This window comes from Solwaraspora sp. WMMB762 (assembly GCF_049179115.1).
Taxonomy (GTDB): domain Bacteria; phylum Actinomycetota; class Actinomycetes; order Mycobacteriales; family Micromonosporaceae; genus Micromonospora_E.
Genome location: NZ_JBMHMD010000001.1, coordinates 3,570,454 through 3,625,168, shown reverse-complemented (window position 1 = coordinate 3,625,168; position 54,715 = coordinate 3,570,454). Strand labels below are relative to the sequence as shown.

Here is a 54,715-nt window from a genome sequence, read left to right as displayed (position 1 = left end):
TTGAGCCGGTGCGCCACGGACGCCGCGCCCTGGTTCGTGGTGCCGGCCGACCGCAAGTGGTACCGGGACTGGGCGCTGGCGCACCTGCTCCGGGAGCACTTCGCGGATCTGGACCTGAGCTACCCGCCGGCCCGGTTCGACCTGCGCAAGGAGCATGCCCGGCTGCTCGCCGGGGACGGGCCGAAAGTGAACGGCGGATGAACAGAGACTGACTCGTAGGTGTACAGGGGTGGGCCGCGAGCAGACGCGATTCACTGTTCCCTAGCATTCCCTGCAGAGCGCGCGGGCGTTTCCCGTGGCCAGCCCCTGTTCCCCACCGTCTCCGACGAGGTCTGCGCTGTGAAGTTCTCCTTCCGCCCGGTCGAGGGCGCCTTCTATGAACTGTTCACCAAAGCCGCGCAGAACCTCGTGCGGGGCACCGAGCTGCTCAACGAACTCGCCCTGCCCGGCGTCGACGTCCAGTCGGTCAGCGAGCGGCTCACCGAGGTCGAGCACGACAGCGACCAGATCACCCACGACCTCTACAAGAAGATCAACTCGGCGTTCATCACCCCGTTCGACCGGGAGGACATCTACCGGCTCGGCAGCCAGCTCGACGACGTGATGGACCACCTGGAAGCGGTCGGCAACCTGCTCTACCTCTACGGGCTGACCCAGTTGCCGTCGCTGCCCCGGGAGATGCACGAGCTGATCGCGGTGCTCGACCAGCAGGCCCGGGTGACCGCCGACGCGATGCCCCGGCTGCGGGCGATGAAGAACCTCGACGACTACTGGATCGAGTGCAACCGGCTGGAGAACGAGGGCGACCGGGCGTACCGGATGCTGCTGGTCCGGCTCTTCTCCGGCGAGTACGACGCGCTCACCGTGCTGAAGATGAAGGAGGTCGCCGACGAGCTGGAGGCCGCCTGCGACGCCTTCGAGCACGTGGCCAACACCGTCGAGACCATCGCGGTCAAGGAGTCCTGAGCCGGGTGAGCGCCGAACTCATCGCCGTCCTCGCGGTGATCACCGTTGCCATGGTCTTCGACTACACCAACGGGTTCCACGACGCGGCCAACGCCATCGCCACCAGCATCTCCACCCGGGCACTCACCCCACGGGTCGCCCTGATCATGGCCGCCATCGGCAACTTCATCGGCGCCCACTTCGGCGCCGAGGTGGCCAAGACCGTCGGCAGCGGCCTGGTCGAGCTGCCGGCCGGCGTCTCCAGCCTCGGCATTGTCTTCGCCGGCGTGGTCGGCGCGATCACCTGGAACCTGATCACCTGGTACTTCGGGCTGCCGTCGTCGTCGTCCCACGCGCTGATCGGCGGTCTGGTCGGCTCCACCATCGCCGCCTCCGGCACGGTGCTGTGGGGCGGTATCGCCGGCGACGTGGTGGCGCCGATGGTGCTCTCCCCGCTGGTCGGCTTCGCCCTCGGCTTCCTGGTCATGCTCGCCGTGCAGTGGATCTTCCGCAACGGCCAGCCGGGCAAGCTCAACCGGGGCTTCCGGATCGCCCAGTCGGTCTCGGCGGCGGCGATGTCGGTCGGGCACGGCATGCAGGACGCCGCGAAGACCATCGGCATCGTGGTGCTGGCCCTGTTCGTCGGCGGGTTCCAGTCGGACGCCGAGACCATCCCGGAGTGGGTCTTCTGGACCTCGGCGACAGTGCTGGCGCTGGGCACCTACGCCGGCGGCTGGCGGATCATCCGTACCCTCGGTCGCAAGATCATCGACCTGCGGCCGCCCGAGGGGTTCGCCGCCGAGACCGTCGCCAGCTCGGTGCTCTACTTCAACGCCCTGGTGCTCGGCGCGCCGATCTCCACCACGCACACCATCACCTCGGCGATCATGGGCGTCGGGGTGACCAAGCGGCTGTCGGCCGTACGGTGGAACGTCGCCGGCAACATCGTCGGCGCCTGGATCCTGACCTTCCCAGCCGCCGGCAGCATCGGCGCGGTGATGTACTTCGTCGTCCGCCCGCTGTTCAGCTGACCCGGCTCGCCGGTACCAGGTCGGCGAGCAGCGCCTCGACCCGGCGGCGGATCTCGTCGCGGATCGGCCGGACCGCCTCGACGCCCTTGCCGGCCGGGTCGGTCAACTGCCAGTCCTCGTACCGCTTGCCGGGAAAGACCGGGCAGGCGTCGCCGCAGCCCATCGTGACGATCACGTCGGAGGACTCGGCGGTGGACCACTCCAGCCGCTTCGGGGTCTGGTCGGTGATGTCGATGCCGACCTCGCGCATCACCTCGACCGCCGCCGGGTTGACCGTCTCGGCCGGCGCCGAGCCGGCCGAGCGGACCTCGACCGCGTCGCCGCCGAGGTGACGCAGCCAGCCGGCGGCCATCTGGGACCGGCCCGCGTTGTGTACGCAGACGAACAGCACACTGGGCTTGCTCACGGTGTCTCCTTCGAGGGGTGGGGGCGGCAGGTCAGCGTCGGACGGTCGCCAGGTCGTCGGCGTCGTCGGTCGCCGATCCGCCCGGCTGGGCGGGATCTGCCGGCTGGGCGGGATCTGCCGGCTGAGCCGGCTCGGCCGGCACCACGACCTGGTCGGCGGCGCGTCCCACCCCCGGGTAGAGCGCCAGCAGCAGGGCGACTCCGACGGCGAGCCCGACAACCTGGGCGACCAGGAACGCGGGGATCGAGGCGGGCTGGATGCCGGCGAAGGTGTCGGTGAAGCCCCGGCCGATCGTCACCGCCGGGTTGGCGAACGACGTCGACGAGGTGAACCAGTAGGCGGCACCGATGTAGGCACCGACCGCGGCCGGTGCCGCGCCGGCCCGGCCCGACCGGGCCAGCGCGAAGACCAGCAGGACCAGACCGGCGGTGGCAACCACCTCACCGAGCCACAGATTGCCCGCCGACCGCTCCTTGGCCGACCAGGTCACCGCCGGCAGGGCGAACATCAGGTTGGCCAGGATCGCCCCGGCGACGCCGCCGGCCACCTGCGCGGCGACGTAGCCGGTCAGATCCGGCAGGGTCAGACCGGTGCGGCTGCGTCGCCCGAGGAACCAGTCGGCGGTCGAGACGACCGGGTTGAAGTGCCCGCCGGAGACCGGGCCGAAGATCAGGATCAGCGCGCCGAGCGCGAAGGCGGTGGCGATCGAATTCTGCAGCAGTTGCAGCCCGACGTCGTCCGGCGACAACGACTGGGCCATCACCCCGGAACCGACCACCGAGGTGACCAGCAGGGCGGTGCCGGCGAACTCGGCCAGCAGCCGTCGCCAGAGTGCGATCGGGTTCACGCGTTCTCCACTTTCTGTAGGTCGTCCAGCAGCCGGCGGACCCGGCGCTCGATCTCGTCGCGAATCGGCCGTACGCCGTCGACGTCCTGCCCGGCCGGGTCGTCCAGCTCCCAGTTCTCGTACCGGGTGCCGGGGAAGACCGGGCAGGCGTCACCGCAGCCCATGGTGACCACCACGTCGGCGGCGCGGACCACCTCATCGGTCCACGGCTTCGGGTACTCACCGGAGATGTCGATGCCGCGTTCGGCCATCGCCGCGATCGCCGCCCGGTTGACCTCGTGGCCCGGCTCGCTGCCGCCGGACCAGGCGACCACCGTCTCCCCGGCGAGGTGGGTGAGGAACCCGAGCGCCATCTGGCTACGGCCGGCGTTGTGGGTGCAGAGGAAGAGCACCACCGGGCGGCCGTCGGAGTGCAGGCCCTCCACCCGGGCCAGGGCCTGCAGCCGCTGCCGGGCGAACCGCTCGGCGAGCAGCGGCAGATAGTTGGGGATGGTGCTGCCGGTGGCGAACTGGTCGTAGCTGGACGCCAGGAACCGTTCGATCGTCTCGGTGTTGTAGGTGCCGTCGAACTCCCGGGCCAGCCGGGTCGCTGCGGTACGCAGCGCCACCTGCTGGTCGATGGACAGGTCGGGGCGGACGGCGTCGGTGACGTCAGACATGGTCGGCTCCGGTGGACGTGGGGGCGGTGGCCCGGCTGGTGATGGCGGGGGCCAGCCGGTGGACCCGGCCGGCGAGGTCGGCGTACGCGGCTTCGAAAGCGGCGTCGGTGTCCACCCGGACCGGGTCCGGCACCGACCAGTGCAGGTCGGGCGCACCGGCCCCGGTTAGCTCCTCGTGGGCGTTGTCGCAGACGGCGACGACCAGGTCGCCGTCGCCGACGACGGCCGACACGTGTGCGGTGCGGGCCGGGTCGAGGTCGAGGTTGAGCCGGCGGGCCAGCGCCACCGCCCGGGGGTGTACCCGGGTCGCCGGTCGGGTGCCGGCTGAGGCGGCCGGGGTCGGTCCGGTGCGTTGCCAGAGCGCTGCGGCGAGCTGGGAACGGGCCGAGTTGTGGGTGCAGACGAAGACCACCCGGTCGACGCCGGCCAGCGGCGGTGGGGCCAGCCCGGCGAGGACGTCCGGCACCAGTTGCAGGTAGCTGCGGCGGCGGTCGCCCTCGGACCGGGCGCGGCGCAGCAGGCCTGCTTCCTGCAGGACCTTGACGTGGTGGGCGACCAGGTTGCTCGGCAACCCGAGCCGTCGACCCAGCTCGCCGGGGGCGGCGTCGCCGAGGTGCAGCAGGTCGACCATGGCCAGCCGGGCCGGGTCGCCGAGCGCGGCGTGCACCCGGGCGCGTCGCTCCAGTTGCCCGGCGGGCGTACCGGCGCGCCGCTCCAGCGGGCGGGCGGGTGTCGGCCGGTCGTCGGCACGGCGACTTACCTCAGCGTTCATTGACTCAATGATTACTGAGGTAGTTGGTGGAGTCAAGCCGACCGAGCGTCCGGACCCGGCCGGCAGACCGGGTCAGACGAACTCCCGACCGGGATCAGTCGTAGCTGACGCCGATCTGGCCGCGGATCGTGTCGAGCAGCTCCATGACCTCGAGGGACACCGCGTGCGGCACCAGCGGACTCTCCCGCAGGCCGGCAGCCAGGCAGCGGTGCACCTCGGCCGCCTCGTACTGGTAGCCGTTGCCGGCCGGCTCGACCACCCGCACCACCTCCGGGTCCCCGGTGCCCCGGCGGAGCGTGAACTCGCTCGGGCAGATGAACGGGTCCGGCAACGCGATCCGGCCGGTGCTGCCGGTGATCGTCGCCACCACCGGAGTGGCCCCGACGATGCCGCAGGTCAACGCGGCCACCGCGCCCGACTCGTAGCCCAGCAGCACGCCGGTGTTCTGGTCCACGCCCTCCGGGGTGAGTTTCGCCCAGGAGTGCACCGAGTCCGGCCGGCCGAGCACCAGATGCGCCAGGCTCACCGGGTAGATGCCCAGGTCGAGCAGAGCGCCGCCGCCGAGCGCGCGGTCGCGCATCCGGCTCTCCGGCGCGAACGGCCCGGCCAGGCCGAAGTCGGCGTGCACCGAGACGACCTCACCGATCGCGCCGTCGTCGACCAGCTCGCACACCCGGCGTACGGTCGGGTTGCACCGCATCCACATGGCCTCCATCAGGAACACGTCCCGGGCCCGGGCGGTCTCCACCAGCTCGGTGCTGCTGGCCAGGTCAAGGGTGAACGGCTTCTCGCACAGCACCGCCCGGCCGGCGGCCAGGCAGGTCATGGTCGCGGCGTGGTGCGCCGAGTGCGGCGTCGCCACGTAGACGACGTCGACGTCACCGTCCGCGGCGAGCTCGTCCCAGGATCCGTACGCCCGGGGGATGCCGTAGCGGTCGGCGAACGCCTGCGCGCTGGCCACCGAGCGGGAGCCGACCGCGAGTACCTCGGCGTCGGGCAGCAGTTGCAGGTCTTCGACGAAGCGGGCGGCGATGCCGCCGGTGGCGAGGATTCCCCAACGAGTCATGCCAGGCACGCTAGCCAGCGAGTCCGTGCGCGGCGACGGCGGGGCGTGCTGGCCGGTCTGCCGGGTGACGACCTACGCTCGGCGCGTGCCCACCGACGACGACGTCACGGCTTTCGCCGCGCCACCCGATCCAATGCTGTTCGCCGTGCCCGAGGCAATGGTCGAGCACGCCAGCCGGTTCTACGCGGCGGGCCGGGAACCGGTGCGACCACGGGTCGCCGCGACCGTGCTGCTGCTGCGCCCGACGACGGGTCCGGGGCCGACAACGGATCCGGGCCCGACGACGGATCCGGGGCCGAGGAGGGAGCCTGGCGGCACCGGGTTCGAGGTCTACCTGATCCGGCGGGTGGCGGCTGTCGCCTTCGGCGGGGTGTACGCGTTCCCCGGTGGCGGGGTGGACCCGTCCGACGCCGTCGGCGAGCTGGACTGGGCCGGGCCGGATCCGGAGCACTGGGCGGCGCGGCTGGGGTGCCCGCCGGACCAGGCACGGGCGGTGGTCTGCGCCGCCGCCCGGGAGGTGTTCGAAGAGTCCGGGGTGCTGCTGGCCGGGCCGGACGAGACCACTGTGGTCGACGCGGTGGACGGTCCGGAGTGGGAGGTCGAGCGGCAGGCGTTGCTCGCCCGGACGTTGAGCTTCGCGGAGCTGCTGCGCCGTCGGCGGCTGACCCTGCGGTCGGACCTGCTGGCCGCGTGGAGCCGGTGGATCACCCCGGACTTCGAGCCGCGCCGGTTCGACGCCCACTTCTTCGTTGCCCGGCTGCCGATCGGGCAGGCGACCCGGGACGTGTCCGGTGAGGCGGACCAGACGGTGTGGATCCGGCCGGGACTGGCCCTGGACCGGGCGGAGACCGGCGACTGGCAGCTGCTGCCACCCACCCGGGTGACGCTCGACGAGGTCGCCGGCTGCGCTGACCCGGATGCCGTCTTCGCCGCCGCAGCCGGCCGGGATCCGGCCGTACCGGTCACCCCTCAGCTGCACGTCGATCCGGACGGGACGGTCAGTTTTGCGGTTGTCAAGCCCTGATCCGGATAGATGATCTTGCGTTACCAAGCGGTGATACTTTGGCGCGCACAAACGCGACAGGGTGCCGGGCGCTCCTCGCCCGCTACCGCTACCGGACGGGACAGATGGCTCCACGACCAGGGACCTCAGCCGCGCGAGGTGCGCCGACGGACGCCGACGACCTCGTGCATCTTGCCGTGCCCGCCGAGTACGTCTCGCACATCGCCCGGCTGATCGAGGAGCTCGACCAACGGCCCAGGCCGATCCCGAAGCCGGCCCGCCGGGCCCGGTCCACGGCCCGCGCCGCCAAGGAGTGGCCGGTCGAGGAGTTGCGCCGGTTCGCCCAGGGCCGGTCCCGGACGCACCAGACCGTGTTCGCGATCCTCGACCTGCTCGCCGAGCACCCCGGTGAGACCATGTCGGTCGGCGACCTCGCGGCGCGGCTCGGCAGCCCGGTCGACAAGGTGATCGGCGCGCTCGGTGGACTGACCCGGATCGTCAAGGCGTACCACGACTATCCGAAGTGGGGGCTGCCGCTGCAGCGGATGGCCCGGACCGGTTCCGGCCGCTCCGGTGCGGTCGGCTACCAGCTTCCGGCCGAGCAGGCCCGCCGCTGGCGGCTGGTGCGGCGCGGTCGGCCCGAAAGCTGATCACCGACGTAGGCGGCGAAATGCGTCGGCCGAGGTGCGACGCCGGTCACAGTCGAGCGTGGGCTCAGCTCGGACGGCGACCATACAACCCCCGTTCACCTTCTGTTCACCATGCTCCGGTCGGCAGTTTAGCCACGGCTCGTACCGTCCTCGGCGTTCGAGACGGTGAACTCGCCCCCGCGACCCTTGGGCGGCGACTCGCCACCCGACCTCAGAGAGGCAACACACCGTGAATCGTAAGTCCCTCCGGCTGGCCGCCCTGCCGGCCGCCGTCATGCTTACCCTCGGCGTGGCCGCGTGCGGCGACGACGGCGACACCGGCTCGGGGTCTGACAACGGCTCCGACACCTCGGTCAGCGGCGACCTCGCTGGCGCTGGCGCCTCCTCCCAGGGCGCCGCGATGGAGGCGTGGATCGCCGGATTCACCTCCGTCGCCCCGGACGCGACCGTCACCTACGACCCGATCGGCTCCGGCGGCGGCCGCGAGCAGTTCACCAGCGGCGGATCCGACTTCGCCGGCTCCGACGCGTACCTCGACGAGGAAGAGGTCGCCGCCGCCCTGGAGACCTGCGGCGAGCAGGGCTTCATCGAGTTCCCCGGCTACATCAGCCCGATCGCCGTGGCGTACAACCTGCCGGGCGTCGAGACGCTGAACCTGTCGCCGTCGGCGATCGCGAAGATCTTCGACAACAAGATCACCAACTGGAACGACCCGGCGCTCGCCGAGCTCAACCCGGACGCCGCGCTGCCCGACCTGGCGATCACCGCCGTGCACCGCTCGGACGAGTCCGGCACCACCGAGAATTTCGTCGACTACCTGGCCAAGGCCGCCCCGGCCGACTGGCCGTACGAGGTCTCCGGCGACTGGCCGACCACCGGTGGCGAGGCCGCCGCGCAGACCCAGGGTGTGGCCGCCGCGCTGCGCGGGGGTGAGGGCACCATCGGCTACATCGACGCCTCCCAGGCCACCGACCTCGGCGTCGTCGCGGTCCAGGTGGGCGAGGAGTTCGTGGAGTACTCGGCCGAAGCCGCCGCCAAGGTGGTCGACGCCGCCGAGACCGTGGCCGGTCGCCCCGAGTTCAGCTTCGCCATCGACCTGCCCCGGGACACCACCGAGGCCGGCGTCTACCCGATCGTGCTGGTCTCCTACCAGCTGGCCTGCGTCAACTACGACAGCCAGGAGAAGGTCGACCTGGTCAAGGCGTTCTTCAACTACGTGATCAGCGAGGAGGGCCAGCAGGCCGCCGCCGAGAACGCCGGCTCCGCGCCGATCTCCGCGACGCTGCGCAGCCAGGCGCAGCAGGCCATCGACGCGATCACCGTCGCCGGCTGAGTCCAGCACCACGTCCAGCCCTTGCGACCCAGGTCCGGACGGTCACCCGGTGGCCGTCCGGACCTGCGGCGTATCCCCGTACCGCCCGTCACGACACGGCCTGAGGAGGCGTAATCCGTGACAAAGCCCGCCACCGCGCAGAGCGGTACCCCATCGAGTGATCCGCCGCCCGGCGGCGACTCGCCGCGCGGCACGTCGACGGGCGAGCCGCCGAACGCCGAGAGCCGTCGCCGGGGCCGGTCCGGCAAACGGATCGGTGACCAGATCTTCTCCGGCACCGCCGTCGGTGCCGGCGTGCTCATCCTGGTCACCCTCGCCGCGGTCGCGGCCTTCCTGCTCTACGAGGGCTTCCCCGCCCTGGTCGCCGACCCCGAGGAGCTGCCCGGCGGCGAAGGCTTCATCGCGTACGTCACCCCGCTGCTGTTCGGCACGGTCCTCGCCGCGGTGATCGCGTTGGTGGTCGCCACCCCGCTGGCGATCGGTATCGCGCTGTTCATCTCGCACTACGCGCCGCGCCGGGTCGCCGCCGGTCTGGGTTACCTGGTCGATCTGCTGGCCGCCGTACCCAGTGTCGTCTACGGACTGTGGGGCATCTTCTTCCTCGCCCCGAACATCGTCCCGGTCTACCAGTGGCTGGAGGAGTACCTGGGCTTCATCCCGTTCTTCGCCGGCCCCGCCTCGGCCACCGGCCGGACCATGCTGACCGCCGGTCTGGTGCTGGCCGTGATGATCCTGCCGATCATGACCGCGGTCAACCGGGAGGTCTTCCTGCAGACCCCCCGGCTGCAGGAGGAAGCCTCCCTGGCGCTCGGTGCCACCCGCTGGGAGATGATCCGGATGACCGTGCTGCCGTTCGGCCGGTCCGGGATCATCAGCGGCAGCATGCTCGGGCTGGGTCGGGCGCTCGGTGAGACCCTGGCCGTCGCGATGGTGCTCTCCGCCTCCGACGTGATCACCATCAACCTGATCGACTCGGTCAACAGCAGCACCATCGCCGCCAACATCGCGTTGGACTTCCCCGAGTCCAGCGGGCTGGCGGTGAACGCGCTGATCGCCACCGGCCTGGTGCTGTTCGCGCTGACCTTCGTCGTCAACTTCGCCGCCCGGGCCGTCGTCGCCCGTCGGCGCGACTTCTCGGGAGCGAACGCATGACCACCATCACCCCGCCCCGGGCACCCGTCACCAGCTCGCTGACCAGCGGCGTACTGCCGAAGTGGGCGCCGTGGGCGGTGGTCAGCGGCAGCCTGTCGGTCGGCCTGGTCGGCGGCCTCAGCCTCGGGCTCGCCATCCCGCTCTCGTTGGCCATCGGCGTACTGCTCGTCATGGTGGCCCTGCCGGCGGTCTCCTGGCAGGTCGAAGGCGGCCGCCGGGCCAAGGACCGGTTCGTCACCGTACTGGTCAGCCTCGCCTTCGCCCTCGCGATGCTGCCGCTGCTGTCGTTGATGATCACCGTCACGCAGAACGGCATCCACCGGTTCGACGGGACCTTCCTCAGCAGCGACATGCGGGGTGTGCTGGGCGAGGGCGGCGGGGCGCTGCACGCCATCGTCGGCACCCTGATGATCACCGGCGCGGCTGCGCTGATCTCGGTACCGGTCGGCGTGATGTGCGCCGTCTACCTGGTCGAGTACGGCAAGGGCCGGCTGGCCCGGTGGGTCACCCTGCTGGTCGACGTGATGACCGGTATCCCGTCCATCGTGGCAGGTCTGTTCGCGTTCGCCTTCTTCGCGATCTTCTTCGGCCCGAGCATCCGGTTCGGCCTCGGCGGTGCCGTCGCCCTGTCGGTGCTGATGGTGCCGGTGGTGGTCCGTTCGGTCGAGGAGATGCTCAAGCTGGTGCCGAACGAGCTGCGCGAAGCGTCGTACGCGCTCGGCGTGCCGAAGTGGCGCACCGTGCTGCGGGTGGTGCTGCGGACCGCCGCACCGGGCATCGCCACCGGCGTGACCATCGCCATCGCCCGGGTGATCGGCGAGACCGCCCCGCTGCTGATCATCACCGGCAGCACCACGGCAACCAACTGGAACCTGTTCGACGGCCGGATGTCCTCGCTGCCGATCTTCACCTACTACTCGTACAGCATCCCCGGCGCCCGGCCGGAGTTCGGCGTGGAACGCGCGTGGGCGGCGGCGCTCACCCTGTTCGTCATCGTCATGGGCCTCAACCTGGTGGCCCGGCTGATCTCCCGCTTCTTCTCCCTGCCGACCAGCCGCTGACCGCGGAAAGGACCCCTCAAGTGGCCAAGCGCATCGAAGTCTCCGACCTCGACATCTTCTACGGCAACTTCAAGGCCGTGGAGCAGGTCGACATGACCATCGAGCCGCGTTCCGTGACGGCGCTGATCGGCCCGTCCGGCTGCGGCAAGTCGACCTTCCTCCGCTCCTTGAACCGGATGCACGAGGTGGTGCCCGGCGGCCGGGTGACCGGCAAGGTCGTGATGGACGGCGACGACCTGTACGGCGTCGGCGTCGACCCGGTCGCGGTACGGCGGCAGGTCGGCATGGTGTTCCAGCGTCCCAACCCGTTCCCGACGATGTCGATCTACGACAACGTGGCGGCCGGGGTGAAGCTCAACGGCGGTCGGATGCGCAAGGCCGACCTCGACGAACTGGTCGAGCAGACGTTGCGCGGCGCCAACCTGTGGGAGGAGGTCAAGGACCGGCTGGGCCGGCCCGGCTCCAGCCTCTCCGGTGGCCAGCAGCAGCGGCTGTGCATCGCCCGGGCGATCGCCGTCAAGCCGGCGGTGCTGCTGATGGACGAGCCGTGCTCCGCGCTGGACCCGATCTCCACTCTCGCCATCGAGGACCTGATGCACCAGCTGAAGGCCGAGTTCACCATCGTCATCGTTACGCACAACATGCAGCAGGCGGCCCGGGTCAGCGACCGCACCGGCTTTTTCAACATCGCCGGCACCGGGCAGCCCGGCAAGCTGATCGAGATGGACGACACGCAGCGGATCTTCAGCAACCCGAAGGTCAAGGCGACCGAGGACTACATCACCGGCCGGTTCGGCTGACCGGCGCCCGCATCAACCGGTGCAACCGGTCGGCCGAGGCCGGTCGGTCAGTGCCGGCGGTAGGTCACGTCGGCCGACCAGCGCAGGAAGCCGAGCCGGGTGTAGAGCCGTACCGCGGCGGTGTTCGACTCGTCGACGTAGAGCATCGCCCGGTGCAGCCCGACGGTGGCCAGGTGCCGCAGCCCGGCCAAGGTCAACGCGCGGCCGAGACCGCCGCCGTGCGCGTCCGGGTCGACTCCGAGTACGTAGACCTCGCCGACCGCCGGCCCGGTGTGCACCTTGGTCCAGTGGAAGCCGAGCAGCCGGCCGGCCGGATCCTCGGCGAGCAGGAAACCGGCCGGGTCGAACCACGGCTGCGCGATCCGGGCATGCAGCTGCGGCAACCCCCAGCGGCCCTGCTCGGGGTGGTCGGCGAACGCCTTCGCGTTGAGCGCCACCCAGGCCGCGTCGTCCTGAACCGGCACAAACGATCGCATCCGTACCCCGGCCGGCAGGTCCGGCTCGGGCAGCGGGTCGGCCAGCTTTCGGCGCAGTTGCAACAGCACCCGGTCGCGGACCAGGTCGTGGTCGAGGGCGAGGGCTGCGGCCGACGGGTGGTCGCCGTGCGCCCAGACGCGCAGCGGGACGGCGGGGTCGACGGCGTCGAGCAGCCCGGCGAGCAGTCGACGACCGTACCCGCGTCGCCGGTGTGCCGGGTGGACCACCAGCTCGGCGACCGGGCCGGCCGGATCGGTCGGGTCGAGGTACGCGTACCCGGTCATCTCGCCGGCCGGGGCGGTCAGCGTGAGGTGCCGGGCGGAGGCCGCGTCCCGCAGGCCGATGACGACCTGCTCCGGCAGCGGGTCGGCGCCATCGGTGTCGGCGGCGGCCGCCGCCAGCTTCAGCACCTGGTCGACCTGGGTAGGGTCGAGCCGGTCGGACCGCTCGACGGTCGCGGTCGTCTGGGTCACCCGCTCAGCCACGTGCCCCACCGTATCTCCCGCCGGGTCCGCCCGTCGCGGTGCGGCGGGTTCGCGGGTCAGAGCTGGCCGGTGCGCAGGTGCAGCCGGCGGCTGCGCTGATCGGCGGGTTCGGCCATCGGCGGCAACGCGTCGACCAGGAGACGCTGCCGCAGGTTCGGCAGGATCGAGCGCAGCGCCAGCACCGTACCGGTCCGGTTGCCACCGGCGTCGTGCAGCAGCACGATCGACCCGGGTACGGCCTGCGCGGTCACCGTCGCGGTGATGCTGCCCGCACCGGGCTGGAAGTAGTCGGCCGGGTCGATGGTCCAGTGGATCGAGGTCATGCCCAGTTCCCGCGCCACCTCGACCACGGCGGGAGTCCAGAAGCCACCGGGTTGGCGATAGTAGGAGACGGGGTGGCCGGGGGCGGCGGCCCGGATCGCCTCGGAGGTGCGGATCAGATCCGTGCGGATCGCGGCGGTCGGGTAGCTGCCGAGGTCGAAGTCGTGGCTCCACGAGTGGTTGCACAGGGTGTGCCCATCGGCTGCGATGGCCCGGACCAGCTCGGGATAGGCGACCACGTTCCGGCCGACCAGGCAGAAGGTCGCCTTCACCCCGAACTGGCGGAGCACGTCGAGGGTCTGCTGGGTGTGCACTGGGTGCGGGCCGTCGTCGAAGGTGAGGGCGACTGCGGCGCTGCCGCTGGTCCGCCGGGTGCCGTGCGGTCCGCTGCGGTCGGGGGCCAGTGGGGCGTACGCCGGCAGCCGGGCCGCCGACCGGTCGGGGTCCGGCACCCCGGCGGGCGACGACGGTGCCGCCGTGGAACGGGCCGGTGGCGGCATCAGGTCGGGGTCGGGTCCGCTGCGGGTCGGGTCCGGTGCCGGCGCGGGCGTGGGGCCCGGGTCGGCCCGTTCGGCCGGCGCACTGCTGGAACCCAGCAGGTACGCGCAGGTCAGGACGGCCGTCACAGTCACTGCGGCGATGGTCAGCCCACGTAGACCCGCCAGCACCGTCACTGCAGCCCTCCCACCGTCGGTCGGTTGTGTCTGCCCGACGCTAGGAGGCTGCCGCTGGCTGATTACATGAAACGGTTGATAACCGATCTAAACGATCTATTCGGACGAAAAACTGAGGCGCCATCCGGACACATCCGGATGGCGCCTCAGTTGATGTTTCGGTGTTGCGCCACGGTAGGTGGCGGGATCCGCTAGACCGACAGCCGGTCCGGCTGGACCTGCCGGCTACACCGGCAGCGGTGCCGGCTCGGTGTCCGGCAGCGACGAGCGGCTCGGCGGCACCACGAACTTGTAGCCGACCTGGCGCACCGTGCCGATCATCGACTCGTACTCCGAGCCGAGCTTGGCCCGCAGCCGCCGCACGTGCACGTCGACCGTCCGCGTACCGCCGAAGTAGTCGTAGCCCCAGACCTCGCGCAGCAGCTGGTCGCGGGTGAAGACCCGCCCCGGATGCTGGGCGAGGAACTTGAGCAGCTCGAACTCCTTGTAGGTCAGGTCGAGCGGACGGCCCTTGAGCTTTGCCGCGTAGGTGTCCGGGTCGATGGTCAGCTCGCCGGCCCGGATCAGCCCGCCCGCGCCTGAGGTGGCGTTGGTCAGCCGACCTACCGCCAACCGCAGCCGCGCCTCCACCTCGGCCGGGCCGGCGCTGGCCAGGATGACGTCGTCGACGCCCCAGTCGGCGTTCAGCGCGATCAGGCCGGCCTCGGTGACCACCGCGACCAGCGGGACGCCCAGACCAGTGGCATGCAGCATCCGGCAGGTCGCCCGGGCCTCGGACAGCTCCGACCGGGCGTCGACCAGGACCGCGTCCGGGCTCGGCCCGGAAACCAGGGTGCGGACGTCGCGGGGCGCGGTCCGCACCGAGTGGGGGAGCAGGTCGAGTGCGGGCAGTACGGCCGACGGCTCGCCCGCACGGGCCGTTACCAGCAGCAGGATTTCCACACATCACCTCCGTCCTCGCGGCCTGTCCCGGCCGCGCGTGGTGACCGCGGACGCCGGCCACGTGGCCGTCACCGCAGACAGTGGCGTCGAACCCCGGCTTCGCTGACGGGTGGTTAAGCCATGAGCTTAACCGATTAGGTGCCGGAAACAGTGGGGCGGTGAGCTGTTCATCTGTGCGTTCGGCCATAACGGCCCCGCGCCGTCGCCAGCGGGCCACCCGCCCCGTCTGGCACCATCAGGGCGTGCATCCCTCCACGCCATCCGAGACCGGTCGCGGACAGTGGCCTGACGGTAGCCGGGAGTCGCCGGCCGGGCCACCGCCCGGCGGGCGGCCCGGCGGCATGCGGGGCGGCCCCGGTCGCGCCGTCGTTCCGGGACCGCCGGACCCCGGCCCACCGGTGCCGGGCCGGGCACCGGCCCCAGGCCGGGCGCCCGCTCCCGGTCGGGCACCCGGTCCCGGTCCCGGTCGGGCGGCCGCGCCGGTACCCGGTCGGGCACCTGCTCCCGGCCCGGCCCCTGGTCGGGCTCCGGCGCCTGCCCCGGGCCACGCGCCCGCTCCCGGTGGTGCGGCCGCTGGGGCCGGCGAGGCCGCCGGTCCGTCGGGTGCGGCGGACCGCCGGCCGGCTGACCGGCCGGACCGCACCGGGGAGCAGGAAACCGTCAGCAGCCGGTCCGCGTCGGCGCCGGTGCCGGTCAGCCGGACCATCTCGCTCACCGTGGCCGGGTTCTCCGTGCTGCTGGCCCTGGGGCTGATCTTCGGTGGGCAGACCGCCGGGCCAGGGCTGGCCCGGACCCCGTTCACCATCGTCGTCTTCGGCGTACAGCTGCTCTTCGTGATTTCCTGGACGTTGGCGATCCGGCCGCCGGCGATGCCGGTCATCGGCGGGGTGAGCCTGCTGGCTGCGGCCGCCGCCGACATCGGAGCGTTGCTGCCGACCGTCGCGTCGCTGGCCCCGGTCGGGTACGCCGCGGCAGGTGGCTTCGTCGTCGCGGTGCTCGCCCAGCTGATCCGGCCGGCCGACCGCACCAGGGTCACCGAGTCGCTCGGCGCCACGTTGCAGATCGTCGTCGGAGTGGTCGCCTTCGCCACCCTGATCGTGCTCAGCCGGCTGCAGCTCGGTGGTACCCAGACCATCGTGGTGGCGCTGGCGGGCACCGGCATCGCCCTGATGACCGCCCGGCTCACCGACGCGGTGGTGGCCCGGCCGCGGCTTGCCCCGCAGGTGCCCCGGGGCGCAACCGGCGTGGTGCTCGGTGCGATGGTCGGCACGCTGGCCAGCGCGGTGCTCGGCATCTACGTGGTCGGCTTCACCCCGGTCACCGCGGCCCTGGTCGGCCTGGTCGCGGCAAGCGCGGCGGTCCTGGTCGATCTGGCCACCGGCTACGCCGAGGCCAGCCGGCAGATGGCCGGGGAACCGCCGACCATGTGGGTGGCCCGGCACATGCAGGGACCGCTCGGCGGGTTCGCCCTCGCCGCGCCGCTGTCCTACGCCCTCGGTGTGCTGATCTTCAACTGAGGTGCCGGGTCGGTCAGGTGAGGCACCTGGTCGGGCCGGTGCCGGGTGAGCCGTATTCAGGTTGGGTAGATACGGTACGGCGCATCCGTCCGCAGCCGAGGAGGCACCGTGTCGACCTATCCGGCGTACCAGGAGGAACCGGTCCGCCGGTCGCGTCCTCGGCGGCAACCGGGCCGACGAGCGCGCCGGCTGCTGGCCGTCGTCGCGGTGCTACTGCTCGTTCTGGCGCTGGTCCTGGTCGTCGCCGACCGGGTCGCCGTCGCCTACGCCGAACGGGCGGTCGCTGACCAGATTCGCCAGCAGGTGGCCGGGCAGAACATCGAATCCTCCGAGCCGGAGGTCTCGATCGGCGGGTTCCCGTTCCTCAGCCAGGTCGCCACCGGCCGCTACCAGTCGGTCTCGATCGTGCTGCGCGACGTGTCGGCGGCGGTCAACGGCAACAGCGTGCGGTTGCCCACCCTCGACGTCGACGCGCGGGGCGTACAGGCGCCGTTGGAGACGCTGCGCACCGGGCAGGGTGAGGTCACCGCGGAGACCGTGCAGGGCACCGCCACGGTCTCCTACGACAGCATTGTGCAACTGATCGACCAGCCCGGCGTGGAGTTGTCCGAACAGGACGGACGGCTCGGCGTCACCGCCCCGGTGGACATCCTCGGCCAGCAGGTCACCCTGACCGGTACCGCAGACCTGGAGGTCGCCCAGGGCGAGGTGCTGCTGCGCTTCGACGAACTCGCCGCCGAAGGGCTGCCCGGTGACGAGGCGGCCCGCGGGTTCGTCGAGGCCTACGCCCAGCAGTTGTCCATCGCGGTGCCGCTGCCCGCCCTGCCGTTCCAGCTCGACCTGCAGGAGGTGGCGGTGACGCCGGCCGGCCTCGCCGTCACCGCCACCGCCACCGACGTGCCGCTGAGCGCACTCGGCTGACCAGTGCACTCGGCTGACCAGCCTGCTCGGCTGACCGTCTCCGGTGGGGGTGGCGCAGGTCTCAACCCGCGGATGTCCCATTGCGTGGTCGGATCGGTGACCGTCCGGAAACAGGCTGGTAAGCTTCGGCCCCATGGGGAAGTTCCTCACCAAGCGGCGCGCGGTCGACCTGTGCCGTGTGGCCACCTGCCTGTGTCGCCCGGTCCTCTGACGGCGGGCTGACCCGGCGGGCTGTCGTCGACCCCTTCTGTGGTCGGTGACCAGCGCCGAAGAATTCTCACCATCGCCCGGCAGCGGCGCCGTCGCACGTCCGTGATCCGTCCTCCAGGGTCCCGCACAGGTGCGACAACCTGCGGCGTGGACTCGCCACCGATCCGCTTCCTCCGCACCGGCGGCCCGCCGGGCAAGGGGGAGACCAACCAGGGAGTGATCTGATGAGTCGCGACACCGCACTCGTTTCGGCCGACTGGGCCGAGAAGAACCTCGACGCCCCGGGCGTCGTCTTCGTCGAGGTCGACGAGGACACCTCCGCGTACGACGGCGGGCACATCGCCGGCGCGGTCAAGATCGACTGGAAGACCGACCTGCAGGACCCGGTACGCCGCGACTTCATCAACAAGTCGCAGTTCGAGGCGCTGCTGTCCGAGCGGGGCATCGGCAACGACGACGTCGTGGTGCTCTACGGCGGCAACAACAACTGGTTCGCCGCGTACGCGTACTGGTACTTCAAGCTGTACGGCCACCGCGACGTCAAGCTGCTCGACGGCGGCCGCAAGAAGTGGGAGCTCGACGCCCGCCCGTTGACCACCGAGGTGGTCGCCCGCCCGGCCACCCAGTACGTCGCCCAGGAGCCGGACAGCTCCATCCGGGCGTTCCGCGACGAGGTGGTGGCCGCGATCGGCACCCAGAACCTGGTCGACGTCCGCTCGCCCGACGAGTTCGCCGGCCGGCTGCTCGCCCCCGCCCACCTGCCGCAGGAGCAGGCGCAGCGGGCCGGGCACATCCCGACCGCGGTCAACGTGCCGTGGTCAAAGGCCGCCAACGAGGACGGCACCTTCAAGTCCGACGACGAGCTGCGCGCCCTGTACGCCGAGGCCGGCCTTGAAGACGGCAAGGACACCATCGCGTACTGCCGGATCGGCGAGCGTTCCTCGCACACCTGGTTCGTGCTCAAGGAGCTGCTCGGGCACTCCAACGTGAAGAACTACGACGGGTCCTGGACCGAGTACGGCTCGCTGATCGGCGTGCCGGTGGTGCTCGGCGACGAGCCCGGAAAGGCGTGACGATGACCGCTGCGACCACACCGAACGCCGCGACCGCGGCGGGCTGCGCCGCCCCGGACCAGGCGGCACCGCTGCCGGCCAGCGTCGACCTGGCCAAGGAGACCGTGATCACCGGGACCGTGCGGTCCGCCGACGGCGAGGCCGTGGCCGGCGCGTACGTGCGGCTGCTGGACTCCACCGGCGAGTTCACCGCCGAGGTGGTGACCTCGCCGGCCGGCCAGTTCCGGTTCTTCGCCGCCCCGGGCAGCTGGACCCTGCGGGCCCTGTCCCGGCACGGCAACGGCGACACCCCGGTGACCGCCGCCCAGGGAGTCAACGAGGTCTCGGTGACCGTCGGCAGTTGACGCCCGGCCCGACCCGACGACAGGCCGCCGCCCCGGAACTCTTTCCGGGGCGGCGGCCTGTCGGCTTCGTGACCGACATTGCCGGCGGACTCCCCGTCGTCGGTCCCCGCTGTCGCCCTGTGGACAGCGGAAACGGCCGACCGACGGCGTCACCCTGGTCGCTCCGGCCGGTGGCCACGCCGACAAGTCACCAGCGCCCGACATGACGGTGCGGCAGGACGAACTGACTTGATGACGTCACTCTCTGGTGAATTGGTCGGCCTGTCGTACACAATTTTTCGTGGCGGTAGCGGGCGTGCGGCGAATCGTTCTTCGGATTCCTCGACGACGCTTTGCGAAAATTGCTCATCCCATGGGGGGAATCATGCGAAAGACTGTCGGTGTCCTGACTGCGGCGATGCTCGGGCTGGTCACCTCGATGACCATCGCCGCACCTGCGAGTGCCGCGCCCAGCCTGCGGGTGCACAGCGTGCAGTACCACCCGAACGGCGTCGACGACGGCAGCGGTGCGCTGACCAACCGGGAATGGCTGCAACTGGTCAACCGTGGCAAGACGGCGATCAACCTGCGCGGCTACACGGTGCACAACAAGAACGGCCGGACCTACCGGTTCGGCGACGTCGTCATTCCTGCAAAAGGCGGACGGCTGTGGCTGCGTTCCGGCACCGGAGACGACACCGCGCGGACCGTCTACTGGAACAACAACGGTTTCGTGTGGGACGTCGAAGGTGACAAAGCATTCCTGCGAAACCGTAAAGGCCACGCCGTGCACACCTGTTCCTGGTCCTACGTGAAGGGCCGGGACTGGGTGCGATGCCCGGTCAACCCGTGACGATTCCGGGTTGACCGCCGGCGGGTGCCGGGCCAGAGCTGGGCTGGCCCGGCACCCGTTCTCACCGTCGATCAGACGCGCCGACGGTCGGACCGGTCACCCGGTCAGATCCCGCCGAGGCGGGCCGGGCAGGGGTCGACCGGTTCGAGCACGCTGTCGACCGTGGTGACGATCCCGGCCGGCAGCCGTTCCTGCCGGGCCTGCGGCACCCAGCCGTCCTTCGCGGTGATGATCTCGTACTGCCCGCGTGGCAGCCAGTACGCGTACCCGCCGTCGGCGTCGGTGCGCAGCGTGTAGCCGGTGCCCGGATCGGTCAGCGAGTTCAGCCGGATCGTCGCCCCGGCCACCCCGACCTCGACCCCGGCGCAGCTGACCCCGGTGACCGTGCCCCGCACCTTCGCCCAGGACGCCGGCGGCGAGACGTTCATCTGCACGTCCACCTGGCCCACCGGGTACGGGGTGTCGGACCGCACCCCGAGGGTCGCGGCGTACCGGCCGGGCTGGTCCACGCCAGCCTCGACGGTCGCCGTCAACGTGACGGTGACCGTCCGGGAGGCACCGGGGGCCAGCGTGAAGCTGCCCGGGTCGGTGACCAGCCACGGCAGGTCGGCTGCGGCGTCGCACAGCTCCAGCCCGGCGAGCACCTCCACCTGCGCCGAACCGACGAACGAGCTCGGCGAACCACCGACCTTGTACGCCCCGCAGGCACCGGCGCCCCGGTACCGGGCGAACTCGGTGTTCGGCAGGTCCCGCCACTCACCGGCGGCCGGGTCGAAGCCGACCGTACGGTTCGTCACCGTGGTGGACGCCCCGGTCACGCCGCCGGCGATCACCAGCAGGCCACCGGCCGCCGCGTACTGCCCGCCCCACAGGTCGAGCGGCAGGTCCGGCAACGGGCTCCAGGCGTCGGTGGCCGGATCGTAGGCGTACGTCGACCGGTACTCGACGGTGCCGGCGCCGCCGGCGCAGTACGCCCGCTCACCGATTCCGCCACAGCCCAGCCACGACGCGGCGACCGGATAGTCGGCCCGGGACCGGAACGTGCCGGTGCCGGTGTCGAACGCCAGCACCGTACGCGAGTCGGTGCAGGTGCCGTCGATGCAGCCGCCGATCAGGTAGATCGTGCCGCCGATGACGGCGGATCCGGCCGCGGCCCGTGGCGCGGGGCTGGTCACCCCGGACAGCGTGGCCCACGTCCCGGTCGCCGGGTCGAACACGTCGACGCTCGCCACCGGAGTCCCACCGGCACCCCATCCGCCGAACAGGTACAGCTTGCCGCCGGCTGCGGCGAGCACCGGCTTGCTGCGGGCCGTCGGCAGGTCGGGCAGGGCGCTCCAGGCGTCGGTGACCGGGTCGTAGACCCAGGCGTCCTGTTCGGTGCCGGTGGTGCTGCCACCGCCGACCGAGTAGACCTTGCCGTCGAGCGTGGCGGCCGCGTTGTCGAAGACCGCGGTCGGGTGGTCCGGGGCCCGCGTCCAGGCATCGGCGGCCGTCCCCGCCCCGGCTCCGGCCGCACCAGCTCCGGCCGCCTGCGACGCGGCGGTGATCCGGGTCGGCGCGGCACCGGCCGGGGCACCGTACGCCGGACCCTGCCAGGCCTTGCTGATCCCCTTCACCTTGTGTTCGACCAGCGGGGCACCGTCACCGCCCAGCAGGCTGAAGCCACCATCGCCGGTCAGCATCTCGACCTCGGCCGGCGCGCTGCCGGTGTTGGTCACCGTCACCTTGGCCTTGCGGGTGCTGCCGTACGGCTGGTGGGACACGACCGGGCTGGTCGGGCTGATCGTCAGCCGGCCGGCCTTGACCGAGAAGTCGGCCCGGCGGGCCCGGTCGGCGACCACCGTCACCGTCCGGCTGCGTACCTGGTACGGCGCCCGCGTCGCGGTGAACTCCTGCTCGCCGACCAGCGGCGAGAAGAGCTGGTAGAAGCCGTCAGGCAGGGCCGGGTCGTCCGGCGTGGCGGCGGAGACCGCCCGTACCGTCGGGTCGGTGGCGCTGGCCACCGTGACCCCGTTCAGCGCGGCCCCGGTGTTGTGGTCGGTGGTGTTGCCGACCAGCAGGCCACCGGGCAGCGGAGTGCAGCTGCGGTCGACCACCTCGACGTCGTCGACCTGCCACCACCAGGCGTAGCTGCCCTGGAAGCGGAACCGGATCAGCACCTCGTCGGCACCGGCCACCGAGGTCAGCGGGATCTCCTCGGTGCGCGGTCCGCGCCGGCTGGTGGTGTACCGCCACACGTTGGTCCAGCTGGCGCCGCCGTCGACCGAGACGCCGATCTCGGCGCTGTCGCTGAGCCCCACCGCCCGCCAGTCGCTGGCGAACCGCAGGTACGGCGCGTCCGCTCCGGACAGGTCCAGCATCGGGGTGACCAGGTCGGTGTCCTGGACCTCACCGACGCCGAGCGCGTCACTGTCGATGTTGGCGAAGCCGCCGTCACCACCGGTCAGGTTGCCCCGCGAACCGATGTCGGTGAACTCCCAACCGCCGCCGTCGGTACGGTTCACCACCGACCAGCCGTCCGGGGTGTCGGCGGTCGGGAAGCTCTCGGCGAGCACCGGGTCGCCGAAGCTGGCCACGTATCCGGGGGTGACACACTCGGCGGTGACCGGCACCGCCAGGTGGACGGTGCGGTCGGTGTCCCCGGCCGGCACCTCCACCCGGGCCGGCTGGTATCCGGCGAGCGTCGCCGTGGCGACCAGCGTCACGGCGGTGCCGCCGGGCACGGTCAGCGTGTAGCGGCCGGATGCCGGATCGGTGTAGGTGGCCGTCTCGGGTCGCCCGTCGACCTCGACCCGGGCGTAGAGCGGCCAGCCGTGGCCGGCCGCGTCGGTGACCCGACCGCTGAGCGTGACCAGGGTGGTGGCGGCCAGGTCGAAGTCCTGCTCGACGGTGCCGTCCTCGGCGACCGTGACCGTGGCGCTGTCCGGCTGGTAGCCGAACGCACTGGCGGTGATGGTGTGCTCGCCGGTCGGCAGGGTCAGCGAGTAGCCGCCGTCGGTGCCGGTGGTGACGCTGCGGTCGCCGGTGGAGACGGTGGCACCGGGCAGCGGGTCGCCGTCGCCGGTGACCACGCCGGTCACCCGGCCGGCGGGTCCGCGCGGGGCGGCGTCGACGGCGGCGTACGCGTCGAGCCGTCCTTCGCCGAAGTTGTTGTTGTTGGCGGCGGTGCCGCCGCAACTGGTGTCGTCGGTGTCGATCGCGGTGCCGTCCAGCAGGGCCCGGGTGGCGGCGATGTCGCCGTGCAGGGTCGGCGCCGCCGACCAGGCCAGCGCGACGGTGGCGGCGACGTGCGGGGAGGCCATCGAGGTGCCGCTGTACGCCGCGTACCCGCCACCGGGGACGCTGGAGCGGACCGCGGTGCCGGGCGCGGCGATGTTCGGCTTGACCGATCCGTCGACAAGCGAGGCGCCCCGGCTGGACCGGGCGGCGATCCGGTGGTCGGCGTCGTAGTTGCCGGCGGCGTACGCCTGCGGGTAGTCGCCGGGGGAGCTGGCGGTGCCGCAGCCCGGTCCCTCGTTGCCGATGGCGAAGGCCGGGAAGATGCCGGCGGCGATCCAGGCATCGACGGTCTGCCGGTACCACGGGTCGTCCTGCCCGCCGCCCCACGAGTTGTTGACCACGTCGGCGCGCAGTTCCGGCCGGGGGTTCGCGCCCGAGGTGTCGGTCGGGGCGAGCACCCACTGGCCGGCGGCCAGCAGCGACGCGTCGGAGCAGGTGTCCACCTCGCAGCCCTTGGCGGCGATCCAGCGGGCACCGGGCGCCACGCCGGTCTGGTTGTCGCCGCCGTCGTCGCCGGTCATGGTGCCGGTGACGTGGGTGCCGTGACCGTTGTTGTCACAGGGGGTCCCGGCCGGGCAGATGCCGGTCGGGTCGAACCAGTTGTAGTCGTGGTCGTAGCCGCCGGTGCCGGCTCCCCGGTAGCTGGCCGCGAGGGCCGGGTGGTCGAACTCGACGCCGCTGTCGATGGTGGCCACGACGATCCCGTCGCCGCTGGTGCCGAATTCGGACCAGACCTGTGGCGCCCGGACGTCGTCGATGTTCCACTCGACGGCCGTGGTGCCGGCGTCGTCGCCGACCGGCGGCACCGGTTCGGCTGGTTCCGGGGTGAGCAGCGGGTAGCTGCGGGCCGGTTCCAGCTGCTGCACCTCGGGCAGGGCGGCGATCCGGTCAACCAGGTCCCGGTCGCCGGTGACCCGGACCGCGTTGGCGATCCAGTACGCGGTGTAGCCGGCCTTCCGCCCGTCGAGCAGTTTGCGCAGGCTCTGCTGGCTGCGCTGGGCGGTGGTGGTCAACTCGTCGTACACAGCCTCGGCTCGGGCGTCGGCGCGACGGTCACCGGCCGGCATTCCGGCGCTGGCGGCATCGGCCGCGCCGGACAGGTCGGCGCGGTCCCGCAGGTAGACCATGAAGTCGACGGTGCCGTTCCGGTCCAGTTCGGCGGCGAGTTCGGCGCTGATCGGCGCGGTGGCCGACCCGTCGACCGGGCCGGCACCGGGTGCGGCGGTCGCGGCGGCGGGTTGGGCGGTCACCGCGAGCAGGGTGATCAGCCCAGCGGTGAGCGTCCGGTGCAGCAGCCGGCCCAGGCCGCCGCGGACGCGGCGGCGGGCGGTGCTGCGGTCACTATGGTGTCGTCCAAGTCGGCGGCGGGGCAGGTCGACCACGCGGTCCCCCCATGCTCGTAGGCGGCCCGTACTCGCCGGACCGCGGGATCAGCGGACCGGAAAGCCCGATATCCGCCCAAGTCGCGTGCGGGCAGTGCTCTACGGATAGTTTTCGCACGGCGGCTACGAGTCATGCTTTAGTGGGCGACGTTGGTGATCAATGGGGTCTGTTGGGCAGTTTTCAGGCAGTACCCGGGCAACACGTGGTCGAGCGTCGGGCCGCAGTGGTATCGGTGACTGTCGCTGTTGACTCCGGCGACTAAACGGCGTTGTCTGATGACACGCAGCAACCTGGGGAGGAGCGCGGTGGTCAACGGTGAGGTGCCACTGGTCGTGTGTGTCACCGCTGACGTAGCCGTCCGTGAGCGCGTCGTAAGACGGCTCGACGACTGCGGCACGGTAGTCATCTGTACTGATTTGGCCGAGTTACGGGCGATGTTGTTCCCGCCCGTACCGGCGGAGGACCCGGAGCCGGCGGCGCCGGTCGTGCTCGGCGACCTCGTCGTCGACGTGCCCGGCCATCTCGTCACCTGGCGGGGTGAGCCGTTGGCGCTGACCCGGCTGGAACGGGAGTTGCTGGCCCGGCTGGCCACCCCGCCGGTGGTGGTCTGGACCTACGAACGGCTCTTCGGCTCGGTCTGGGGCGGGGCCTACCTCGGCGACACGGCCATCCTGCATTCGGCCGTGAAACGGCTGCGCCGCAAGTTGCGCGGCGCCGGCGGCGGCCTGGAGATCCAGACCGTACGGGGCGTCGGCTACCGGCTCGCGTCGAGCGCACCGGACAACTTCGGCGCATCGGCGGCGGGACCGGACCCGGCCGGTTACCGGCGGGACGACCTGGCCAGCGACGACGCTGGCCGTGACGACCTGGCCGTTCGTGACGACGCGGCCGTTCGTGACGACCTGGCCGTTCGTGACGACGCGGCCGTTCGTGACGACCTGGCCGTTCGCGACGACGCGGCCGTTCGCGACGAGCTGGTCCGCGACCAGTTGGTCCACGAGGATGCGGTGCCGAGCGAGCCCGGCTGGGACGGGCCAGATCGGGAGCTGCCGGAGCAGCGGATCGGCCGGCCCGTCGAGGTCGGCTGCTGACCGCTGCCGGGCGGGCCGGCTGTTGACGGCTGCCGGGCGGGCCGGCTGCCCTGGCCGGTGCCTGGCACGATGGCCGGGTGACTGACGACCCGCCCGCGACCCCGGCCGTCCCGCCGGCACACCTGGCCGCAGCGGTCCCGCCGCCGGCGGGACCGCCGGCCGCCGCCGTACCGCCGAACGCCGCTGGCCAGAGCCCGGTGCGTCGGTGGTGGCGGTGGTGGCTGGCGGCCGCCGCAGTGGCCTGGATCGTGCTGCTGTTCGGCCTGGCCGTGCAGTCCCAGCGGGACGACAGCCCGACCGTTCGCGAGCAGCGCGACATCGGGCAGGCCCGGCCGGTCGCCGACCGGGCGGCGATCGACCTGACCGCTGCGGTCGGCGACGCCGGGGTGGTGGTGCTGGCCGAGGAGCAGATCACCGCCGGCTGCCGGATCACGCCGATGCGACCCGGCGCCGAACTGACCCGGTTGCTCACCGCCTACACGGCACCCGGCGCCGGCCCGGCGTTGCTCGACCGGATCGCCCGCCGGCTCCCGGCCAGCTACGCCGCGATAGCCCGGCACGACGCCGCCACCGGCCGGTCGCGGCTCGGTGCCGACGCCGGTGACTTCGTCGCGGTCCGCGGCGAACTGATCCGCGCCGGCGTGGTGCAGCTGCGGATCAGCACCGGCTGCCGACCGGCGTCCGACGGGTCCCGGCCCGCACCCGCCGACCCCCGGCCGGGCGCCACCGCCGACCCCACCCCGCGCAGCCACGCCGAGTTGCTGACGGGCGCCTTCGGGGTGGCCGACGTACGGGCCGCATCGTCGGTCGAACTGCCCTGTCCCGACGGCGACGGACAGCTCAGCAGCTACGCGCTGACCGCGGTCAGCACAGCGGAGTCCGACGAGTGGGCGTCGCTCGGCTTCACCATGCCGCGCGCCACCGTCGTCTCCGATCAGGCACCGCTGTTCGTCCACCGGTACGGCACCAAGGGCACCGTGGTGCGGCTCGACGGCGACGACGTCTGGATCGCCTCCACCGACTTCACCTGCTGATCCCGATCCCGCTGACCCGTCGGCGACTGCCAGCCCGGTCAGTAGACGAGGGCCTGGACGCCGTCGGCCATGATCTCCTCGACGAAGACCGCCGCCCCGGCGATCCGTACCCCCGGCAGCACATCGTCCGGGCCGAACCCGCGGCGGGCCGCGCACTGCGTGCAGACCGTAACCCGACCGCCGCTGGCCAGTACCGCGTCCAGCAGGTCGGGCAGCGGCGCCGAATGCGGCAGGTCGAACTCGGCGGCCCGGCCGGGCAGCCCGAACCACGCCGACTCACCGGTCAGCCAGAGGGAGACCTCGACGCCGGCCGCGGCGGCGGTGCCCGCTACGGTGAACGCCTGGGCGCACCGCTCTGGCTCGTCCGAGCCGGCGGTCGCCTTTACGACGAGAGTGCGAGCCATGCGGCCAGCATAGGATGGCCTTGTCATGGTTACCGAGATCGGGTTCGTCAGCCTGCTGGTGGCAGGCTTCGGCGCGCTCGCCGGTGGCCTGGTCTACCTCGCGGTCCGCATCTGCCGTGGACGCTGGTGAGAAAGCGGAGGACCGATGAGCGCGAGCAGCGCGTCCGGAGCGGGACAGCCGAGCACCGAGGAGAACCCGGTCCGGCCGCCGTGGCTGGACGCCCCGCCGGTCGACCCGTATCCGTTCGAGGAGAGCCACGACCTGCGAGTCGGCCCGAAGCTGCACCCGGCGTTGAACGCGCTGCTGCCCTACATCGGGGTGTGGCGTGGGCGGGGGCGCGGCGGCTACCCGACGATCGAGGATTTCGACTACGCGCAGGAGATCCGGATCAGCCACGACGGCCGGCCGTTCCTGCAGTACGAGTCGCGGGCCTGGCTGCTCGACGAGCAGTCCCGCCCGGTGCGCCCGGCCGGTCGCGAACTCGGCTGGTGGCGGGCGGTCACCGACGCCGACGGCCGGGCCACCGGTGAGCTGGAGGCGACGATGATGACCCCGACCGGGGTGATGGAGCTCTACCTGGGCCGGGTCACCGGGGTGCAGGTCGAGTTGGCCACCGACGCCGTGGTGCGTACCGGTACCGCCAAGGAGGTCACCGGCGGTCACCGGCTGTTCGGCATCGTCGAGGGGGCGCTGCTGTACGCCCAGGAAATGGCCGCCGTCGGTCAGCCGCTCTCCCCGCACCTGTCCGCCCGGCTGATCCGGGTCGGCGGCTGATCCGGATCGGCTACGGAGACGGGTCGGCTACGGAGACGGGTCGGCTACGGAGACGGGTCGGCTACGGAGACGGCGGCGATAGGATGGCGACGGTGGCTGAATCTTCCCTGGCAGAGATGCTGCGCTCGCGCGGGCTACGGCTGACCGCGCAGCGTCAGCTGATCCTGGAAGCGGTGCACGAGCTGGGACACGCCACCCCGGAGCAGGTGCTCAACGCGGTGCGCGAGGTCGCCGCCGGGGTCAACATCACCACCATCTACCGCACTTTGGAGCTGTTCGAAGAGCTGGGCCTGGTCACCCACACCCACCTGTCGCACGGTTCGCCGACGTTCCACTCGGTCGGCGAGGACCAGCACGTCCATCTGGTCTGCCGATCCTGCAAGTCGGTCTCGGAGATGGACCCGGCGCTGGCCGAGCCGCTGATCACCGCGCTCGCCGAACAGCGCGGCTTCCAAGTCGACATCGGCCACATGGCGTTGTTCGGCACCTGCGAGCGGTGCGGAGGAAAACAGTGATCGACGTAGCCGGCGCGGTGGACATCGCCGACGTGACCACCGGCTCCCCCGACGCCGGGGTCGCCGCCCACTACGGCGACCCGATGCGTGAGCAGCGTCGGCTCGCCACCGAGGTCGGCCTGGTCGACCGGAGCAACCGGGGCGTGCTGGCGGTGCCCGGTGCCGAACGGATCGGCTGGCTGCACACTCTGACCACCCAGCACCTGGCGACGCTGCGCGCAGGTCAGGGCACCGAGCTGCTGGTGCTCTCCCCGCACGGCCACGTGGAGCAGCACGCGATGGTCGCCGAGGACGGCACCAGCACCTGGCTGGACACCGAGCCACAGATGGCCGGCGAGCTGCTGGCGTACCTGCTGAAAATGCGGTTCTTCACCCAGGTCGACCCGGCGGAGGTGACCGCCGACTGGGCGGTGCTGTCGCTGGTCGGCCCGGCTGCGGTCGACGCGGCGGCGGCGCTGGGCGTGACCGGGCTGGCCGACCCGGACCTGCTGCCGGTGCCCGCGTCGAAGTTCGCCGCCGGGTCGATCCCCGACCGGCCCACCGTGCTCTACCCGGTGGCCGCGCTGCCGACGGACGGGCCGTACCGGGGTGGCTGGGCCCGCCGGGTGCCACTCGGCGTCGACCTGCTGGTACCCCGGGCCGCGACGGCACAGCTGGTGGCCGAGGCGACTGCGGCCGGTGCCACCCCGGCCGGGCTCTGGGCGTACGAGGCGATGCGGGTCGCCTCGCGTACCCCCCGGGTCGGTCTGGAGACCGACCACCGGGCGATTCCGGCGGAGGTCGGCCTGCTCGGACCGGCGGTCCACCTCGACAAGGGCTGCTACCGGGGGCAGGAGACGGTGGCCCGGGTGCACAACCTGGGCCGGCCACCGCGCCGGCTGGTGCTGCTGCACCTCGACGGGGTGGCCAGTGACACTCCGCCGGACGCCGGCACCCCGCTGACCCTGGAGGGCCGGACGGTCGGCTTCGTCGGCACCGCGCTGCGCCACCACGAGCTCGGCATGGTCGCTCTGGCGGTGGTGAAACGCAACGTGCCGGACGACGCCGATCTGCGTGCCGGTGAGTTCACCGCCGCGATCGAGCCCTGAGCCGGGATGTCGCAGAGTTGACCGGGTACGCCGGCGGGGTGCCGCTGGTCGAGATGGCCCGCTCCGGTTTCGTGGAGAGCCGGCATCACGGCTCACTGGTGGTGCTGGCCGCTGACGGCGGCCTGCGGGAGCGGTTCGGCGACGTGGAGTCGCCGGTGTTTCCCCGGTCGGCGAACAAGCCGTTGCAGGCGATCGGGATGCTGTGGGCCGGGCTGCGGCTGGCCGATCCAGCCGATCTGGCGGTGGTCTGTGCCAGCCACAGTGGCGAGGACTTCCACCTGGCCCGGGTGGCCGCGTTGCTGCGTACCGCCGGGCTCACCGAGGCGGCGCTGCGCTGCCCGCCGGAGCTGCCGGTCGGCGCGGCCGCCGCAGCCGACGTGCTGCGAGCCGGTGGCGGGCCGAGTCGGCTGCAGATGAACTGCTCCGGCAAGCACGCCGGGATGCTGCTGACCTGCCGGGCGGCTGGCTGGCCGGTGGAGGAGTACTGGCATCCGGAGCATCCGTTGCAGGAGCGGATCCGGGCCGCCGTCGAGGAGTACGCCGGTGAGCCGGCCGCCGCCGTCGGGGTGGACGGCTGCGGCGCGCCGGTGCTGGCGCTGTCGCTGACCGCGGTGGCGCGGGCGTTCCTGCGGCTGGTGCACGGCCTTGCCGGGTCGGTGGAGCGGACCGTGGCGGACGCGATGCGGGCGTACCCGGAGCTGGTGGCCGGCACCGGACGGGCCGACACCCGGCTGATGCGGGCGGTGCCCGGGCTGCTGGCCAAGGTCGGCGCGGAGGGTGTGCTGGCGGTGGCGGTGCCCGGTGTCGGGGCGATCGCGGTGAAGATCGACGACGGTGCGCAGCGGGCGACGGTGCCGCCGGTGGTCGCCGCGCTGCGCCGGCTCGGCGTCGGCACTGGCACCGACGCCGAAGGCCTGGATCCGGTGGCTCTGGCCGAACTCGGTGAGCCGCCGGTGCTCGGTGGCGGCCAGCCGGTCGGCACGCTGCGCGCCCTGTGCTGGCCGTCCTGACGAGACTGGCCGGCGGACGCTTCGGCTATCGCGCGGCGTCGGCGAGGAACTCGCGCAGCGCGGCGTCGACCGGCCCGGGGCACTCCAACGGCAGCAGGTGGGCCGCGCCGGGCACGTCCGGCAGCCGCCGGGCGGTCGGGATGCCGGTGCTGATCAGGTCGGCCAGGGCGAGGATGTCCGGCACGTCGAGGGCTCCGGCACCGACCAGCACCGGCACGCCGATCTCACCGAGCCGACGGGCTGCCGGTGGGTCGAGTTCGCGGTGGGTGATGTCGCCGAGCGCGGCTTCGGCGGCGAGCGCCCGGCGGTCCATTTCGCGGGCGAAGGCGATCAGCTCCGGGTCGACGTCGGCGGGCTGCCGGTGCGGGCCGACGACCCAGAACCGCACCTCGGCGTCGGCCGTCGCGTCCAGATCCTCCGGGTCCACCGCGCCGACCAGGTCGTCCCAGAGCTGTTCGGTGGCGTCGGACCAGTCGTGGCCGCCCAGTGCCGAACCGAACAGGGCGAGGGCGGTGACCCGGCTGGGATGGGCGAGGGCGGCGTCGATGGCGACCGCGCCGCCGAACGAACAGCCGACCAGCGCGGCGCGGGCGACCCCGAGCGCGTCCAACAGGCCGATCACGTCGTCGTGGTGGGCGAACGCGGTGGCCGGCAGGTCGGACTCGCCGTAGCCGCGCAGATCCATGGCGATCACCCGGTGCCGGTCACGAAGCGCGGCGACCTGCGCCCGCCACATCCGGCGGTCGGCGATGCCGGCGTGGATCAGCAGTACGGGCGGCCCGGTGCCGACGTCGTCGTAGCTGATCGTCGCATCGCCAACCCGGATCGTCGTCATCGGCGGGCAGCCTAGCGACACGGGGCGGGTGGCCGCCAACGACTTTCTCGGCGGCCCCTACGACGGTTCTTCCAGGTGACTCCGCTAACTTTCGTTAGCGTTTCGCTAGCAGTTGCAAGCAGATCGGGCTACCGTCAAGCTATGGCCACACCGAAGGACCTGCCTCGCGACATCGGGGGCTTCATCCGCGACCTGCGGCACAACGCCCGCATCTCGCTGCGGCAGCTCGCCGAGCAGGCCGGCGTCAGCAATCCCTACCTCAGCCAGGTTGAGCGCGGCCTGCGCAAGCCGAGCGCGGAGGTGCTCCAGCAGTTGGCCAGCGCACTGCGGGTCTCCACGCCGGTGATGTACCTGAGGGCCGGGCTGCTCGACGACAAGGACGGCCAGGGCGTGCTCGCCGCGATCGCTTCGGACTCCGACCTCACCATGACGCAGAAGCAGTCGCTGAGCCAGATCTATGAGACGTTCCGCCGGGAGAACGCCCGGCACGCCGGACCGGACACCGACGCGGACACAGCTACCGCCGCCGAAGCCGCCGAGGAAGTTGAGGAGCAGACCCTGCAGTCGGTCGCCGTCACCGAGGCCGGGGCCGCACCTGGCCCGGCGACCGAGGAGCCGCCGCCCACCGCGCCGACCAGGACCACTTCCCGGCAAAAGAAGACCACCCCCCGGCGTCGTACGCCCCGGGCCGGGGAAACCGAGCAGGCCGCCGCAGCGGCCGAGGAGGAGCAACGATGAGCCAGCCGAAGACCAAGCGGATCCCAGCACCCCTGTACGCCGTCGCCGGTGCCGGTGACCTGGCCTACCAGCAACTGCGCAAGCTGCCGGTGGCCGTCACCCAGCTGACCGGCAAGGCCACCCTCGGCACCGTCGGCCTGCGGGAGAAGGCCGCCCAGGGCACTGCCGAGCTGCGTGAGCGGGCCAACACCGGTGCCGACCTGGAGCGCCTGCGGGCGATCGCGGTGCGCAACCGCGACGCGGTGCTCGCCGGTGCCCAGTCGGCCGGGCAGCGGGCCGTGGCGATCTACGGCACGCTGGTGGCGCACGGCGAGCGGGTCGTCGGCACCGGGGTGGTCCGGGCCGCCGACACCGTCAACGCCGACATGGAGACCACCGAGGCTCCCGCCCAGGTCACCGCGGCACCGGAAGCCGACTCGACCGAGCCGGCCAAGCCCACCCAGGCCAAGGCCGAGTAGTTCCGGCGGGTCCGGGTGACCCGCGGGCCCCGGATGCAGGTGGCACGCATCCGGGGCCCGCGGCATAAGCTTTGGGCATGGACTCTGCCGCGCCGCTGTTCTATGCCGACGTCCGGTACATCCTCGACTTGGCGCTGTTCGTGTTCGCCCTCGTCGTGCAGGCTGTCGCGCTGGTGCACTGCGTCACCCAGAAAGGCGAGGCGTTCCCGGCGATCGGCACCCTGCCGAAAGGCGCGTGGCTGGCCATCCTCGGCGTCTGCCTGCTGCTCACCCTGCTGTTCCAGGTCAGCCTGTTCGGCCTGATCGGGATCGCCGCCGGGCTGATCTACCTGCTCGACGTGCGGGTCGGGCTGCGGGACATCGCCGACGGCCGAGGCTCCTGGTGAGAGATTTCCGTTGGCCACCGCCGCCGGACGGCGGGCCGCGGACCTACGGGCCCGGCCCGTCCGGTCCCCGTACCGGCCGACCCGCGCTGCCCGAGCCGGAGACCGAGGTGATCACCACGCCGCACGGCGTGGAGCTGGAACGGCTGGTCACCGGGTCCGGTGAGCCGACCACCGTCTTCGCGCACGGCATAGCGCACGGCATCGCCACCACCCGGCCGCTGGGCAGCGGAGTCGCCGGGCGCAAGGTGTTCTTCCAGTTCCGGGGGCATGGCCGGTCCGCCGCGCCGGCCGGCCCATGGGGCTACCCCGACCTGGCCCGGGACCTGCGGGCCGTGGCCGATCTGACCGGTGCCGGCCGGGCGGTCGGGATGAGCCTCGGTGCCGGGGCGCTGGCCCGGCTGCTGACCGACAGCCCGCAGCGGTTCGACCGGGCGGTGTTCTTCCTACCGTCGGCCTTCGACACGGCCCGGCCGGCCTCGGCCCGCCAGCGGATCGCCGAGCTGGTCACCGCGGTCAACGACAGCGACGTCTCCGGGGTGGCCGAGCTGATCGCGGCGGAGACCCCGGTGCCGGTACGCAACACCCCGGCCGCGTGGGCGTACCTGCGTACCAGGATCGACCAGCTGCTGCGCGACGGACTCGCCGCCGAACTGGTCGACCTGGCCGACGCGGTGCCGGTGCCCGACCCGGCGGCGCTCGCCGCGGTCACCGCCCGGGTCCTGGTGATCGGCTGCGTCGGCGACGACCTGCACCCGGCCGAGACCGCCGAGCGGCTGGCCGCCGCCATCCCGGGTGCCGCCCTGCACGTCTACGACCGCCCCGGCGTGCTCTGGAACCAGCGCACCGATCTGCGGCAGCGGGTCTCCGGCTTTCTCAACGAGCCGATCTGATCAGCGGCGGGCGCCACGGCGCCCGTCGCTGATCAGGTAGAAGACGGTCAACCGCAGCAGCCGCCGGAAGCGGCGGACGGCGTGGTGGACTGGTCGCTGGGCGTCACCGAGCAGACGCCGGTCTCTGGCAGATCCAGCTGTACGTCCCGGGCGGCGGTCCAGTCACCGGCCAGCGCCGCCGTGACCGAGCGGACCTGCTCGTAGCCGGTGGCCAGCAGGAACGTCGGTGCCCGGCCGTAGCTTTTCATGCCGACGACGTAGTACCCCGGCTCCGGCTGGGTGAGCTCGTCCACCCCGTGCGGCGGGACGGTGCCGCAGGAATGCTCGTTCGGGTCGATCAGCGGGGCCAGCATCCGGGTGCAGCCCAGCGCCGGGTCCAGGTCCAGCCGTAGCTCGTCGGCGATCCGGTGGTCGGGGCGGAACCCGGTGGCCGACACGATCCGGTCGGCGGCCAGCGTCCGGCCGTCGGTTGCGACCAGTTCGGCCCGGCCGCTCGCGGTGCCCCGTACGGTGTGTACGCCGAATCCGCTGACCAGCTCGACTCGGCCGGAGTCGACCAGCAACCGCAGTCCGGTGCCCAACTTGCCGCGGCCAGGCAGGGCGTCGGCGTCGCCGCCGCCCAGCGTCCGGTCGATGGTCGCGCCGCGGGTGACCCAGCTGACCCGGGTGTCCGGCTCCTGAGCGGCCAGCTCGGCGAGGGCCAGCAGGGTGTTGGCGGCGGAGTGGCCGGCACCGACGACGACGGTGTGCCGGCCACTGTAGTCGGCCCGGTCGGCACCGAGCACGTCCGGCAGAGCGGTGCTGATCAGGTGGGCTGCCTGCGGTTCGCCGTGGGCGGGCAGCCCGTTGACGCCCAGGACGTTCGGCGTACCCCAGGTGCCGGAGGCGTCGATGACGGCGCCGGCGCTGAGCTCCGTACCGTCGGCGAGCCGGACCACGAACGGTGCCTGCTCCCGGCCGTCGGTGCGGACCCGGTCGATGCCGGCGCGGCCCAGCGCGACGACCCGCGCGCCGTACCGGATCCGGCCGGCCAGGTCGGGCAGCTTGGCCAGTGGTTCGAGGTAGTCGCCGACCAGCTCAGTGCCGGTCGGCAGGTGCCCGGAATCGGGGGCGGCCCAGCCGGCGGCGTCGAGCAGCCGGCGGGCGGCTGTGTCGATGTTGTAACGCCAGGGGGAGAAGAGCTGAACGTGCCCCCAATTGCTGACCGCCGCGCCAGCGCTGCCGCCGGCCTCCAGCAGGACCCAGGGCAGACCGCGCTCGTGCAGGTGGGCGGCGGCGGCCAGGCCGACTGGTCCAGCCCCGATGACGACGGCCGGTAGCTCTTCGTTGATCATGAATCCCTCCGTGCTGGCGAGCGTTCGTAGTCTTGATGATCGTCGAATCAACCATACGATGCCCGCTGTTTCGACGATGGTCAAGTTTGACACTCATCAAATCAGCCGACTGGGTGATTCCACCTGGTCGGCGGTAACCTGCCACCCGTGGGTGTCACCAGTCACGGCCGTACCGACCGACTCGACCTGCGCGACCCGACCCTGCGTGAGTGGCAGTGCACCGTGCTGCACGCCGACGCCGAGCAGGGCATCGTGCTGGACCGCTCCGCCTTCTACCCGGGCGGCGGCGGCCAGCCGCCGGACCACGGCGTACTGCTCTGGCAAGGGGCGCAGACCCGGATCGTCGGCACCCGCAAGGGCGACGACCTCTACCTGATCCCCGCCGACGGTGACCCGCTGCCGCCGGTTGGCGCCGAGGTCACCGGCGCGGTCGAGGACACCCGCCGCAGCCTGCTGATGCGTACCCATTCCGGGCTGCACGTACTCTGCGGCGTGGTGTTCCGCGACTTCGGTGCCCTGGTGACCGGCGGCAACATGGAGCCCGGTGAAGCCCGGATGGACTTCAACCTGCCCGAGGTGCCGCCCGGCTTCAAAGCTCAACTGGAAGACCTGGTCAACGCCGAGGTCGTCGCCGACCGGGCGGTCGCCGTGCGGGTCCTCGACCGGGACGAGGCGCTGGCCATCCCGGACATCGTCCGCACCCAGGCCAATCTGATCCCCGCCGACGAGCAGGAGATCCGCATCGTCGACATCGTCGGCCTGGACGTGCAGGCCGACGGCGGCACCCACGTCGCCTCCACCGCCCAGATCGGCAAGGTCCAGGTGGTCAAGGTGGAGAGCAAGGGACGGGCCAACCGCCGGGTACGGCTGCGCCTGGCCGGCTGAGATGATCCGCGCCTTCCTCGACGGTGTCCGGCTGTTCCTGCGGGGCTTCGGCACCTATGCCCGCAACCCGAAGATGGTGCTGCTCGGGCTGATCCCGGCGGTGATCGCCGGGGTGCTGTTCGTGGCCGCGTTCATCGGCTGGATAGCCGTCGTGGTCGACGTCGCCGGCTGGCTCACCCCGTTCGCCGACGACTGGTCGGCGGGCACCCGGGATGCGGTACGCGGTGCGGTCGCCGTCGCGTTGCTGGCCCTCGGCGGGCTGATCGGTGTACTCACCTTCACCGCCGTGACCCTGTTCATCGGGGATCCGTTCTACGAGAAAATCTCCGAATGGGTGGAGGAGCAGCACGGCGGGGTGCCGAACGGGGTCGACGTGCCGTGGTGGCGATCGCTGTGGCACAGCCTGCTCGACTCGGCCCGGCTGATCGCGTTCGGCATCGTCATCGGGATTCCGCTGTTCCTCTGCGGGTTCATCCCGATCGTCGGGCAGACCCTGGTGCCGGTGGTCGCTGCCCTGTTCGGTGGCTGGCGGCTCGCCCTTGAACTGGTTGGGTCCGCGTTCTACCGACGTGGGCTGCGGCTACCGGACCGCCGGTTGGCGCTGCGCACCAACCGGCCGAAGGCGCTCGGCTTCGGGGTGGCGGTCTTCTGCTGCTGCCTGATCCCGTTCGGCGCGGTGCTGGTCATGCCGGCGGCGGTGGCCGGCGCGACACTGCTCGCCCGCCAGTCGCTCAACCAGCCCACCGACGGGCCGCCCCAGCTTGCTCCGCCAGCCTAGCGGCTGGCGGCCTGCGCGGCGTTTAGCGGCTGGCGGCCTGTGCGGCGTCGCGGACCTCGCCGACCAGCTCCTCGATCACGTCCTCCAACGCGGCCAGGCCGGTCAACCGGCCGTCGGCGTCCACCACCCGGGCCAGGTGGGCGCCCCGTTGCTGCATGACCGTCAGGGTGTCCCGCATCGGCTGGGTGGCCCGAACCGTGACCAGTGGCCGGATCAGCCGGGAGTCGACCGCCCGGTCCCGGTCCTGCGTCGAAGCCCCGAGCACGTCCTTGACGTGCAGGTAGCCGGTCACCTGTGCGGCGCCGTCAACGACCGGGAAGCGGGAGTAGCCGGTGTCGGCGCAGCGCTTCTCCAGCTCGATCGGCGTGCTGGTGGCGGACATTGTGACCAGCGAATCCAGCGGGATCGCCACCCGGGCGGTCGGCTGGTCGCTGAACGCCAGCGCCCCGGTCAGCAGCCGGTGCTCGTGCTCGTCGATCAGGCCCTCCCGGCGGGACTGGGCGATGAACCCGGAGACCTCCTCCCGGGTGAAGGTGGAGGTCACCTCGTCCTTCGGCTGCACCCGCAGCAGGCGCAGGACGATGTTGGCGAGCTGGTTGAGCAGCCAGATCAGTGGCCGCAGCACGGTGACGACGCCGTACAGCACCGGGCCCAGGACCATCGCGGACCGCTCCGGACCGGCGAGGGCGATGTTCTTCGGCACCATCTCGCCGATCACCATGTGCAGGAAGACCACGATCGCCAGGGCGATGGCGAACGCGATCGGGTGCACCAGCGCGTCCGGTACCCCGGCGGCGGCGAAGGCCGGCTCCATCAGGTGCGCCACGGCGGGCTCTCCGATGGCACCCAGGCCGAGCGAACAGACGGTGATGCCGAGTTGGGCACCGGCCATCATCAGTGACACGCTCTCCATGGCCCGCAGCGTGACGCGGGCCAGCCGGGACCCGGCAGCGGCCCGTGGCTCGATCTGTGTCCGGCGGGCCGAGATCAGTGCGAACTCGGCACCGACGAAGAACGCGTTGCCGGCGAGCAGCAGCACCCCGACGAGGATCGCCAACCAGTCACTCATGACGCGGTTTCCTCCGGGTGCCCATTGGAGCGGCCGTTCCGGCGTCCGTCAGGAGACCCGGCGGCCGCGGTGGCGTCGGCGCGGCGCAGCAGCAGCCGGTCGGCGCGGCGGCCGTCGACCCGGGTCACGGTCAGTTCCACCGGTACGGACGTGGGTAGTCCGTCCGGGTCCGGGTGTTCGCGGTCGTCGGCGACGACCGTGACGGTGTCACCGACCCGGGGCAGCCGGCCGAGCTCCTCGATGATCACCCCACCGAGGGTGTCGGAGATCCGGCCCTCCGGCAGGTCGAGCCCGGTAAGCCGGGCCGCCTCGTCGGGCCGCAGCAGGCCGGAGAGCTGCCACGAACCGTCGGCGGCGCGCTGGTGTCGGCCGGTCGGCCGGTCCTGTTCGTCGGCGATCTCCCCGACGATTTCCTCGACCAGGTCTTCCAGGGTGACGATGCCGGCGGTGCCACCGTACTCGTCGACCACCACCGCCATCTGCAGTCCCCGGCTGCGCAGCGTACCGAGCAGCGGGTCCAGCTCGGCGGTCTCCGGGACCTCGGGCAGCTCGACCATCACCGACCGCACCGGCCGGGTGTCGCGTTCCCCGGTCGGTACGGCGAGGGCATGCTTGAAATGCACGGCGCCGAGCACCTCGTCGACTCCGGCGCCGGTGACCGGGAAGCGGGCGTGTCCGGTGGCGGCGGCCAGCCGCAGCACCTCGGCCACCGGTGCGTCGGCGGTGACGAACCGTACCCGGGGCCGGGGGGTCATCACGTCGGCGGCGGTCCGTTCGCCGAAGTCGATCGACCGGGAGACCAGCTCGGCGGTCTCCGCGTCCAGGGTGCCTTCCTCGCCGGACCGGCTGACCAGCGACGCCAGCTCCTGAGGGGTACGGGCGGACGCCAGCTCCTCGGTCGGCTCGATGCCGAACGCCCGCAGGATCCGGTTGGCCGTACCGTTGAGAAACCGGATCAACGGGCCGGTGGCGGCGGTGAAGCCGCGCTGCGCGCCGGCGACCGCCCGGCCGACCCGCAGCGGTTCGGCGATGGCCCAGTTCTTCGGCACCAGCTCGCCGAAGGTCATCTGAAAACCCGTGGCCAGGATCAGCGCCAGCGTCAGCGAGAGCGCGGTGGTCGCGCCGTCCGGCAGGCCGGTGAGCCCGAGCGGGCCGCGTAGCAGGGTGGCCAGTGAGGGCTCGGCGAGGAAGCCGACGACCAGGCTGGTCACGGTGATGCCGAGCTGGGCGCCGGACAGCTGGGTGGACAGCGTCCGCAGGCCGCGCAGCAGGCCCGCCGAGCGGCGGTCACCGGCGGCGGCCTGCCGTTCCACGGTCGCCCGGTCGACCGTTACGAAGGCGAACTCGGCGGCGACGAACACGGCGTTGGCGGCGACCAGCAGTACCGCGACGCCCAGCAGCGCCCACTCCATCACCGCCCGGTCACTCCTTCGACGGTGACGGGGCGGCCGGGACTGGGAGGGTCGCTGGTGGTGGGCATGGTCCTCAGCATAGACAGGCGGACGCTGCGCCAACCTGCGAGTTCACTGAGAACAATAGCGAGAAGTATTCGCAAAATTACTTTGCGTACCTGATATCTGCTGTTCAGCAACCTCTCAGGCTGCCCCGCTAGCATCGTCGACAACCCCGGATCCAAAATAGACATATCTGATCATGTTGTGCGGCAACCTTCGGCGCGCCCGGGGATCGCGCCAGCGTACCGCCAGGGAGAGATAGCCACGTGGTCTTCAAACGGATGCTCCGAGCCTTCGGAGTCGGTGGACCGACTGTCGACACCGTCCTGTCCAACGCCAGCACCCGCCCCGGCCTGACCCTGGCCGGCCAGGTCGACATCACCGGCGGCGACCACGAGGTGGAGATCGACCAGATCACCGTCGCGCTGGTCACCCGGGTCGAAATGGAGACCGACGACGAGGAGTACGACGGTACGGTCGAGTTCCATCGGGTTCCGGTCTGCGGCGAGCTGCGTCTTGCCGCCGGGCAGCAGTTGTCGTTGCCGTTCGAGATCGACGTGCCGTGGGAGACGCCGGTCACCGACCTGTACGGTCAGCGGCTGCCCGGCATGACCATGGGCCTGCGTACCAAGATCTGGGTCCGCGGTGCCATCGACCCGGGCGACCTCGACGACGTGCACGTCTATCCGCTGCCGGTGCAGGAGCGGATCCTGGAGGCGTTCGCCGCGCTCGGGCTGCCGTTCACCGGTGCCGACCTGGAGCACGGCCAGTTGGCCGGCCTGCCCCAGACGATGCCGTTCTACCAGGAGATCGAGTACGCGTCGGCACCGCAGTACCCGGGGGTCAGCCAGGTCGAGCTGACGTTCGTCGCCGACCCGCACGGGGTGACCGTGGTCCTGGAGTTCGACAAGAAGTCCGGGCTGTTCACCCCCGGTCATGACGCGTACGGCCACCACCGGGTCGAGCACGCGGCCGCCGAGAGTATCGACTGGATCGCCCTGGTGGACTCCTGGCTGCGGCAGTCGCTGGAGCAGCGACACGCGCTGTTCGGCGGTCACGGCGGCTACGGCGGTGGTCATGGCGGGCACCACGGTGGACACGAGGACGGTGGCTCCGGGATGGGCGGTGTACTTGCCGGTGCGGCCGGTGGCGCCCTCGCCGGTTTCGCCGCCGGCATGGTCGCCGAGGAGGTCTTCGATGTCATCGGCGACGGCGACGAGGAAGAGTCCGAGGAAGAAGAGGCCGAGGAGTAGCCGCTGCCCGCGCTCCAGATCACAGCGCTCCAGGGCGCAGCACCGCAGATAGCCGGAGTCGACGACCCGGCCCGCCTTGGGCCGGGTCATACCCCATCGAGCAAGGAGAACAGACAGGATGCCGGTCACCGCTGACCTGACCACGCTGGTCGACAAGGCCTACCAGGACAAGTCCCTGACCGAGATCGTCGCCGCGCCGGTCGCCGCGCTGAAGGGCGTCAGCGAGAGCGATGCCAAGCTGCTCAAGGACGCCTTCGGCATCGTTACCGTCGGAGACCTCGGCCGGAACCCGTACTTCCGGACCGCGCAGGCGCTGGTGAATCTCGGCGGCGAGTAGCCGAAGCGGCCGGCCTCGGCCCGCGTCTCGTCGTTCCGGTGATGGGCGGTGCGGGGCGACGGACGTTGCTGGAGCGAGTCCGGACGGTATCCGGCGGGGCGGTGGGAGATTTTCCACCGCCCCGCCGGATTGTTTCGTGAAGATGACGCATCCTCTTGACCTGGATTGTGTGAGCGCTAACACTGTTTGCATCGAAGATGGTGACTGCGAAGGGTGTCGGTCATGAGGCGATCGCGATCCACGGTCAACTGGCTGGCGGCGACAACCGCCGCCCTGGTGACTGCGGCCACCACCGCCGTGGTCGCCGCCGCCCCGGCTGCTGTCGCGGCGGCAACTCCGGCGGCCTCGGCCGCTGTAGCGGCTGCCCCGGCCTCGGCTGCTCTCGCGGCTGCCCCGGCCTCGGCTGCTCTCGCGGGCAGCTCGGCCGTGATCGCGGCGGCGGTCCCGCCCACCGTCCAGTTCACCAACCCGATCGTCGAACAGCGGGCCGACCCGCACGTCCACCGGCACACCGACGGGTTCTACTACTTCGTCGCCACCGTCCCCGAGTACGACCGCATCGTCATGCGCCGGGCCACCACCCTGCAGGGCCTGGCCACCGCAGCCGAGCGGGTGATCTGGCGCAAGCACTCGACCGGCGAGATGGGCGCGCACATCTGGGCACCGGAGCTGCACTTCATCGACGGCAGGTGGTACATCCACTTCGCCGCCGGCCGGGCCGAGGACATCTGGGCCATCCGCCCGTACGTGTTGGAATCCTCCGCCGCCAACCCGCTCGACGGACCGTGGATCGAACGCGGCCAGATCCAGCCCTCGCGCCCCGGCTTCTCGCTGGACGCCACCACCTTCGTCCACAACGGAGTCCGTTACCTGGCCTGGGCCGAGTACGCCGGCAACAACTCCAACATCTACCTGGCCCGGATGGTCAACCCGTGGACGTACACCGGCACCCCGGTCATGATCAGCACCCCGACGTACGCCTGGGAGACCCGCGGCTACCGGGTCAACGAAGGCCCGGCGGTGATCATCCGCAACGGCCGGGTCTTCATGACCTACTCGGCCAGCGCCACCGACGCCAACTACGCCGTCGGACTGCTCACCGCCTCGGCCGGCAGCAACCTGCTGAACGCGTCGTCGTGGACCAAGAGCCCCAACCCGGTGCTGGCCAGCAACAGCCGGACCGGCCAGTGGGGGCCCGGGCACAACTCGTTCACCGTCGCCGAGGACGGCAGCGACGTGATCGTCTACCACTCGCGCAACTACGAGCGCTACCTCGGCAACGGCTACGACCCGCTGAACGACCCGAACCGGCGTACCCGGGTGCAGAAGATCTACTGGAACGCCGACGGCACACCGAACTTCGGCGTACCGGTGCCGGACGGTGCCACGCCGATCCGGCTCAGCGCCCACGACCAGCCGGGCCGCTACCTGCGGCACTGGGAGTACCGGGTCCGCCTCGAAGCGAATGTGACTAATTTGGCCGACTCGCAGTTCCGGGTCGTCCCCGGGCTGGCCAACTCGGCCGGCATCTCGCTGGAGTCGACCAACTTCCCCGGCTACTACCTGCGGCACCGCAACCACCAGATCTGGGTGGAGGCCAACGACGGATCCAACCTGTTCCGGCAGGACGCCACGTTCATGGCCCGCTCCGGGCTGGCCGACGCCGGCAAACTGTCCCTGGAGTCGGTCAACTTCCCCGGCCAGTACGTCCGGCACCGCGACGGCCTGCTCTACCTGGAAGCCGTACCGGACGCCGCCGACCGCGCCTCGGCCACCTTCGCTCTCAGTTGACCCCCCGCCCGCGTCCGCACACCCCCGCGTCCACCGCGCCCCACCGCATCCTGCTTATCGCCTCCACCGCGAGTTGAAGCTGAGGCACCTCAAAACGCTGGCGTGAGGTATCTCAGCTTCAACTCGTGGGGCGGCCCGGCTGAAGGTGCACCGAGGGCGCCTCCGTGAAGGGGCATCACGGGGCAAAACGCGCTTTGCGTGGCGCTGAGTCGCCCGTTGCCCACTCAGCGCCTGACGAGTTGAAGCTCAGATACCTCAACACGCTGGCATGAGGTATCTGACATTCAACTCGCGCTGCTCGCAGCGGGCGATGCACTGTCGCGGCCGGCGGCGGGGCAGGGCTGCCGTACGGTGCTGGCATGGCACAAGCGGAGATCTACGTCAGCACGGACGTCGAGGCGGACGGGCCGATCCCCGGCCCGCACTCGATGTTGAGCTTCGCCTCGGCGGCGTACACGGCCGGCAAGGAGCTGGTCGGCACGTTCAGCGCCAACCTGGTCACGCTGCCCGGCGCCAGCGGCGCCCCGCAGACGATGGCGTGGTGGGAGACGCAGCCGGAGGCGTGGGCGGCGTGCCGGGCCGACCAGGAGGAGCCGGCAGCGGCGATGGCCCGGTACACGGAGTGGCTGGCTCAACTGCCGGGGCGGCCGGTGTTCATCGGCTATCCGGCGGCGTACGACTTCATGTTCGTCTACTGGTACCTGATCCGCTTCACCGGATCGAGCCCGTTCTCCCACTCGGCACTGGACATCAAGACGTACGCCATGGCGCTGATGGGCACCGGCTACCGGACGACGTCGAAGCGGACCATGCCCCGCGAGTGGTTCGGCGATCAGCAGCACGACCATGTCGCCCTGGACGACGCGATCGAGCAGGGCGCGCTGTTCTGCGCCATGCTCGCCGCGAACCCGGCGACCCGCTGACGCGGCGCGGCAGGAGCCGCGGGTAGCTATCGGAGTGTTCCGGCAGGGGCGACCCACTCACTGCGCGGTCCGCCGGCCTCGGTGATCAGGTCGAAGTCAGGTCGAAGTCACGGTCATAGTGCAGGACTGTCGCGCCGTGCTCAGCCGCTGCCGCGGCGGCGATCAGATCGACCGGGCTGGCCGCTCGGTGGTACCCACGTCGGGTCAGCGCTGTCTGGATGTCCCGTGCCCGAGTGGCTACCGCAGAGGTGATTGGAAGATCAGTCATGATTTCGGCCCGGCGGGCGCGGATTGCCATCGCATCCCGGAATTTGCGGGCGCTGCGACCGTCATCGAGGTCCAGCGGGAGACAGGTCGCCGCTGCCCCTTCCTGCAGGATCATGACGAGCCGCTTGTTCACGGCGGGTGCGAGTCGCCCCGCCGGATGCTCGGCGATCCGGCAGGTTTGCAACGCGGGTCAGCAATGATCGCGCTGGCGGTGGTGTTCATCAGCCGTGACGCAACGGCTCGCCGCTGTTCACGTGGAAGTGCAGGTGTTTGGAGTCCTGGTATGCGCCGAGGTTGGTAAGGACGCGAGCTGCGCCGTGTTCGGCGGTGACCTGTGCCGCGATATCGCGGACGACGGCCAGCACTTGGTGAACCTCGGAGATGTCGGCGTCACCCAGGTCTACCAGTGACGGGATATGGCGTTTGGGGACGACCACGATATGGACGGGCCAGAAGGGCCGGGTGTGATGGAAGGCGAGCACGTGGGCGGTCTCGGCCACGACCTGGATCGGGGTCTTGCCGCTGAGTGCCTGTTCGCAGTAGAAGTCGTCGGTCATTGGACCGATGGTAGTGGTGTCCACAGACGAACATGGTTATTCGCGCCGACGACGTCTTTGTCGGTCAGCGGTAGCCGGACGGGGTGGCGGTCGCGGTGTAGCTGCTCTGCCAGCGGCGCAGCGCGTCCTTGATCCGGTCGTTCTGTTCGTACGTGCGGTCGAGCTCGGCGTAGAGGACACCGAGGTCGTAGGCGACCCGTTCGAGGAACGCGGCGACGTCGCCCGGATCGAGCCCTCGTCCGTGGGTGCGCCGGCTGGCGGTGCGGAAGTGCTGGCTGCGGACCTGCCAGGGCCGGATCGGCCGGTACCCGGTCGGCCGCTGGTTGCGGCCATTCGCGGGTACGCGGTACACGCCGCTGCCGTTCGGCCAGTCGTGCGGTGGCAGGGACACCATCCGACGCCGCTGCCAGCGGACCCGCCACCGTCGCCACAGTTCTCGCATCGCGCTTTCCTCCCTTTGGGTATCGGGTTTTGTGGAAGGGGTGGCCCTGCCGCTTGCCGATCGGCAGGGCCACCCCGCCCCAATCACCGCAGCCCTCCTTGGCAGTACGGCAACCAGGGCAGTCTTCGATTCACGGCGGATCAGTCAGGTCGGGGGCCCGGGGCGCGTGCGTACTCCATTTCGGTGTTACTTGCGGGAACGCGGTGTCGGCCGCGTTTCGGCCACTGACCAGCACCGGAGCGGCCATGGCACGGGGGTTCCTGGCTGTTCCGGTGTTGACGGCCGTGGCCGTGAAATGGTTTTCTCGCACGCACCCCGGGGGCTCGGTCCTCCGTGGATCTTGCTTTCTCAACTTCCTACCCCTCCACCCTGGACTATCCACCCCATGCGATGGAAGATGTGGGAGTCGGAGGGTTCTCGGAGAGTTCCTACGAATCTGATAAGGGGGCCGATAATGATCGACTTGCAGGAGGCCATCCGCAAGGAGCGGACCGCGCGAGGGCTGTCGCAGGAGCAGCTCGGCGCGCTGGTCGGGGTGAGTGGGTCGTCGATCGGCAGCTACGAGGCGGGGCGGCTCATCCCGGTGCCGGCGATCGCCAAGGCACTCGACGGCGTCTTCGAGACCGGCGACCGGATCCAGCGGCTGGCGGCCCAGGCGCGCGGGCAGTCGATCGCCCCGTTCCTGCGCTCGTGGGCCGAGAACGAGGCGCAGGCGAGCATCCTGCGCTACTTCGAACTCTCCGTCGTGCCGGGGCTGCTGCAGACCGAGGCGTACGCCCGCCAGTTGCTCACCGACGTCGGCCCGGTCGACGACGTCGAGACGTCGCTGGCCAACCGACTGGCCCGGCAGGAGGTCATCACCCGGGCGGAGAATCCGGCGCACTTCGTCGCGGTGCTGGACCGGTCGGTGCTGCACCGACAGGTCGGCTCGCCGGACGTGATGGTGGAGCAGTTGACCGCGCTCGCCGCCGCCTGTGACCGGCCCAACGTGCGGGTGCACGTCGTGCCGGCCACCGCCGGGGCGTACGCCGGGCTCAACGGTCCGTTCGTGCTCGGCACGGTGCACGACCGGAGGGTGGGCTACCTGGACACCCACTTCGGCGGCGAGCCCATCGACGATCCGCAACGGGTGCGCCGGCTCGAACAGGTGTGGGAAGATGTCCGCAGCCACGCCCTGCCCATCGCGGAGTCCCGCGAGATGATCGAGAAAGCGGCGCTGACATGGAGCTGACCGGCACCCCGCGTTTCCGCAAGTCGACCCGGTCCAACGGTGCCGGCGGTGCGTGTGTCGAGGTCGCCGACAACCTGCCCGGCGCGGTGCTCGTACGCGACAGCAAGGACCAGACCGGTCCGGTGCTCACCTTCGCCCCCACCGCCTGGTCCACCTTCGTCACGCACCTCCCCACCCACCCCTGAGCTCAACTCAGGCAGCGCACCCGGACCGCGATCGGCACCCGCTGAGCGCCGTCCGTGTCCCACTCGATGACGGTCAGCTCGGCGCGGTGCCGTTCCATCGAGACCGCCTCGCCGCCCTCGGTGGCGAGGCAGGTCGGATAGCTCTCGTCCGAGTGCACCGTTCCCTCGGCGTCCTGCCAATTGTCGGTGAGTACGGAGTAGATCTTGTCCCCATCGTCGGGCTCGCGCACGACGCCGTCCGGATCGAACGCGATCAGTCGTGTCTGCTCGTTCGACCAGACGACGGTGCCGGTCAATACCACCGCAGTGGCCGAATGCCGGTCACGCGCCAACCCGATCTGATAGCCGCCGAGCCCGGCGACGAGCGCGGCGATAGCCGCGAGCGTGATCGATATCCGTCTCTGTTGAGGCGCTGGTACAACGGTGACGCGTCCTTGAGCGGTGCTCGACATCGTGGCAGGGTACGTCAGCAACCAGCGGTGAGGGGTGCGATGTGGCTTCGGCGGTTCGATTTCTGCTGGTCACGACGGTGTAGATCGTTGTGGTCGCGTTCGCTTCCGCGATGACGCTGCAGGCGTGATGTCGAGTCATGAGTTCAACCAGGACACGGGATGGGCGAAGGTCGCTGCCCGCACCGGGCCGGTCTTCATCACGGATCGAGGACCACCAGCGGCCGACCAGCAGCCAAGGGAACATCTTCGCCCTGATCGGGCTGCCCCCGAGCCGTCGACTCCGGTGCGCTTGCCGTTGATTAGCGGAGGTGCCTGCGGATTTCCGCCGTGAACTGCGGTAGGCCGGCGCGTTCGAGCAGTGGCAGGAGCGCGGCGACGGTCGTCGGCTCGCGTCGATACGAGGCGGCCTGTTGTTCGAGGATCTCAATAGTCAGGCCGGGGTAGAGATCGAGTTGATCGAGAAGGAAGTCGTCGGGGTGGACCGCGAGGATGTCGTACGGCTTCAACGCAGATTCGGGGAAGTCTCGAAGGTTGAAGGTGACGATGACCTCGGCGTTGGCGCGCACGGCGGCGGCGAGGATGTGACGGTCCTTCGGATCATTCGACATACCATCAATGAGTGTCTCGTACCCGGTAACCATTGCGTCCGGGAACGTGCGGACCATGTGACCGATACGTCGGTCAACCCGGCCGACGTCGATGCCTGCCGCGACCAGATTGCGGTGCAGTTCTGTGTGGATGTCAGTCGACCAAAGTGGGCGATACGCCTCGGCCTCGGCGAGTCGGAGAAGGGTGTCGCAGAGGTAGACCGGGTAGAGCGCACAGGTGTCGAGTAGGGCGGGAAAGGCCACGACTGGTCTGCCTCACCTGGTCCGCTTGGGCGTCGCGGCCAGATCGTAGAGACCGTCTTCCTCAGCTTCGGTGGCCATCTGGTCGAGAGTTTGGCGGCGTTCGCGGCGGGTGCGTTCGCGATAGTCGAGGATGTCGCGAAGCATGACCCGGCGGTGTCGTCCGCGCATGGTGTAGGAGATCTCGCCGTCAATCAACAGCCGTACGAGAGTGGGACGCGAGACGTTGAGCAGGTCGGCAGCTTCCTGCGTGGTGAGCATGGTGTTGTGTGGCGCGATCGAGACTGCCATCCCCTGTGACAGGGCGGTCACCACGTCCCGTAGTACCCCATACAGCTCATCCGGGATGTTTAGGTAGGTGCCGTCCGGCCCGATGAGTCTTGCCTGAATGGGCGGAGCCGCGTCGGCCATACCACGGGCGAACCTGGCGAGATCGGAGCCGTCCTCTGGTGGGAGGACTGTCCGCTCGCGAAGCGCGTTGACCATGCATCGAGTCTAACGCTAATCGAAAAATCCGCAACAAGTTGAGGTTCGTGAAGTAGGTGAAGGCGGTGATTTGGGGTGATTTGTCGAGTCGGACCACGCCGACCCAGTCGGCGTCGAGCACCATCTGCAGGTAGCTGCGCCGGGCCGCCCCGTCGCGTAGCTCGGCCTCGACGACGTCAGGTACCACCACGGTGACGTCTGCGAGGAGCGCCTTCAACACGCCGAGCCACTGGCTGCGGGCGAAATAGTTCAACGGACCGGTGTCGAGGACGTACGTCTGGCGGTCGGGATTCACGAGGTGAAGGCCCAGATCTCGGCTTCCTTCGCCGGGCTCGGGCAGGTCGTCGGCGGCGAACGTGTCGAGCAGGAGGTCGAGCGCCCGTTCGAGGGTGACGATTTCCCGCCGGTACAGCCGCAGGACCGCCTGGCCGCCACCCGCTCGCCGATACTCACTGTTCGACTTTAGAACAATCGCGGTCGCCGAGGGAGCGGGTCAGGCCAGGGAATCGTCGGACGCGTCCACAGCCTGTCCGTGACCCCGGGCCTGGTCCGGGACCACGAACTCGGCGCCGGCGGCCAGCGCCACGTCGGGGCCGAAGAGCCTGGCCGGGGTGTACGCGCCGGGGCGGCCCTCGCCCTTGGCCAGGCGGAGGGCCACCTCGGCGACCGCGTCGGCCGTGAACGTCATGCCCTCGCCGGTGCGCAGCCAGCCCTCCCGTACCCGGCCGGACGGCCATTCGACCCGGGCGCGGCCCCACGACGACCGGCGTGGGCGCTCCCTGGCCGTGGTCGTCGTGACGCGGGCGAGCCGCCGGGTGGCGAAGCCGGCCAGGCCGGGCAGCCGCAGCAGGCCACCGGCCGCCGACGTCGCGGCCCTGGCGGCCGGGTTGGCGGGAGCGAGAGCCGAGGCGCCGATCACCGACGGGGCGCCGCTGGCCTGCCAGGCCGCGAAGAGTTCGCCGCTGCCCATGGCAGCGGTGGTGACCACGTCGCCGTCGGGGGTGGTCAACCGCTCGGCGGCACCGCCGGCCCGGACGCGTACCAACTGGCCCTGCCGCACCTCGCGACCGCCGTCGCGCAACGCCTGCACGATGGTGGCGGACAGGGCTTCGCCGAGGGCACCGGGTTCGACCTCGACCGACGCGAGCGCGTCGACGCGTACCCGGGAAGGTTTTTCCTCGCCCGCCAGCAGGTGCAGCAGGATGCTCTCGGTCGCGAGCACACCGAAGCCCGCCCCGCAGACCAGGGTGCGACCGGTCGCCGCCGCCTCCCGGTGCATGGCGTGCAGCGACTCGAACGCGCTCAGCTCGTTGCCGACGTCGACGTAGTGGGTGCCGGCCGGGCAGGCCCGCGCGACCTGCGGCGCGGTGACCGCGAACGGGCCCACCGTGTTGATCACGACGGCCGGCGACTCGGCGGCGAGCCGCGCGCAGACCTCGTCGAGTGTGCCGGTCACCGCCCGGGTGTCCGGAACCATCCGGGTCAGCCGTTCCCGGTCGCGGCCGACCACCACCACCTCGGTGCCCGCCTGCCGCAGGCGCTGCACCGCCTCTCGGCCGACCCGGCCGGTCCCGCCGAGCACCCAGATCTCACCCGCCATGTTCGCCTCCATCAGTCATGGCACGTCGTGTCATCACTATGGCACGGCACGACACGTCGTGTCATCACTAGGATGTGCAGCATGGGTCGATGGCAGCCGGGAGCGCGGGAACGGCTCGAGCAGGCCGCACTCGATCTCTTCCTCGAGCAGGGCTTCACCGAGACCACCGTGCCGCAGATCACGGCACGGGCCGGGCTCACCACCCGTACGTTCTTCCGGCATTTCGCCGACAAGCGGGAGGTGCTGTTCGCCGGCGAGGAGTCGATGCCCGAGCAGGTGGCACGCCTCATGGTCGGGGCCCCGCGGTCGCTCGGCCCGATGGAGCTGATCGCCACGGGCCTGCCCCCCGCCGCGGCCGCGATCTTCGAGGGCCGCAGCCTCGACTACCTGCTCCGCCGACGTGCCGTGATCGGCGCCGAACCCGCCCTGCAGGAGCGCGAGCTGCGCAAATTCTCGCTGCTGTCGCAGGCCATGGAGCAGGGCTTCCGCGATCGCGGCATCGACGACCTGACCGCCCGGCTGGCGGCCGAGATCGCTGTGACCACGTTCCGGATCGCGGTGACCCGCTGGCTCGACCAGCACGGCGACCCCGACCTCCCGGCCACCATCGACCTGACGCTGGCAGCGATGAGACACCTGGTCGGTACGCCGTCGGCGTGAGGCCGGAACCTCGGATGCTGCACGCCGTAGCGGCCGCCGAGGGGCGAGCTGGTCGACATGCGCGCAAAGTGTCACGCATTCGGGGTCGGGGATGCCGGTTGAGCTTGATGCCACAGGTGCATCAAGATGCACGTGCGGCATCAGGTTGTCGGAGGCACCATGAGGTAACCGGAAGTTGGCGACCCGCCCGACACGCCGACCCAAAGCTCCAAGCAGGAAGCAGGAAGCAGGAAGCACGAGGCCCGGGGCACGAGGTCCGGGCCGGGAAGGGTGCGCCGGCCCACTTTTCAGGTGAGCCGGCGCAATTGTTCCGGTCTTCAAGTATTGCTGGTCAGTAGCAGAGCAGGGTGACGTTCGCGGTGTAGTAGTAGTCGCTGATCTGGTTCACGTAAGAGCTGACGACGAAGCAGTCGATGAAGGGGTTGTAGCCATCGATCTGCGCCCACGTCTCGGCCTGGAACCTGGCGCTGAGGGTGGCGCTGCTCGCGCTGCTTCCGCTGCCGTAGCCGTAGTAGTAGCCGACCGCAGCCGTGCTGGCGGACGTGGTGCTGGCCTGGGTGTTCGACGACGAATCGGCGGCGATCGCGGCGGTCCCGGTGGCGGCCATCGCGCCCACGACCATCGCCGCGGTGGCGGCGACTCTTGCGAGAGTACGCACGGATGTCCCCTTCCTGTTGCGGATTTGATGTCACGGTAACAGCGCCATTCGTGATCAGCAATGTCTTGTCGTTATACGGCTCGTGTCGACAAGGGCGTGCCGACCTGCGACAACTACGAAAAGTCGAAATTGAATTGCGGCTGACCAGTGGTTTCGGCGACTGCATTTATTTGCATGATCTCGCAAACCGCGCGTACCCAGTCAGGCGAGGTCAGGCAGGGTCAGTCAGGGTCAGAGCGGGACCGGGCGCGGACCGGGAGTCGGACCTCAGGCGGAGTCGCGCCGGACGAGTTCGGTGGGCAGCACCACGGCCGGTTCGACGGGCTCGCCGTCGGCCAGTCGTAGCAGCAGCCGGGCCAGCGTCCGGCCGATCTCCTGGATCGGCTGGCGGACGGTGGTCAGCGCCGGGTCCAGGTAGCCGGCCATCTCGATGTCGTCGAAGCCGATGATCGCGACGTCGTCGGGCACCCGGCGGCCGGCTTCCCGCAGCGTACGGATGGCACCGTGGGCCATCAGGTCGGAGGCGACGAAGACCGCGTCCAACGCCGGGTCGTCCTCGAGCAGCTGACGCATCGCGACCGCACCCGACTCGCGGGTGAAGTCACCGGCGGCGACCAGCGACCGCCCACCGGTCTCCCGGATCACCGTACGGTAGCCGGCCAGCCGGTCCACCCCGGCGATCATGTCCTGCGGGCCGGCGATCGTCGCCACCCGCCGCCGGCCGGATTCGAGCAGGTAGCGGACCGCCCGCTCGGCGCCGGCCTCGTTCTCCACGTCCACGTACGGCACCCCGGCGCTGACCTGCCCCATCGGTCGGCCGCTGCACACCACCGGCAGGCCGCTGCGGGCCAGCGTGCCGGGCATCGGGTCGACGCCGTGGATCGAGGCGAACATGACTCCGTCGACGTGTCGGCCCAGGGCGTACCGCTCGACCCGGTCGTGGCTGCCGACCGAGCCGGACATCATCAGCACCAGCTGTTTGTCGGCCGCCTCCAGCTCCTGGCTGACGCCGTGGATGATGCCGGGGAAGACCTGGTCGTCGGAGAAGACCCGGGTGGCGGTCTCCGGCAGGATCAGCCCCATCGAGTCGGTGCGCTGGGTGACCAGGCTGCGGGCGGCCAGGTTGGGGACGTACCCCAGCTCCTGGACCGCCCGCCGGACCGCGTCCTGAATCGGTTCGGCAACGGTGGTGGAGCCGTTCACCACGCGCGACACGGTGGCCCGGGACACGCCGGCCCGGCGGGCGACTGCCTCCAGCGTCGGACGTTCCCTGGCCATGCTCACGCCTGCGCTCCCCGTCTGTAAAAGCTCCCGCCACCTCGGAAAACGCCAGCGGCTCAGCCGATGCCGTTGCGGCGGATCACCTCTTGGTACCACCGTGCGCTGGCCTTCGGCACCCGCCGCTGGGTCAGGTAGTCCACGTACACGATGCCGAATCGCTTGGCGTAGCCGTACGACCACTCGAAGTTGTCCAGTAGCGACCACACCAGGTAACCGCGCAGGTCGACCCCGGCGGCGATCGCGGCGTGCGCGGCCCGCAGATGCCCGTCCAGGTAGGCGACCCGGTCGCTGTCGTCGACCCGTTCGCCGTCGGGGTCAAGCTGGTCGGGGAAGGCGGCGCCGTTCTCGGTGATGATCATCGGTACGCCCGGGTAGTCCCGCCCCAGCTTGCTCAGCAGCGCGGTCAGCCCGGACGGCTGAATCTGCCAGCCCATGTCGGTCAGCGGCGGTGCCGGGGCGATGAACTCGATGCCCTCGGTGCCGGGGAACGCCCCGCCACCACCGGGCGCGCCGTCGCGGGCGGCCAGGTAGGTGGGGGAGTAGTAGTTGATACCGAGCAGGTCGATCGGCTCGCCGATGATCTTCTCGTCGCCGTCGCGGATGTGGTCCAGACTGGTGAACCGGCTGACGTGGTCGAGGATGCGCTGCGGGTAGCCGCCGCGCAGGATCGGATCGAGGAAGATCCGGTTCTGCAGGTCCTCGACCAGCTCGACCGCCTTGGCGTCGGCTTCGCTGGCCGGGTCGGCGGGGAACGCCGACGTCGGGTTGACCGTGATCCCGATGGTGGACGCGCCGGCGGCGCGCAGCGCCTGGTTGGCCAGCCCGTGGCCGAGCAGCAGGTGGTGCACGGTCCGGAAGGTGGCGGCCGGGTCGGTACGGCCCGGGGCGTGCAACCCGGAGCCGTAACCGAGGTACGCCGAGCACCACGGCTCGTTGAGCGTGGTCCAGGTCTGGACCCGGTCGCCGAGCCGGGCGTACACGGCCCGCGCGTACTCGGCGAAGGCCTCGGCCGTCTCCCGGTTGGTCCAGCCGCCCCGGTCCTCCAGGGTCTGCGGCAGGTCCCAGTGGTAGAGCGTGATGATCGGCTCGATGCCGTGCCCGCGCAGCTCGTCGACGAGCCGGTCGTAGAAGTCCAGCCCGTACGGGTTGACCGGGCCGGTGCCGTCCGGCTGCACGCGCGGCCAGGCGATCGAGAACCGGTAGGTGTGCAGCCCCAGTTCGGCCATCAACGCCACGTCGTCGCGGTAGCGGTGGTAGTGGTCGCAGGCGACGTCCCCGGTGTGCCCGGCGTGCACCTTGCCCGGCGTACGGCTGAACGTGTCCCAGATCGACGGGCCGCGACCGTCCGCGCGGGCGGCGCCTTCGATCTGGTACGACGCGGTGGCCGCGCCCCAGATGAACGAGTCGGGGAACCGTACGGGCTCGTTGGAGTTCGTCACGCCTTGACAGCACCTTCCATGATGCCGCCGATGATCTGACGGCCGAAAATGATGAACACGATCAGTAGTGGCAGCGTAGCGAGCGCCGTACCGGTGAAGACCTGCGACATGTCGTTGTAGTAGCCGTTCGACAGCGCCCGCAGCGACAACTGCACGGTCGGGTTCTCCGGGTCGTTGAGCACCGCGTACGGCCAGAGGAAGTCGTTCCACATGGTCATGAAGGTGAGCAGGCCGAGCACGGCGGCGGCGGGGCGTAGCGCCGGCAGCACCACGTTCCAGTAGATCCGTAGCGTGGAGCAGCCGTCGACCCGGGCCGCCTCGATCAGTTCGGTGCTGACCGCCTGGCTGGCGTACTGCCGCATCAGGAACACCCCGAAGCCGGTGACCAGCGCCGGCACGATGACCGCGGCGAGCCGGTCGTTCCAGTCCAGCTGGCTCATCAGCATGTACAGCGGGATGACGCCGAGCTGAGTCGGCACCATCATCGTCGCGATGATCACCAGTAGCAGGGCGTTGGAGCCCTTGAACCGTAGTTTGGCGAAGGCGAACCCGGCCAGCGACGAGAACAGCACCACCGAGAAGGTGACGGTGCCGGCGACGATCGCCGAGTTGATCATGCCGGTGAGGAAGTACGCGTCGGGGTTGTTGAACAGCCGCTCGATGTTGCCCGGCAGGTTGCCGCCCGGGGTGAGCGGCGGCGGGATCTGCCCCATGGCGTCGCTGGACCGGGTGGCGACCACGAACATCCAGTAGATCGGGAAGATAGACATCAGTCCGGCGACGATCAGCGTCGCGTACGTCAGTTTGCTGGCGCTCCACAGGTGCTGACTGGCTTTCACGGTGCTCACCCCTGCTTCCGGGTGCTGTTGCCGAGCCGGCGGATCACCAGCACGTTGATCAGCGAGATGACGACGATCAGGGCGAACAACATCCAGGCGATCGCCGAGCCGTAGCCGAAGTTGAAGTGCGGCGCGAACGCGTTCTCGAACATGTACATGGTCATGGTCTGCGACTCGCGCAGCGGCCCACCCCGGATCGGGTTGGGGCCGGAGTTGAACAGCAGCGGCTCGGTGAACAGCTGCAGTCCGCCGATGGTGGAGATGATGACGCAGAAGACGATGGTGGGTCGCAGCATCGGTACGGTGATCGACCAGAACTGGCGGGCGGGACGGGCGCCGTCGATCGCCGCCGACTCGTACAGGTCCTTCGGGATGGACTGCATCGCGGCCAGGAAGATCAGCGCGTTGTAGCCGGTCCACCGCCAGCCGACCATCGTCGAGATCGCCACCCAGGCGCCGAACCGGGTGTTGCGCCAGTCGATGGCGTCGATGCCGACCAGGTCCAGCGCCCAGTTGATCATGCCGAACTCGCGGCTGAA

General features: G+C 70.9%; 61 protein-coding genes and 1 pseudogene (2 of these 62 running past the window's edge). 36 read left to right on the top strand and 26 right to left on the bottom strand.

Annotated elements, in window-relative coordinates; genetic code table 11:
- The 3 genes from ACN27J_RS16100 to ACN27J_RS16090 form a co-directional block, all read left to right on the top strand.
- On the top strand, positions 1-201 hold the 3' portion of the coding sequence (locus ACN27J_RS16100; RefSeq protein ID WP_421367132.1) for a PPK2 family polyphosphate kinase. It extends 708 nt beyond the left edge of the window; 201 of the gene's 909 nt are visible here — the last part of the coding sequence; the start codon falls outside the window, past its left edge; the stop codon is at positions 199-201.
- A 138-nt stretch (positions 202-339) separates the two neighbouring features.
- Positions 340-966: a DUF47 domain-containing protein gene (locus ACN27J_RS16095; protein WP_278171753.1), complete on the top strand. Its 627-nt coding sequence runs from the start codon at positions 340-342 to the stop codon at positions 964-966.
- 5 nt (positions 967-971) lie between these two features.
- On the top strand, positions 972-1,976 hold the full coding sequence (locus tag ACN27J_RS16090) for an inorganic phosphate transporter (protein WP_421367131.1): 1,005 nt from the start codon (positions 972-974) through the stop codon (positions 1,974-1,976).
- On the opposite strand, the gene ACN27J_RS16085 is transcribed toward ACN27J_RS16090, so the two are convergent.
- From ACN27J_RS16085 to ACN27J_RS16065, 5 genes are all read right to left on the bottom strand, one after another.
- The gene (locus ACN27J_RS16085; protein WP_421372283.1) at positions 1,969-2,328 is read right to left on the bottom strand and encodes an arsenate reductase ArsC; all 360 of its coding nucleotides are present in this window, start codon (positions 2,326-2,328) and stop codon (positions 1,969-1,971) included. The genes ACN27J_RS16090 and ACN27J_RS16085 overlap by 8 nt on opposite strands.
- Before the next feature lie 85 nt (positions 2,329-2,413).
- Entirely contained in the window at positions 2,414-3,229 is an 816-nt protein-coding gene (locus ACN27J_RS16080; protein WP_421367130.1) for an aquaporin, read from the bottom strand.
- Positions 3,226-3,888: an arsenate reductase ArsC gene (locus tag ACN27J_RS16075; RefSeq protein WP_421367129.1), complete on the bottom strand. Its 663-nt coding sequence runs from the start codon at positions 3,886-3,888 to the stop codon at positions 3,226-3,228. The genes ACN27J_RS16080 and ACN27J_RS16075 overlap by 4 nt, the downstream gene beginning before the upstream one ends.
- Positions 3,881-4,660, bottom strand: a complete 780-nt coding sequence (locus ACN27J_RS16070) for a MarR family transcriptional regulator (protein WP_421367128.1) — start codon at positions 4,658-4,660, stop codon at positions 3,881-3,883. Before ACN27J_RS16070 ends, ACN27J_RS16075 begins: the two co-directional genes overlap by 8 nt.
- Positions 4,661-4,754: 94 nt before the next feature.
- A complete protein-coding gene (locus ACN27J_RS16065; RefSeq protein ID WP_421367127.1) occupies positions 4,755-5,726 on the bottom strand; it encodes a Gfo/Idh/MocA family protein in 972 nt (323 codons plus the stop codon).
- Positions 5,727-5,859: 133 nt separating this feature from the next.
- Here ACN27J_RS16065 and ACN27J_RS16060 point away from each other — a divergent pair, with 133 nt between their 5' ends.
- From ACN27J_RS16060 to pstB, 6 genes are all read left to right on the top strand, one after another.
- Entirely contained in the window at positions 5,860-6,750 is an 891-nt protein-coding gene (locus ACN27J_RS16060; RefSeq protein WP_421372281.1) for an NUDIX hydrolase, read from the top strand.
- A 104-nt stretch (positions 6,751-6,854) separates the two neighbouring features.
- Positions 6,855-7,379, top strand: coding sequence for a hypothetical protein (locus tag ACN27J_RS16055; RefSeq protein WP_421367126.1), 525 nt, complete (start codon positions 6,855-6,857; stop codon positions 7,377-7,379).
- 229 nt (positions 7,380-7,608) lie between these two features.
- The gene (gene pstS / locus ACN27J_RS16050) at positions 7,609-8,712 is read left to right on the top strand and encodes a phosphate ABC transporter substrate-binding protein PstS (RefSeq protein WP_421367125.1); all 1,104 of its coding nucleotides are present in this window, start codon (positions 7,609-7,611) and stop codon (positions 8,710-8,712) included.
- A gap of 117 nt (positions 8,713-8,829) precedes the next feature.
- Positions 8,830-9,864 carry a phosphate ABC transporter permease subunit PstC gene (pstC, locus tag ACN27J_RS16045; protein ID WP_421367124.1) on the top strand — a complete coding sequence of 345 codons (1,035 nt, stop codon included), beginning with the start codon at positions 8,830-8,832 and terminating at the stop codon, positions 9,862-9,864.
- Positions 9,861-10,925, top strand: coding sequence for a phosphate ABC transporter permease PstA (gene pstA, locus ACN27J_RS16040; RefSeq protein WP_421367123.1), 1,065 nt, complete (start codon positions 9,861-9,863; stop codon positions 10,923-10,925). The genes pstC and pstA overlap by 4 nt, the downstream gene beginning before the upstream one ends.
- Positions 10,926-10,945: 20 nt before the next feature.
- Positions 10,946-11,725, top strand: coding sequence for a phosphate ABC transporter ATP-binding protein PstB (gene pstB, locus ACN27J_RS16035; RefSeq protein WP_421367122.1), 780 nt, complete (start codon positions 10,946-10,948; stop codon positions 11,723-11,725).
- Positions 11,726-11,772: 47 nt separating this feature from the next.
- On the opposite strand, the gene mshD is transcribed toward pstB, so the two are convergent.
- The 3 genes from mshD to ACN27J_RS16020 all read right to left on the bottom strand — a co-directional run bounded on the left by mshD (position 11,773) and on the right by ACN27J_RS16020 (position 14,624).
- Positions 11,773-12,687, bottom strand: a complete 915-nt coding sequence (mshD, locus tag ACN27J_RS16030) for a mycothiol synthase (RefSeq protein WP_421367121.1) — start codon at positions 12,685-12,687, stop codon at positions 11,773-11,775.
- 56 nt (positions 12,688-12,743) lie between these two features.
- On the bottom strand, positions 12,744-13,673 hold the full coding sequence (locus ACN27J_RS16025; protein ID WP_421372278.1) for a polysaccharide deacetylase family protein: 930 nt from the start codon (positions 13,671-13,673) through the stop codon (positions 12,744-12,746).
- Between the two features lie 234 nt (positions 13,674-13,907).
- Complete coding sequence (locus tag ACN27J_RS16020; protein ID WP_278171736.1) at positions 13,908-14,624, bottom strand: winged helix-turn-helix transcriptional regulator; 717 nt, start codon at positions 14,622-14,624, stop codon at positions 13,908-13,910.
- 686 nt (positions 14,625-15,310) lie between these two features.
- Between ACN27J_RS16020 and ACN27J_RS16015 the strand changes: the two genes are divergently transcribed.
- The 6 genes from ACN27J_RS16015 (at position 15,311) to ACN27J_RS15990 (ending at position 19,521) form a co-directional block, all read left to right on the top strand.
- Positions 15,311-16,141, top strand: a complete 831-nt coding sequence (locus tag ACN27J_RS16015) for a hypothetical protein (RefSeq protein WP_282232409.1) — start codon at positions 15,311-15,313, stop codon at positions 16,139-16,141.
- A 108-nt stretch (positions 16,142-16,249) separates the two neighbouring features.
- Positions 16,250-17,062, top strand: a complete 813-nt coding sequence (locus ACN27J_RS16010; protein ID WP_278171732.1) for a DUF2993 domain-containing protein — start codon at positions 16,250-16,252, stop codon at positions 17,060-17,062.
- 115 nt (positions 17,063-17,177) lie between these two features.
- On the top strand, positions 17,178-17,273 hold the full coding sequence (locus ACN27J_RS16005) for an Ms5788A family Cys-rich leader peptide (protein WP_416552081.1): 96 nt from the start codon (positions 17,178-17,180) through the stop codon (positions 17,271-17,273).
- Between the two features lie 223 nt (positions 17,274-17,496).
- On the top strand, positions 17,497-18,345 hold the full coding sequence (locus ACN27J_RS16000; protein WP_278171731.1) for a sulfurtransferase: 849 nt from the start codon (positions 17,497-17,499) through the stop codon (positions 18,343-18,345).
- Between the two features lie 2 nt (positions 18,346-18,347).
- Positions 18,348-18,689 carry a DUF1416 domain-containing protein gene (locus ACN27J_RS15995; protein WP_278171729.1) on the top strand — a complete coding sequence of 114 codons (342 nt, stop codon included), beginning with the start codon at positions 18,348-18,350 and terminating at the stop codon, positions 18,687-18,689.
- A 364-nt stretch (positions 18,690-19,053) separates the two neighbouring features.
- The gene (locus ACN27J_RS15990) at positions 19,054-19,521 is read left to right on the top strand and encodes a lamin tail domain-containing protein (protein WP_421367119.1); all 468 of its coding nucleotides are present in this window, start codon (positions 19,054-19,056) and stop codon (positions 19,519-19,521) included.
- Between the two features lie 104 nt (positions 19,522-19,625).
- On the opposite strand, the gene ACN27J_RS15985 is transcribed toward ACN27J_RS15990, so the two are convergent.
- The gene (locus ACN27J_RS15985; RefSeq protein ID WP_421372276.1) at positions 19,626-24,092 is read right to left on the bottom strand and encodes a S8 family serine peptidase; all 4,467 of its coding nucleotides are present in this window, start codon (positions 24,090-24,092) and stop codon (positions 19,626-19,628) included.
- 366 nt (positions 24,093-24,458) lie between these two features.
- On the opposite strand from ACN27J_RS15985, the pseudogene ACN27J_RS15980 reads away from it, so the two are divergent.
- Positions 24,459-24,974, top strand: a pseudogene (locus ACN27J_RS15980) (winged helix-turn-helix domain-containing protein); the annotation flags it as partial.
- Between the two features lie 377 nt (positions 24,975-25,351).
- The gene (locus ACN27J_RS15975) at positions 25,352-26,308 is read left to right on the top strand and encodes a hypothetical protein (RefSeq protein ID WP_421367118.1); all 957 of its coding nucleotides are present in this window, start codon (positions 25,352-25,354) and stop codon (positions 26,306-26,308) included.
- A 38-nt stretch (positions 26,309-26,346) separates the two neighbouring features.
- On the opposite strand, the gene ACN27J_RS15970 is transcribed toward ACN27J_RS15975, so the two are convergent.
- Positions 26,347-26,712, bottom strand: coding sequence for a DsrE family protein (locus ACN27J_RS15970; protein WP_278171723.1), 366 nt, complete (start codon positions 26,710-26,712; stop codon positions 26,347-26,349).
- Between the two features lie 25 nt (positions 26,713-26,737).
- Between ACN27J_RS15970 and mtfM the strand changes: the two genes are divergently transcribed.
- The 5 genes from mtfM to ACN27J_RS15945 all read left to right on the top strand — a co-directional run bounded on the left by mtfM (position 26,738) and on the right by ACN27J_RS15945 (position 30,100).
- Positions 26,738-26,842 (top strand): small membrane protein MtfM, encoded by a 105-nt coding sequence (mtfM, locus tag ACN27J_RS15965; RefSeq protein ID WP_278171721.1) that lies wholly within the window; start codon positions 26,738-26,740, stop codon positions 26,840-26,842.
- Between the two features lie 15 nt (positions 26,843-26,857).
- The gene (locus tag ACN27J_RS15960; protein WP_123605847.1) at positions 26,858-27,487 is read left to right on the top strand and encodes an FABP family protein; all 630 of its coding nucleotides are present in this window, start codon (positions 26,858-26,860) and stop codon (positions 27,485-27,487) included.
- Between the two features lie 92 nt (positions 27,488-27,579).
- Positions 27,580-28,002 carry a Fur family transcriptional regulator gene (locus tag ACN27J_RS15955; RefSeq protein ID WP_278171720.1) on the top strand — a complete coding sequence of 141 codons (423 nt, stop codon included), beginning with the start codon at positions 27,580-27,582 and terminating at the stop codon, positions 28,000-28,002.
- Positions 27,999-29,090 (top strand): YgfZ/GcvT domain-containing protein, encoded by a 1,092-nt coding sequence (locus tag ACN27J_RS15950; RefSeq protein WP_421367117.1) that lies wholly within the window; start codon positions 27,999-28,001, stop codon positions 29,088-29,090. The genes ACN27J_RS15955 and ACN27J_RS15950 overlap by 4 nt, the downstream gene beginning before the upstream one ends.
- A gap of 53 nt (positions 29,091-29,143) precedes the next feature.
- Entirely contained in the window at positions 29,144-30,100 is a 957-nt protein-coding gene (locus tag ACN27J_RS15945; protein ID WP_421372274.1) for an asparaginase, read from the top strand.
- 25 nt (positions 30,101-30,125) lie between these two features.
- On the opposite strand, the gene ACN27J_RS15940 is transcribed toward ACN27J_RS15945, so the two are convergent.
- A complete protein-coding gene (locus tag ACN27J_RS15940) occupies positions 30,126-30,935 on the bottom strand; it encodes an alpha/beta fold hydrolase (RefSeq protein WP_421367115.1) in 810 nt (269 codons plus the stop codon).
- 141 nt (positions 30,936-31,076) lie between these two features.
- On the opposite strand from ACN27J_RS15940, the gene ACN27J_RS15935 reads away from it, so the two are divergent.
- The 4 genes from ACN27J_RS15935 to ACN27J_RS15920 all read left to right on the top strand — a co-directional run bounded on the left by ACN27J_RS15935 (position 31,077) and on the right by ACN27J_RS15920 (position 33,407).
- Positions 31,077-31,673, top strand: a complete 597-nt coding sequence (locus ACN27J_RS15935) for a helix-turn-helix domain-containing protein (RefSeq protein WP_421367114.1) — start codon at positions 31,077-31,079, stop codon at positions 31,671-31,673.
- Positions 31,670-32,131 carry a hypothetical protein gene (locus tag ACN27J_RS15930; protein WP_421367113.1) on the top strand — a complete coding sequence of 154 codons (462 nt, stop codon included), beginning with the start codon at positions 31,670-31,672 and terminating at the stop codon, positions 32,129-32,131. The genes ACN27J_RS15935 and ACN27J_RS15930 overlap by 4 nt, the downstream gene beginning before the upstream one ends.
- A 77-nt stretch (positions 32,132-32,208) precedes the next feature.
- A complete protein-coding gene (locus tag ACN27J_RS15925) occupies positions 32,209-32,517 on the top strand; it encodes a DUF2516 family protein (protein WP_123605844.1) in 309 nt (102 codons plus the stop codon).
- The gene (locus ACN27J_RS15920) at positions 32,514-33,407 is read left to right on the top strand and encodes an alpha/beta fold hydrolase (protein ID WP_421367112.1); all 894 of its coding nucleotides are present in this window, start codon (positions 32,514-32,516) and stop codon (positions 33,405-33,407) included. Before ACN27J_RS15925 ends, ACN27J_RS15920 begins: the two co-directional genes overlap by 4 nt.
- 47 nt (positions 33,408-33,454) lie before the next feature.
- Here ACN27J_RS15920 and ACN27J_RS15915 read toward each other — a convergent pair whose 3' ends face one another.
- Positions 33,455-34,741 (bottom strand): FAD-dependent oxidoreductase, encoded by a 1,287-nt coding sequence (locus ACN27J_RS15915; protein ID WP_421367111.1) that lies wholly within the window; start codon positions 34,739-34,741, stop codon positions 33,455-33,457.
- 147 nt (positions 34,742-34,888) lie between these two features.
- On the opposite strand from ACN27J_RS15915, the gene ACN27J_RS15910 reads away from it, so the two are divergent.
- Positions 34,889-35,626: an alanyl-tRNA editing protein gene (locus tag ACN27J_RS15910; RefSeq protein ID WP_421367110.1), complete on the top strand. Its 738-nt coding sequence runs from the start codon at positions 34,889-34,891 to the stop codon at positions 35,624-35,626.
- A gap of 1 nt (position 35,627) precedes the next feature.
- The gene (locus ACN27J_RS15905) at positions 35,628-36,404 is read left to right on the top strand and encodes an EI24 domain-containing protein (RefSeq protein ID WP_421367109.1); all 777 of its coding nucleotides are present in this window, start codon (positions 35,628-35,630) and stop codon (positions 36,402-36,404) included.
- A 22-nt stretch (positions 36,405-36,426) separates the two neighbouring features.
- Here ACN27J_RS15905 and ACN27J_RS15900 read toward each other — a convergent pair whose 3' ends face one another.
- Positions 36,427-37,473: a hemolysin family protein gene (locus ACN27J_RS15900; RefSeq protein ID WP_421367108.1), complete on the bottom strand. Its 1,047-nt coding sequence runs from the start codon at positions 37,471-37,473 to the stop codon at positions 36,427-36,429.
- Positions 37,470-38,885: a hemolysin family protein gene (locus ACN27J_RS15895; protein WP_421372272.1), complete on the bottom strand. Its 1,416-nt coding sequence runs from the start codon at positions 38,883-38,885 to the stop codon at positions 37,470-37,472. The genes ACN27J_RS15900 and ACN27J_RS15895 overlap by 4 nt, the downstream gene beginning before the upstream one ends.
- A 308-nt stretch (positions 38,886-39,193) precedes the next feature.
- Between ACN27J_RS15895 and ACN27J_RS15890 the strand changes: the two genes are divergently transcribed.
- The 4 genes from ACN27J_RS15890 to ACN27J_RS15875 all read left to right on the top strand — a co-directional run bounded on the left by ACN27J_RS15890 (position 39,194) and on the right by ACN27J_RS15875 (position 43,231).
- Positions 39,194-40,180, top strand: coding sequence for a sporulation protein (locus tag ACN27J_RS15890; RefSeq protein WP_421367107.1), 987 nt, complete (start codon positions 39,194-39,196; stop codon positions 40,178-40,180).
- 118 nt (positions 40,181-40,298) lie between these two features.
- Entirely contained in the window at positions 40,299-40,517 is a 219-nt protein-coding gene (locus ACN27J_RS15885) for a hypothetical protein (protein WP_278119086.1), read from the top strand.
- 222 nt (positions 40,518-40,739) lie between these two features.
- A complete protein-coding gene (locus ACN27J_RS15880) occupies positions 40,740-42,308 on the top strand; it encodes a family 43 glycosylhydrolase (protein WP_421367106.1) in 1,569 nt (522 codons plus the stop codon).
- A 359-nt stretch (positions 42,309-42,667) separates the two neighbouring features.
- On the top strand, positions 42,668-43,231 hold the full coding sequence (locus ACN27J_RS15875; RefSeq protein WP_421367105.1) for an exonuclease: 564 nt from the start codon (positions 42,668-42,670) through the stop codon (positions 43,229-43,231).
- An 85-nt stretch (positions 43,232-43,316) separates the two neighbouring features.
- Here the strand turns inward: ACN27J_RS15875 and ACN27J_RS15870 are convergent, their stop codons facing one another.
- The 3 genes from ACN27J_RS15870 to ACN27J_RS15860 all read right to left on the bottom strand — a co-directional run bounded on the left by ACN27J_RS15870 (position 43,317) and on the right by ACN27J_RS15860 (position 44,497).
- Entirely contained in the window at positions 43,317-43,631 is a 315-nt protein-coding gene (locus tag ACN27J_RS15870) for a PIN domain-containing protein (RefSeq protein WP_421367104.1), read from the bottom strand.
- A gap of 88 nt (positions 43,632-43,719) precedes the next feature.
- On the bottom strand, positions 43,720-44,055 hold the full coding sequence (locus ACN27J_RS15865; protein ID WP_421367103.1) for an HIT family protein: 336 nt from the start codon (positions 44,053-44,055) through the stop codon (positions 43,720-43,722).
- A gap of 64 nt (positions 44,056-44,119) precedes the next feature.
- Complete coding sequence (locus ACN27J_RS15860) at positions 44,120-44,497, bottom strand: DivIVA domain-containing protein (protein WP_421367102.1); 378 nt, start codon at positions 44,495-44,497, stop codon at positions 44,120-44,122.
- Positions 44,498-44,951: 454 nt separating this feature from the next.
- On the opposite strand from ACN27J_RS15860, the gene ACN27J_RS15855 reads away from it, so the two are divergent.
- Entirely contained in the window at positions 44,952-45,728 is a 777-nt protein-coding gene (locus tag ACN27J_RS15855) for a helix-turn-helix domain-containing protein (protein ID WP_421367101.1), read from the top strand.
- Entirely contained in the window at positions 45,719-45,913 is a 195-nt protein-coding gene (locus tag ACN27J_RS15850) for a DUF397 domain-containing protein (protein ID WP_421367100.1), read from the top strand. The genes ACN27J_RS15855 and ACN27J_RS15850 overlap by 10 nt, the downstream gene beginning before the upstream one ends.
- Before the next feature lie 2 nt (positions 45,914-45,915).
- On the opposite strand, the gene ACN27J_RS15845 is transcribed toward ACN27J_RS15850, so the two are convergent.
- The 3 genes from ACN27J_RS15845 to ACN27J_RS15835 form a co-directional block, all read right to left on the bottom strand.
- Positions 45,916-46,365 carry a hypothetical protein gene (locus ACN27J_RS15845; protein ID WP_421367099.1) on the bottom strand — a complete coding sequence of 150 codons (450 nt, stop codon included), beginning with the start codon at positions 46,363-46,365 and terminating at the stop codon, positions 45,916-45,918.
- 299 nt (positions 46,366-46,664) lie between these two features.
- A complete protein-coding gene (locus ACN27J_RS15840) occupies positions 46,665-47,216 on the bottom strand; it encodes a PIN domain-containing protein (RefSeq protein WP_421367098.1) in 552 nt (183 codons plus the stop codon).
- Between the two features lie 12 nt (positions 47,217-47,228).
- Entirely contained in the window at positions 47,229-47,699 is a 471-nt protein-coding gene (locus tag ACN27J_RS15835) for an excisionase family DNA-binding protein (protein WP_421367097.1), read from the bottom strand.
- Positions 47,700-47,997: 298 nt separating this feature from the next.
- On the opposite strand from ACN27J_RS15835, the gene ACN27J_RS15830 reads away from it, so the two are divergent.
- Positions 47,998-48,165 carry a hypothetical protein gene (locus ACN27J_RS15830; protein WP_421367096.1) on the top strand — a complete coding sequence of 56 codons (168 nt, stop codon included), beginning with the start codon at positions 47,998-48,000 and terminating at the stop codon, positions 48,163-48,165.
- A gap of 27 nt (positions 48,166-48,192) precedes the next feature.
- Here ACN27J_RS15830 and ACN27J_RS15825 read toward each other — a convergent pair whose 3' ends face one another.
- Positions 48,193-49,299 (bottom strand): NAD-dependent epimerase/dehydratase family protein, encoded by a 1,107-nt coding sequence (locus ACN27J_RS15825; protein ID WP_421367094.1) that lies wholly within the window; start codon positions 49,297-49,299, stop codon positions 48,193-48,195.
- 81 nt (positions 49,300-49,380) lie between these two features.
- On the opposite strand from ACN27J_RS15825, the gene ACN27J_RS15820 reads away from it, so the two are divergent.
- Complete coding sequence (locus ACN27J_RS15820; RefSeq protein ID WP_421367092.1) at positions 49,381-49,959, top strand: TetR/AcrR family transcriptional regulator; 579 nt, start codon at positions 49,381-49,383, stop codon at positions 49,957-49,959.
- Positions 49,960-50,290: 331 nt separating this feature from the next.
- Here the strand turns inward: ACN27J_RS15820 and ACN27J_RS15815 are convergent, their stop codons facing one another.
- The 5 genes from ACN27J_RS15815 to ACN27J_RS15795 form a co-directional block, all read right to left on the bottom strand.
- Positions 50,291-50,617, bottom strand: coding sequence for a hypothetical protein (locus ACN27J_RS15815; RefSeq protein ID WP_421367091.1), 327 nt, complete (start codon positions 50,615-50,617; stop codon positions 50,291-50,293).
- 267 nt (positions 50,618-50,884) lie between these two features.
- Positions 50,885-51,895 carry a LacI family DNA-binding transcriptional regulator gene (locus ACN27J_RS15810; protein WP_421367090.1) on the bottom strand — a complete coding sequence of 337 codons (1,011 nt, stop codon included), beginning with the start codon at positions 51,893-51,895 and terminating at the stop codon, positions 50,885-50,887.
- Positions 51,896-51,954: 59 nt separating this feature from the next.
- On the bottom strand, positions 51,955-53,337 hold the full coding sequence (locus tag ACN27J_RS15805; protein ID WP_421367089.1) for a GH1 family beta-glucosidase: 1,383 nt from the start codon (positions 53,335-53,337) through the stop codon (positions 51,955-51,957).
- Positions 53,334-54,107, bottom strand: coding sequence for a carbohydrate ABC transporter permease (locus ACN27J_RS15800; protein WP_123607253.1), 774 nt, complete (start codon positions 54,105-54,107; stop codon positions 53,334-53,336). Before ACN27J_RS15800 ends, ACN27J_RS15805 begins: the two co-directional genes overlap by 4 nt.
- Before the next feature lie 74 nt (positions 54,108-54,181).
- Positions 54,182-54,715, bottom strand: partial view of a carbohydrate ABC transporter permease gene (locus ACN27J_RS15795; protein ID WP_421367088.1) — the 3' portion only. The gene runs 483 nt beyond the window's last position; only the last 534 of its 1,017 coding nucleotides appear in the window; its start codon lies off the right edge, out of view; the stop codon is at positions 54,182-54,184.

Bases quoted from the DNA above. Each gene is read 5' to 3' on its own strand.
- ACN27J_RS16085 (WP_421372283.1), bottom strand. From the start codon at position 2,328: ATGGCCGCCGGCTGGCTGCGTCACCTCGGCGGCGACGCGGTCGAGGTC.
- ACN27J_RS16075 (WP_421367129.1), bottom strand. From the start codon at position 3,888: ATGTCTGACGTCACCGACGCCGTCCGCCCCGACCTGTCCATCGACCAG.
- ACN27J_RS16070 (WP_421367128.1), bottom strand. From the start codon at position 4,660: ATGAACGCTGAGGTAAGTCGCCGTGCCGACGACCGGCCGACACCCGCC.
- ACN27J_RS16065 (WP_421367127.1), bottom strand. From the start codon at position 5,726: ATGACTCGTTGGGGAATCCTCGCCACCGGCGGCATCGCCGCCCGCTTC.
- ACN27J_RS16060 (WP_421372281.1), top strand. From the start codon at position 5,860: ATGCTGTTCGCCGTGCCCGAGGCAATGGTCGAGCACGCCAGCCGGTTC.
- ACN27J_RS16055 (WP_421367126.1), top strand. From the start codon at position 6,855: ATGGCTCCACGACCAGGGACCTCAGCCGCGCGAGGTGCGCCGACGGAC.
- pstA (WP_421367123.1), top strand. From the start codon at position 9,861: ATGACCACCATCACCCCGCCCCGGGCACCCGTCACCAGCTCGCTGACC.
- ACN27J_RS16000 (WP_278171731.1), top strand. From the start codon at position 17,497: ATGAGTCGCGACACCGCACTCGTTTCGGCCGACTGGGCCGAGAAGAAC.
- ACN27J_RS15995 (WP_278171729.1), top strand. From the start codon at position 18,348: ATGACCGCTGCGACCACACCGAACGCCGCGACCGCGGCGGGCTGCGCC.
- ACN27J_RS15990 (WP_421367119.1), top strand. From the start codon at position 19,054: ATGCGAAAGACTGTCGGTGTCCTGACTGCGGCGATGCTCGGGCTGGTC.
- ACN27J_RS15970 (WP_278171723.1), bottom strand. From the start codon at position 26,712: ATGGCTCGCACTCTCGTCGTAAAGGCGACCGCCGGCTCGGACGAGCCA.
- mtfM (WP_278171721.1), top strand. From the start codon at position 26,738: ATGGTTACCGAGATCGGGTTCGTCAGCCTGCTGGTGGCAGGCTTCGGC.
- ACN27J_RS15960 (WP_123605847.1), top strand. From the start codon at position 26,858: ATGAGCGCGAGCAGCGCGTCCGGAGCGGGACAGCCGAGCACCGAGGAG.
- ACN27J_RS15945 (WP_421372274.1), top strand. From the start codon at position 29,144: ATGGCCCGCTCCGGTTTCGTGGAGAGCCGGCATCACGGCTCACTGGTG.
- ACN27J_RS15940 (WP_421367115.1), bottom strand. From the start codon at position 30,935: ATGACGACGATCCGGGTTGGCGATGCGACGATCAGCTACGACGACGTC.
- ACN27J_RS15935 (WP_421367114.1), top strand. From the start codon at position 31,077: ATGGCCACACCGAAGGACCTGCCTCGCGACATCGGGGGCTTCATCCGC.
- ACN27J_RS15930 (WP_421367113.1), top strand. From the start codon at position 31,670: ATGAGCCAGCCGAAGACCAAGCGGATCCCAGCACCCCTGTACGCCGTC.
- ACN27J_RS15925 (WP_123605844.1), top strand. From the start codon at position 32,209: ATGGACTCTGCCGCGCCGCTGTTCTATGCCGACGTCCGGTACATCCTC.
- ACN27J_RS15915 (WP_421367111.1), bottom strand. From the start codon at position 34,741: ATGATCAACGAAGAGCTACCGGCCGTCGTCATCGGGGCTGGACCAGTC.
- ACN27J_RS15905 (WP_421367109.1), top strand. From the start codon at position 35,628: ATGATCCGCGCCTTCCTCGACGGTGTCCGGCTGTTCCTGCGGGGCTTC.
- ACN27J_RS15900 (WP_421367108.1), bottom strand. From the start codon at position 37,473: ATGAGTGACTGGTTGGCGATCCTCGTCGGGGTGCTGCTGCTCGCCGGC.
- ACN27J_RS15895 (WP_421372272.1), bottom strand. From the start codon at position 38,885: ATGGAGTGGGCGCTGCTGGGCGTCGCGGTACTGCTGGTCGCCGCCAAC.
- ACN27J_RS15885 (WP_278119086.1), top strand. From the start codon at position 40,299: ATGCCGGTCACCGCTGACCTGACCACGCTGGTCGACAAGGCCTACCAG.
- ACN27J_RS15880 (WP_421367106.1), top strand. From the start codon at position 40,740: ATGAGGCGATCGCGATCCACGGTCAACTGGCTGGCGGCGACAACCGCC.
- ACN27J_RS15875 (WP_421367105.1), top strand. From the start codon at position 42,668: ATGGCACAAGCGGAGATCTACGTCAGCACGGACGTCGAGGCGGACGGG.
- ACN27J_RS15865 (WP_421367103.1), bottom strand. From the start codon at position 44,055: ATGACCGACGACTTCTACTGCGAACAGGCACTCAGCGGCAAGACCCCG.
- ACN27J_RS15860 (WP_421367102.1), bottom strand. From the start codon at position 44,497: ATGCGAGAACTGTGGCGACGGTGGCGGGTCCGCTGGCAGCGGCGTCGG.
- ACN27J_RS15855 (WP_421367101.1), top strand. From the start codon at position 44,952: ATGATCGACTTGCAGGAGGCCATCCGCAAGGAGCGGACCGCGCGAGGG.
- ACN27J_RS15850 (WP_421367100.1), top strand. From the start codon at position 45,719: ATGGAGCTGACCGGCACCCCGCGTTTCCGCAAGTCGACCCGGTCCAAC.
- ACN27J_RS15845 (WP_421367099.1), bottom strand. From the start codon at position 46,365: ATGTCGAGCACCGCTCAAGGACGCGTCACCGTTGTACCAGCGCCTCAA.
- ACN27J_RS15835 (WP_421367097.1), bottom strand. From the start codon at position 47,699: ATGGTCAACGCGCTTCGCGAGCGGACAGTCCTCCCACCAGAGGACGGC.
- ACN27J_RS15825 (WP_421367094.1), bottom strand. From the start codon at position 49,299: ATGGCGGGTGAGATCTGGGTGCTCGGCGGGACCGGCCGGGTCGGCCGA.
- ACN27J_RS15820 (WP_421367092.1), top strand. From the start codon at position 49,381: ATGGGTCGATGGCAGCCGGGAGCGCGGGAACGGCTCGAGCAGGCCGCA.
- ACN27J_RS15810 (WP_421367090.1), bottom strand. From the start codon at position 51,895: ATGGCCAGGGAACGTCCGACGCTGGAGGCAGTCGCCCGCCGGGCCGGC.
- ACN27J_RS15800 (WP_123607253.1), bottom strand. From the start codon at position 54,107: ATGTCTATCTTCCCGATCTACTGGATGTTCGTGGTCGCCACCCGGTCC.